Origin of the sequence: Streptomyces sp. NPDC008150, from assembly GCF_042956945.1 — a bacterium.
Classification (GTDB): domain Bacteria; phylum Actinomycetota; class Actinomycetes; order Streptomycetales; family Streptomycetaceae; genus Streptomyces.
The window spans coordinates 1-57671 of record NZ_JBIBHJ010000016.1 but is presented as its reverse complement, the minus strand read 5'-3'; the positions used below and the strand labels follow the sequence as shown (position 1 = coordinate 57671).

Here is a 57671-nt window from a genome sequence, read left to right as displayed (position 1 = left end):
CTCGGCAAGACCATCCAGGCGATCGCCGTGCTGGCCCATCTGGCCGCCGAGGGGCAGACCCACTTCATGGTCGTCTGCCCGGCGAGCGTTCTCGTGAACTGGACCCGGGAGATCGAGGCCCGCAGCGCTCTCGTCGTCAGGGTGCTCCACGGCCCCGACCGGCACCACGCGTTCGCCGACTGGAAGGGGCGGGGCGGGGTGGCGGTCACCACGTTCGAGGCACTGCGCGGATTCCCGGAACCGGGCGGCGGCGAGGTCGGGCTGCTCGTCGTCGACGAGGCGCACTCCGTGAAGAACCCGAAGGCCCAGCGGTCCCGGGCGGTCGCGCTGTGGACCGGGCGCTGCGAACGCGCCCTCTTCATGACCGGAACCCCCATGGAGAACCGGGTCGTCGAGTTCCGCAGCCTGGTCCGGATGCTCGACGCGGAGGTCGCCGACTCCCTGGGCGAACGGAACGCGCTGCTGGGCTCGGTCGCCTTCCGCAAGGCTGTCGCGCCGGTCTACCTCAGACGCAATCAGGACGACGTCCTCACCGAACTCCCCAGTCTTCAACAGACCGACGAGTGGGAGGAGTTGAGCGCCTCGGACGAGGAGGCGTACCGGGAGGCCGTGCGTGCCGGGAACTTCATGGCGATGCGCCGGGCCGCGTACATGCGGCCCGAGGGGTCGGCCAAGCTGGACCGGCTCGGCGAGATCGTGCGGGAGGCCGGCGAGAACGGGCTGAAGACGGTCGTCTTCTCCAACTTCAAGGACGTGCTGGGCGTGGTGCGGGAAGCGCTCGCCGCGGGCCCCGCCGCCGGTACCCCGCTGTTCGGTCCGCTCACCGGGAGCGTCGCGCCGGCGCGGAGGCAGCGGATCGTCGACGACTTCGCCGCCGTCCCGGGACCGGCGGTGCTCCTGGGCCAGATCCAGGCGGCCGGCGTCGGCCTCAACATGCAGGCCGCCTCGGTCGTCGTCCTCTGCGAACCGCAGATCAAGCCGACCGTCGAGCACCAGGCGGTCGCGCGGGCGCACCGCATGGGCCAGGTCAGGCCGGTCCGGGTGCATCGCCTGCTCGCCACCGGGGGTGTCGACGAACGCATGGTGCGGATCCTGGCGGAGAAGACCCGCCTGTTCGACGCGTACGCCCGCCGCAGCGCCGTGGCCGAGGCCACCCCGGACGCGGTCGACGTGTCGGACGCCGACCTGGCCCGCCGGATCGTCGAGGAGGAACAGGCACGCCTGGGCATGACGGGCGGGGAGTCCGCCGCGTCGGGGTGAGCGGGGCCCGGGGGTGCGCGTCCGGATCCCCCGGCCCGTCACGGGCCCGTGGGCGCACCGTCACCTGAACCGGTGAAAAGGGTCCCGGCCGGGGTGCGGAGTGCCGTTGTGGAGGGTGGGGCGGGCCCGTGCCGGGTCCGCCCCTTCGAGAAGCCCGAGAGGAACCGTCCCGTGCACCGCCACCTTCTTGCCCTGGTCACCGTCTGTGCGCTCGCCTTGCCGTGGGGGGCCGGGCCGGCGTCCGCCTCCGGCGCCGGGGCGGGGGAGTACTGCCGGATCACCGCCTCCTCCGCCTCCGTGCGCGCCGAACCGCGGCGGCACGCGCGGGTGCTGGGTACCGCGTATCGCGGGGACACCTGCGTCTCGCGCGGCTGGGCCGAGGGGGACGGGGTCTGGGTGAAGATCACCGTCCGGCGGACCGGGGTCAAGGGGTACGTGCACTCCTCGCTCGTCGCGTGGGGCAAGGAGTCGCTGACCGCCACCGGGTGACCCGGCTACCCCGCCGGGGGCGGTGCCGCCGTCCGGCACGCCTCCACGTACGCCCGTACCAGCGGCCGGTGTTCGTCCTCGCGGCGCCAGGCCAGGACGTACTGGCTCGGACCGAGGCCCCCGACCGGGCGGGTGACCACGCCGCCCAGGGTCACGAGCCGGGCGTTGCCCGCCGCCACCAGGCAGATGCCGAGGCCCGCCACCAGGGCCTCGTACGTCTCCTCGGTGCCGGCGATCTCCGCGCCCACGCGCGGCGGTCGGCCCGAGCGGGCGTCCAGGGCGAGCCAGTGATCCCGCAACGGGCCCGCCGCGGCGGGGAGGGCGAGGAACGGCTCGTCCGCCAGGTCCGCGAAGTCGATCTCCTCGCGCGCCGCGAGGGGGTGCGTCTCCGGGAGGGCGATCAGCCGGGGTTCCTCGGCGACCACCGTCCAGTCGTAGCGGTCCTGGTCCGGCAGGGGCAGCCAGACGTACGCGACGTCGGTGTCGCCGGACGCGAGTCCGGCCGTCGGGTCGTCCCAACCCACCTGTCGCACGCGGACGTTGGCCGTGGGGTGGGCCGCCGTGAAGCGGGAGCGGACCGCCGGCAGCAGGCCGCCCCGGCCGGGGCTGGTGCTCATGCCCACGACGAGCGTGGTGCGTTGGGCCGTGCGGGCCGCCTCCACCGCGGCCGACGCGCGGGACCAGGAGGCCAACACCTCGCGTGCGTACGGGAGAAGCGCCGCACCCGCGTCCGTGAGCGCGACCCCCTGCCGGTCCCGGCGGAACAGTTCGGCGCCCAACTGCCCCTCCAGCGCCCGGATCTGTTTGCTGAGCGCGGGCTGCGACACGTAAAGGCGTGCCGCGGCGCGGGTGAAGTGCAGCTCCTCGGCCACCGCGACGAAGTACCGCAGTTCCCGCAGATGAACGTCGGTCGTCATGCCCATCGGTTATCACGGCAGGTCTTGGACCCGCAACGGGCCCTGCGCGCACGCTGGTTCACAGGCGCCCGGTCGGGGCGCCGCCATCGACCCAACGGGGAGACGTCATGAACAAGGTCTGGTTCGTCACCGGCGCGAGCAGTGGCTTCGGGCGGGCCGTCGTGGAGGCGGCCCTGGCGGCAGGGGACGTGGTCGTCGGCGCCGCGCGGCACCCCGAGGCCCTGGACGCCCTGGTGGCCGCGCACCCCGACCAGTTGGAGGCCCTGCGGCTGGACGTCACCGACACGGCCGCCGTCCCGGCGGCGGTGGACGACGTGGTGGCGCGGCACGGACGGATCGACGTCCTGGTCAACAACGCCGGGCGGGCGCACGTCGGCGCCTTCGAGGAGACCACGGACGTGGAACTGCGGGCCCTGTTCGACCTGCACGTCTTCGGCCCGGCGGCGCTGGTGCGGGCCGTGCTGCCGCACATGCGGGCGCGGCGCTCCGGCGCGGTCGTCCAGATGAGCAGCATGGGCGGGCAGGTCGCCTTTCCCGGCGTCTCCGCGTACAGCGGTTCCAAGCACGCGCTGGAGGGCATGTCGGTCGCCCTGGCGGACGAGGTGGGAGAGTTCGGGATCAAGGTGCTGATCGTCGAACCGGGCGCGTTCCGGACGGAGTTCTTCGACGACGGCAGGGCCGTGTACAGCGCCGACCTCGGCCCGTACGCGGCCACCGTCGGCGCCACCCGGCGGATGGGCGCCGAGAGCGCCGGGCGGCAGCCGGGGGACCCGGCCAGGGCCGCGGCCGTCATCCTGGCCGCCCTGGACGCCGAGAACACACCGCTGCGGCTGCCGCTCGGGGAGGACGCGGTCACGGCCGTCCTCGACCACCTCGACGAGGTGCGCGGCGACGTCGCCGCGTGGGAGAAGCTGAGCCGCGCCACCGCGTTCGACGGGTGACCGGGCGGCCGCGCGGGGCGGAGCGGCGGGGCGGACGGGCTCGGCCGGGACGGGCGGGGCGCGGTCCGAGGGGTCCGTCAGGTGTGGCGGCACGCCCGGCGGGGAGAAAGTGCCTGCGTAAAGGGTTCACCGCCAACAAGTCATCACATCGAGTGATTCTCTGGCCTTCACTTGCGCCGCACAACCCACGGTTGCCAGGCTGTCGCTGTCTGTACAACCTGATGGGAGCGGCCAGTGACATTCGGTGAGCAGCCGGCGTACCTGCGTGTCGCGGGTGATCTGCGCAAGAAGATCGCTGACGGCCTGCTGCCCCCGCACACCCGCCTCCCCTCGCAGGCCCGGATCCGCGAGGAGTACGGCGTCTCGGACACGGTCGCACTGGAGGCCCGCAAGGTGCTGATGGCGGAGGGGCTGGTCGAGGGCCGCTCCGGGTCCGGGACGTACGTACGGGAGCGGCCGGTGCCGCGTCGCGTCGTCCGCTCCGGGAACCGTCCCTCCGGCGGCGCCACCCCCTTCCGGCAGGAGCAGGCCGACGGGGAGGCGCGCGGCACCTGGGAGTCCCGCAGCGAGCAGATCGAGGCCAGCGGCCCGGTCGCCGAGCGGCTCGCGGTCGAGCCGGGCGACCGCGTGATGTGCACGCGGTACGTGTTCCGCGAGGCCGGCGAGGTGATCATGCTCTCCACCTCCTGGGAACCCCTCGCGGTCACCGGACGCACGCCCGTCATGCTGCCCGAGGAGGGCCCGCTCGGCGGGATGGGCGTGGTCGAACGGATGGCCGCGATCGACGTCGTCGTGGACAACATGACCGAGGAGGTCGGCGCCCGCCCCGGCCTCGCCGAGGAACTGCACACCCTCGGTGGCGTCCCCGGCCATGTCGTCCTGGTCGTCGAGCGCACCTACTACGCGTCCGGCCGCCCGGTCGAGACCGCCGACGTGGTGATCCCGGCGGACCGCTACCGGGTCTCCTACCACCTGCCGGTGCGCTGAAGGCAGCCCGCCCCCGGCAACTGGCCCGCATCCGGGCGGTGTTGACCGGCGGCGCCCCTTGTTAGGGTGCGCGGATGTCATCGGTCAGGCAGGTCCAGATCACCTTCGACTGCGCGGAACCCGAGCGCGTCGCCCGCTTCTGGTGCGAAGTGCTCGGGTACGTCGTGTCGCCGCCGCCGCGGGGCTTCGCCACGTGGGCCGCGTTCGACGACTCGCGCCCGCCCGAGGACCGCGGGGCCTGGTTCGCCTGCGGCGACCCCACCGGTGTCGGGCCGCGGCTGTTCTTCCAGCGGGTTCCCGAGGGCAAGACCGTCAAGAACCGCGTCCACCTCGACGTCCGGGTCGGCACCGGGCTCGTGGGCGAGGAACGGCTGGCCGCCCTTGAGGCCGAGTGTGCGCGGCTGCTCCCGCTCGGCGCGGTCCGCGTCGAGCTCCTGCTCGACGACTTCGACTCGTGCATCGTGATGCAGGACGTCGAGGGCAACGAGTTCTGCCTCGACTGACCGTGCCCGGCCCGGCGCGCCCGGCGGGGCGCACCGGATCCGGCGCGCCCCGCCGGGCGGACGCCGCGCGGGCCGTCCGGCCCGCGGTCCCGGCCGTCGGCCGCCCCCGGCGCCTTCGCCTGCGGTCCGCGCTCCCTCGGCGGGGCGGCGGGATTCGGCCCACTTTCCGCCGGTCCTCGTCGGGTGTCCGTTGCGGACGGGACGGAGGGTGGCTCGTGGGGCGTCGTGCGCACCGCGTCCGCACCCTGCCGCGCCCTTGGCGCAGCGCCCGGAGGGCGCGTTCTGGGTCGTGCGCCCCGGCATCGTGGCTGGTTGCGTACCTCTTTGTGAAAAGGCGTATTCGCTGCGTGAAGGTTAGGCGTAGGCTCCGGCATATGCGGATCGCTGTTTCAGCGGGGGGCGCGGTGCGCGGAAGCGCCGGCAGGGGAGGAGCGCGATGAACGACGGCACGGTCACTTTGCCGTGGCTCGTCATCCGGCAGGACGACAACGGGAACCGGTACCGCGTCGGCATGTACGCCACCCGCGCGGAGGCCGAGCGGATCGCCGACAGCCTCGACGAGAGCGGCCACAAGCAGCTCTACTGGGTCGAGCGCATCGGACAGGGGCAGGGCGACCCCAGCGCCCATCTGCGGAACTGAGCGCGGGGCTGTCCTGGACAGGGGCGGGCGTCCCGGTCCACCGGGTCGCGCGCCGTCTCCCGTAGGCTCCGCCGCATGACGGACGCGAGGGACGCCACGGGCGCGAGAGGCACCACCGGCGCGGAGGACGTCGCGCCGCGGACCGTGGTCGTGGGCGCCGCCCTCTTCGACGGTGACCGGCTGCTCTCCGCGCGCCGCAGCGGACCGCCCGAGCTCGCCGGCCGGTGGGAACTGCCCGGCGGCAAGGTGGAGCCGGGCGAGAGCCCCGCCGCCGCGATCGTCCGCGAACTGCGCGAGGAACTGGGCGTCGACACCGAGGCCGTCGAACGCGTCCCCGGCGAGTGGCCGCTCCGGCCGCCCTACGTGCTCCAGGTGTGGACCGTGCGGCTGCGCCCCGGTTCCGCCGGCCCCGAACCCCTTCAGGACCACGACGCGCTGCGCTGGCTCGGACCCGCGGAGGTCTGGGACGTCGACTGGCTCGACCAGGACGTGCCCGCGGTCCGCGCGGTGCTCGCCCGCCGCCCGGCCGCCGGTGGCCCCGGGCCCGCCTGAGCCCTCCGGGCGACGGGGCGGCCCGGCGGGAGGCACCCGGCACGCGCGCCCTCGCGGCGTTGCCGGAAGGCCCGAGCGGCTGCGCCACCCGGGCACGTGGGGCGCGCGTGGGCTCGCGGTCGCGTCCGGACCGTGCGCCCGTGCGCCCCTCCCTCCGCTTCCGTGTGGTCCCGGGGCTCTCCGGGCGTGATGTGGCCCGAAGCGCGGCGAGGTGCGGCGGACCGGAGGCGGGTCGACGGCGGGTCGAGGGCGGCCCGGTGGCGGAAGTGCCGGGAGGGCGAGCGGTACGGATCGCGGATTGCCGGGTATGTGCCCTTTAATCCCATGAATGCGGAGTGGGCGGACCGCCGGCCGGGAGTGATCGGCGTGATCGGTACCGAAGGCGACCGTGTCGAGTGGACCTTCCCGGCTGACCCGGGTGCGGTTCGCAGTGCCCGTGCCGTGGTGCGCGAGCAGTTGCGCACGTGGGGTCTCGAGATGCTCGACGACTCCGCGACGCTCCTGGTGAGCGAGCTGGTGACCAACTCGCTGCGGCATGCCTCCGGCCCCATCGAGGTCCGCCTCGTGCACCCGTCCCACCTGCCCGGCGTCCTGCTGGTCGAGGTGTCCGACCCGCTGCCGGACCCCCCGCGCGAGCGCACCGCCCACGCCGACGACGAGCACGGGCGGGGTCTGACACTGGTGGCCTGCACGTCGCGCCGCTGGGGTACCCGCTGCCGTGACACCGGCAAGACGGTGTGGTTCGAACTGGCGGTGCCGGCCGCCTGAGTCCGGGCCCGCGGAGCCTTCGGACAACGGGCGTACGGAACCCGGAGCGGCTCCCGCGACGGCACCCACCGTGTCCGCGCGTGACCGCCGCGCTACCACCCGCGCCCGGCCGTGCGCCGGTTGGCCGGAGTGCGCCGGTGGCGCCCGTGGACGGACGTGGTTCGACCGGGTGTCACCTGGTTAGAAGAGTGATTGTGTTGCACAGGCCGGTCCGATAAGCATCGGATTTGTCCTGTGATCGTGAACACCGTGTTGTGCGGCGCCGTAGTGCTGGATACTGCGGGCAGCCGCCCCCGGTGACCGGTGCCGGACGCGGTGAGCTGGAGGGGACGGTTCGCGTGAGCGAGATACCAGCGAGGGCCACGGGGTCCGAGGACCCGTCGGACGGCGCGACGAGCGGTACCGCGGACGACACCGCGGCGCGCGCGAAGAGCGACGCGGCCGACGGTGCCGAGGACAGGGAGCCGCTCGCCTTCCGGGGACGCTCCGGCGCGGCGGGGCGGTTCCCCGGCGACGCCACGGCCTCGGACGCCACGTGGCAGAGCAGCCTGCCCGGCTCGATCTACGAGTACATCAAGGTCGCGTCCTTCTCGATCGGCCCCGACGGGCTGGTCGACCAGTGGAGCCTGCGGGCCGAGCAGCTCTTCGGCATCCCGGCGGAACGCGCGCTGGGCATGGACCCCATCGCCGCGTTCGTCGCCCCCGACCTCCGCGAGCGCAGTCACCGCAAGATGGCGGAGATCCTCGACGGCCGCGAGTGGACCGGCGTCGTCTCCTTCCGCAAGCCGCCCGCGCCGGACGACTTCGGCGACGGCCCCGACTTCGGCGAGGCCCCCGACACCGCTGACGGCACGTCGGGCGAGCACGCCGACGGCACCGACGGCACCGGTATCGACGGCACCGGTGCCTCCGCGGACACCGGTGACCCGGCCGGCCCGTCGGAGGCACCGGAGGCAGGGGCGTCGAACGAGACAGCCGCCGAGAACGCCGCCGTCGCCCCGCACGCCCCCGGGAAGGGCCGCGGGGCCGCGCGGCGGCGACGCGACCGGCGCGCCGAGGAGGGGCTCGCCGAGATCTACGTGATGCCCACCAGCACCGAGGACGGACGGCGGGGTGCCGTCTGCATCGTCGTGGACGTCCTGACGCTGCGCGGGATCGAGACGGACCTCGCCGCCTCGCAGGCGATTTTCGGTCAATCTCCGTTCGGATTCCTGCTGATCGACACCGAGTTGCGGGTGCGCCGAGCCAACCAGCGGTTCGCGTCCATCTTCGGCGGCACCCCCGACGACCACTACGGGGGCAACGTCCACGACTACCTGCCGCGCGCCGAGGCCGACCGGATGGCCGCGACGCTGCGCCGGGTGCTGGAGACCGGCGACAGCATCACGGACATGCACGTCACCGGCTTCGTGCCGGGCTCCGAGGAGCGCCGGCACTGGTCGGTCAACCTGTACCGCGTGCACAGCGGCACCGGCCGCCCCATCGGGGTCGCCTGGCTCGGCACCGACGTCACCTCCCGCCGCGCCGCCGCCCGCGAGGCCGCCGCCGCCCGCCGCAACCTGGCCCTGCTGAACGACGCGGGCGCCCGCATCGGCAACTCCCTGGACCTGGAGACCACCGCCCGCGAGCTGCTCGACGTCGTCGTCCCCGGCTTCTGCGACCTCGCCACCGTCGACCTGTACCAGGGGCTCCTGGCCGGCGACGAGACGCCCGTCGGGCTCGCGGACGGGAGCGCGGAACTGCGCCGCGTCGCCTTCGCCAGCGCCGTCTCCGAGGCGCCGTTCGCCGGGTCCGGGACCGCCGTGACGGTCGGCGCCGTGCACCACTACCCGTTCAACTCGCCCTGCGCGGACGCCCTTCGCACCGCGCGCCCGCACGCCGTGCCGCCCGTGGAGGGCGGTCTCGTGCAGTCGACGCTGGCCGTGCCGATGGTCGCCCACGACACCGTGGTCGGGCTCGCGCAGTTCGCCCGCACCAAGGGCAGCGAGCCCTTCGGCGACCGCGACCGCGCGCTCGCGGTGGAACTCGCGTCCCGCGCCGCCGTCTGTATCGACAACGCCCGCCTGTACCGGCGCGAGCACGAACGCGCCCTGATCCTCCAGCGGTCGCTGCTGCCCCCGGACGACCCGGAGGCGTCGGGCCTCGACATCGCGTGCCGCTACCTGCCCGGCAGCGCGGCCACCGGGCGGCCCAGCGAGGTCGGCGGCGACTGGTTCGACGTCATCGAACTGCCCGGCCACCGCACCGCGTTGGTGGTGGGCGACGTGATGGGGCGCGGGCTGCGTGCCGCCGTCGCCATGGGTGAACTCCGCACCGCCGTACGGACGCTGGCGCTGCTCGACCTCGAACCGGCGGAGGTACTGACCCAGTTGGACGAGATCGCGCGCGGTCTCGGTGCCCCCGGCGGGGTCCAGCAGGCCACCCGGTCCGCCCGCCGGCCCCGCGAGGCGGACCTCTCCGAGGTGTACCTGGCGACCTGCGTGTACGCCGTCTACGACTCCGTGACCCGGCGGTGCACCTTCGCCAACGCGGGCCACCTGCCCCCCGTCCTGGTCGAACCGGGCGAGGACGCGCTGATGCTCGACGTGCCGCCGGGCCTGCCGCTCGGCGTCGGCGGGGAACCCTTCGAGGAGGTCGAGGTCGAACTGCCCGAGGGCGCCCTCCTCGCCCTCTACACCGACGGCCTGGTCGAGTCCCGCGACCACCCGCTGGACGAGGGCCTCCAGGCGTTCGTCGGCGCGCTGACCGATCCGGCCCAGCCGCTGGAGGACGTCTGCGACCACGTCCTCAACACCCTCGGCAACCACCACGGCGAGGACGACATCGCGCTGCTGATGGCACGTGTGCAGGGGCTGCCGACCGAGTCCGTCGGCGACTGGACGCTGCCGCGCGAACCGCGCAGCGTGGGCCGCGCGCGGGAGTACGCGCGCAGCCAGTTGCTCGCCTGGGACCTCGAACCCCTCGTCGACACCAGCGAGTTGCTCGTCAGCGAACTCGTCACCAACGCGCTGCGGTACGGCGAGGGCGAGATCCGGCTGCGGCTGCTGCTCGACCGCACCCTGGTCTGCGAGGTCTGGGACGCCGGTCTGGTCCAGCCGCGCCGCCGCCGGGCCCGCGACACCGACGAGGGCGGCCGGGGGCTGCAACTCGTCGGACTGCTCTCGGCGGCCTGGGGATCGCGGCGCACACCGCGCGGCAAGACCGTGTGGTTCGAACTCCCGCTCCCGGAGGCGGGCCACGTCTTGGCGGACCCGGCGGAGGCGCTGCTCAGCCTGTTCTGACGCGCGTCGCGCGGCGGCCGGCGCGGACCGGGCACCGCACACCGGCCCGCCCGTCCTCGCCCTCTCCGCGCGTCCTCAGCCGCCGCGTCCGCCGAGGGGTGCCGGGGCCGGCCGGGTCCGCGCCGCCTGGGTGGCCGGGCCGCCGTACCCCGCCGGCGGGCCGTCGTCCGGGCCGGTGCCGAGCAGGACGCCGCCCAGCAGGGCGCCACCCACGCCCGCTGCCCGCCCCGCCGTGTCCGCGGTGGGGTTGCCGTACGTCCTGACGTCCCGTTCCGCCAGCTCACGGGCCCGGCGGGCCAGGGTGTCCGCCGCCAGGTGGTCCGGCGGCACCGCCGCGAGGCGCTCCCGGGCCGCCGCCAGGCGGGTGCGGGCCTCCGCGCCCACGGCACCGCGGTGCGTCGCCACGAAACCGGCCGCCGACGCGACGGCCACCCGCGCGACCAGCGCCGCGGCGGCCCCGAGGACGCCGGGGTCCCCGCCACCGCCGTCCCCGGTGAGGAACGCGGTCGCCCGGACGATCCGGCGCAGCGCGTCCACCGGGTCGTGGGGGCCGGCCGCGGCGCCGGTCCGCACGGCGGCGAGCACGCCGTCCGCGTGCGCGACGTACGACCGGGTCCCGTCCGCGCGGGACGCCGCGTCCGGCCGTACCTCCGCGAGCCGGGTCTCCGCTCCCGACAGCGCGGACGGTACGGTCGCCGCCGCCTCGTCGAGGTCCGCGCGGTGGGTGTCGACGGCGGTCAGGAACACGTCCGCCTGCGCGATCGCGCCCTCGGCGGCGCGCAGATGGTCCGCGGCCCGGCCCGGGTCGCCCAGATCGGCCGACTGGTGGGCCCGGTTGAGCCGGGACGTGGCGAACACCAGCCTGTCCTTGACCTGTTCGACGTACCCGGTGACGGGTTCGACCGCCGCCGGACCGTAGTGGGCGGTGAGCGCGGCGAGCAGGGCCTCCGTGTCCGGGGTGCGGCCGGCCAGGGCCCGGAAGCGTGCCTCGGCGGTGCGCAGCGCGGCGGTCCGTCCCGCGTCCTCGTCCAGTGCGCGCAGCCGCGCGAAGTCCGCTGCCGTGGCGTCGAGTTCACGCCCCGACGCGGTGCATCGCCCCACGACGCCGTCGAGCAGGCGACGCCGCGCGCGATCGTCGCCGGGGCCCCGGTCGTCGTACTCCTGCCGGGCCAGGAAGGCGTCCGTCAGCGTTGTCGCGGCGTCGCGCACCGCACGGTCGAACGGCTCCACCGCGGCGTCGCCCAACTGGGCCCGTGCGAAAACGACTTCCTCACGGCTGGCCCGTACGTGATCGTCCTGCTCCACCAGCGATCCGGCGGCCAGGCCGTCCAGTTCGGCCAGGGACGGCCGCGTGCCGGGCCCGCGGGGCCGGGGGCGGGGACGCCTGCCGGTCCGCCGCAGGTATCCGTACCCGGCGATTGCGCCCGCGCCCGCGACCGCGGCGACCGGGAGCACCAGGTCCGCCGCCGGACCGTCGCCGTCCGCCGAGACGGTCCGGGCGGTGGGCCGGTTCGGCCGGGCCGCAACCGGAACATCCGTACTGATCGTCATCCCCGGCAGCACCAGCCACATCAGCCCGGCGGCGGCGCCCAGCACGGTGTGCGCCACCCGCACCGATATGTGCGCGGGTCGGCCGTCCCGTTCACGTGGGGCACGGCGCGCGGGGGAGGCGCGCCGCGAACGGCCCCGGGGCGAGGTCGACGTCACATTCGCGAGCGTATGGCCGCATCTGTGACCGCGCGACCGGGGCGTGACGGGGTGCGGCGGAGGTCGGACGACGGAAGCGGGGACACGGATGACGACGGACGGCGGCACGCACGCGGAGACGGCAACGGGCGCCGAGGACGGGGCGGACACCGGTGACGGCGCCGCCCCGCCCCCGCCCACGCGACGCCGTTTCGGCCGCCGGCGTCCCGCGCGGCCGCCGCGCCGCCCCTGGGTGCGGTGGACCGCGCGGATCGCCCTCGGGCTCGTCCTCACCCTCGTGCTGGCCACCGCCGTCGCCGAGGCCGCACTCCGGCTGAACTACACGGGTGACCCCGCCGACGGCACGGCCACCCGCGAGCAGGACGCGCTCTGGCTCGGGCACGCCTGGGTGGACGGGCGCAAGGACGACGCGGACGTCGCCGCGCTCGCGCGGCGGCTGCGCACCACCGGCATCCGCGACCTGTACGTGCACTCCGGGCCGCTGGAGCACGACGGCACCCTGCCCGCGTCGGACTACCCGCGGGCCGCGTGGCTGATCGCCGCGGTGCACCGGGAACTGCCGGGCGTCCGCGTGCAGGCGTGGCTCGGCGACGAACTCGCGACCGAGAAGCCGGAGGGCATGCGACTGGACCGTGCGGCCACCCGGACCGCCGTCGTCGGCGCCACGCGGGAGATCCTCGACGCCGGGTTCGACGGCGTCCACTTCGACCTGGAGCCCCTGCACTCGGGCGACCGGGACTACCTCGCGCTCCTCGACGACCTGCACCGCGTCACCGCCGCCCGCGGTGTCCCGCTGTCGGTCGCCGCCGCGCAGATCGACCCGCTGCCCGCGTTCCACTCCGTGTGGGGCACGCTCACCGGCCACCCGAAGTGGTGGTCGCAGGCGTACTTCGCCCAGGTCGCGCGCCGCGTCGACCAGATCGCCGTCATGTCGTACGACACGCTCCAGCCGCTGCAGAGCCTCTACGGCGGTTACGTCGCCGAGCAGACCTCGCTGGCCCTGGAGGTCACGCCGGGGTCGACCGACCTGCTGATGGGCCTGCCCTTCTACCACGAGAACCGCTGGGGCCACATCGGCTCCGCGGAGACCGCGTCGGCGGCGGTGCGCGGCGTCCGCCTGGGCCTGTCCCGCACGGACGCGGACCGGGCCAACTTCGGGGTCGCCCTGTACGTGGACTTCGCGGCGACGGACGCCGACTGGGCCGCGTACCGGGAGGGCTGGGTGGACCCGGCGTGAGGGCGCTGTCATGATCGGCGGACACGGACGTGCGGGGCCGGAGGCGGGGGCAACGGGCCATGAGAGCAGCGCTGTTGGCGGTGGGAGCGGTCCTGGCCCTGCTGATGCTGGCGGGCGGTGTCGCCGGGGTCGTCGCCGAGTGGGTCCCGCCGTGGGCCAGGAGCAGGGTGCTGCGGCCGCGGCTCGCGGGCGCAGGGTGGCTGGTGGGGGCGGTCGGCTGGACCATGTGGACGTTCGGGAGCCTGCTGAGCGGGCCCGGCACGTCCTTCAGTACGGTGCAGGCGGTCGGCTGGGTGATCCTCATGGCCGGACTGGTGGTGCAGTTCCTGGGCACCCGGCCCGGCCGGGTGCCGGCCCCCGAGTGAGCGGCCCCGGGGCCGCCGGACTGTCATGATCAACGCGCGGACACGAAGCGATGGGTGGCGAACAACCGGTGCGTACGGCGATGTTGGTGGTGAGCGCGGTCGTCGTCGTGCTCTTCCTGGCGGCGGGCGTCGCCGGGGTCGCCACGAGGTGGACCCTGCCGAGGAACCGCGGCAGGGTGCTCAGGCCCCGACTGGCGGGCTGCGGTGCGCTGCTGAGCGCGGCCGGGTACGGCCTGTTCATGTTCCTCGGCCCACTGCACGGGCCGGGCACCCGGTTCGCCTGGGTGGCGTGGGTGGGCTGGCTGATGTTCATGGCCGGGTGCGGGGTGCAGTGGCTCAGCACCCGCCCCGGCCGCTCGCGTCCTACCCCTGCCTCCTCCTGATCTTCGACCCCAGCCACACCAGCGGGTCGTACTTGCGGTCGGCGGCCCGTTCCTTCAGCGGGATCAGCGCGTTGTCGGTGATCTTTATGCCTTCCGGGCACACCTCGGTGCAGCACTTGGTGATGTTGCAGTAGCCCAGGCCGTGTTCGTCCTGCGCGGTGCGCTTGCGGTCGAGGCCGGTGTCGGCCGCCGCGTCCAGCGGGTGCATGTCCAGCTCGGCGACCCGCATCAGGAACCGCGGCCCGGCGAACGCGGGCTTGTTCTCCTCGTGGTCGCGCACCACGTGGCAGGTGTCCTGGCAGAGGAAGCACTCGATGCACTTGCGGAACTCCTGCGAGCGGTCCACGTCCTCCTGCATCATGCGGTACTCGCCCGGTGCCACCCCCGCGGGCGGCACGAATGCCGGAACCTCCCTGGCCTTCGCGTAGTTGAAGCCCACGTCGGTCACCAGGTCGCGCACCACCGGGAAGGCGCGCAGCGGCGTCACCGTGACCGTCTCGTCGCGGCCGAACACCGACATGCGGGTCATGCACAGCAGCCGGGGGCGGCCGTTGACCTCCGCCGAGCACGAACCGCACTTGCCCGCCTTGCAGTTCCAGCGCACGGCGAGGTCGGGTGCCTGCGTCGCCTGGATGCGGTGCACGATGTCGAGCACCACCTCGCCCTCGTTGACCTCGACGGTGAAGTCGGCGAGGCCGCCGCCCTCCGCGTCGCCGCGCCACACCCGGAACCGGGCCTCGTAGCCGCTCATTCGTACAGCTCCTCCTCGGCCAGGTACTTGACCAGCTCCTCCTTCTCGAAGAGGGCGAGCAGGTCCGGACGGATGGGCTCGGTGGCCTCACGGGTCAGGGCGATCCGCCCGGCCGCGCCGGGCCCGTCGTCGGGACTCCCGTCGCGGTCCGCGAGCCTGCACAGCAGGTTCACGGCGCGCCAGGCGCTGTCCATCGCCGGGTGGTCCTCGCGGGTGTGGCCGCCGCGCGACTCCGTGCGCTCCAGCGCGGCGCGCGCCACGCACTCGCTGACCAGCAGCATGTTGCGCAGGTCCAGCGCGAGGTGCCAGCCCGGGTTGAACTGGCGGTGCCCCTCGACACCGGCCCGCCGTGCCCGCGCCCTCAACTCCCCGAGTCTGCGCAGCGCCTGCTCCATCTCGCCCTCGCGGCGGATGATGCCGACCAGGTCGTTCATCGTCTGCTGGAGCTCCTGGTGCAGGGTGTACGGGTTCTCCGGCGGGGGGCCGTCGGCCTCGGCCGGGGCCGGGGCCGGGGCCTCGGCGGAGAACGGGCGCAGCGCCTCGGCCGCCGCCGCGTCGATCTGGGCGTCGTCCACGACGGGCCGCGCGGCGGCGGTGTCCGCGGCGTTCTCGGCCGCGTACCGTCCCGCGCGCCGCCCGAACACCAGCAGGTCGGACAGGGAGTTGCCGCCGAGCCGGTTCGAGCCGTGCATGCCGCCCGCCACCTCGCCCGCCGCGAACAGGCCGGGCACGCCGCGCGCGGCGGCGGTGTCCGAGTCGACCGCGACGCCGCCCATCACGTAGTGGCAGGTCGGGCCGACCTCCATCGCCTCCGCCGTGATGTCGACGTCGGCGAGTTCCTTGAACTGGTGGTACATGGACGGCAGTCGGCGCCTGATGACCTCGGCCGGCATGCGCGTCGACACGTCGAGGTAGACGCCGCCGTGCGGGGTGCCGCGGCCCGCCTTCACCTCGGAGTTGATGGCGCGGGCCACCTCGTCGCGGGGGAGCAGTTCGGGCGGGCGCCGGTTGTGGTCCGGATCCTCGTACCAGCGGTCGCCCTCCTCCTCCGACTCGGCGTACTTCTCCTTGAAGACGTCGGGCACGTAGTCGAACATGAAGCGCTCGCCCTCGGAGTTGCGCAGCACCCCGCCGTCGCCGCGCACCGACTCGGTGACCAGGATGCCCTTCACGGACGGCGGCCAGACCATGCCGGTCGGGTGGAACTGCACGAACTCCATGTTCAGCAGCGGCGCACCCGCGAGCAGGGCCAGCGCGTGCCCGTCGCCGGTGTACTCCCAGGAGTTGGAGGTCACCTTGAACGACTTGCCGATGCCGCCGGTCGCCAGGACCACCGACGGCGCCTCCAGGACGAAGAAGCGCCCCGACTCGCGCTCGTAGCCGAACACGCCTCCGACACGGCTGTGTTCGCCGCCGCCCTCCTTCAACACCCGCGTGACGGTGCACTCCTGGAAGACCTTCAGGCGCGACTCGTAGTCCCCGGTCTCGCGTTCGTCCTCCTGCTGGAGTGCGACGATCCGCTGCTGGAGGGTGCGGATCAGCTCCAGGCCGGTACGGTCGCCGACGTGCGCGAGGCGCGGGTACTCGTGTCCGCCGAAGTTGCGCTGCGAGATCCGTCCGTCGGCGGTCCGGTCGAACAGAGCGCCCCAGGTCTCCAGTTCCCACACCCGGTCCGGTGCCTCGCGCGCGTGCAGCTCGGCCATCCGCCACTGGTTGAGGAACTTGCCGCCGCGCAGGGTGTCGCGGAAGTGCACCTGCCAGTTGTCGCCGGAGTTGACGTTGCCCATCGAGGCGGCGATGCCGCCCTCCGCCATCACCGTGTGCGCCTTGCCGAACAGCGACTTGCAGATCACGGCGGTCCTGGCGCCGCGCTCACGCGCCTCGATCGCGGCCCGCAGCCCGGCGCCGCCGGCGCCCACCACGACGACGTCCCACTGCTGCCGGTCGGCCACGGACATCACAGAGCCCCACTCGTCGTAAGTTCCAAGGTGTTGACAAGTCCCTTGCCTGTAAAGGGAGTTGACGGATCGGCGGCCTCGCTCGACGTCCTCATCAGAAGAAGCGCGGATCGTCGAAGGCGCCCGAGGCGACCAGGTACACGTAGAAGTCGGCGAGCGCCACGCTCACCAGCGACGCCCAGGCGAGCAGCATGTGGCGGGCGTTGAGCCGGCCGATCGCCTGCCACATCCGGTAGCGCACCGGGTGCCTGGAGAAGTGCCGCAGCCGTCCGCCGACGATGTGCCGGCAGGAGTGGCAGGACAGCGTGTACGCCCAGATCAGCGTGATGTTGACCAGGAAGACCAGCGACCCGAGCCCCATGTGCCCCCACGCGTAGTGCTCGTCGCGGAACGAGAGCACCGTGTCGTACGTCAGCACGCAGGCGACGAGGATCGCCGCGTAGAAGAAGTACCGGTGGAGGTTCTGGAGGATCAGCGGGAAGCGGGTCTCCCCGCTGTAGCCGCGGTGCGGCTCCGCGACCGCGCAGGCCGGCGGGGACGCCCAGAAACCCCGGTAGTAGGCCTTGCGGTAGTAGTAGCAGGTCAGCCGGAAGCCGAGCGGGAAGATCAGGATGATGATCGCGGGCGAGATGCCCCACCAGCCGCCGAACAGATCGGAGTTGGGGCCGGCGTGCATCGTGCGGCACCGCTCCGCCAGGCACGGTGAGTAGAACGGCGACACGTAGGGGGCCGCGTAGTAGTCGGTGTCCGCGAAGGCCCGCCACGTCGAGTAGACGACGAAGGCCAGCAGGCCGGCGGCGGTCGCCGCGGGCGCCAGCCACCAGCGGTCGGTGCGCAGGTGCGCGGCGGGTATCGCGGCGCGCGACGCCGAGCGCACACCGCTGCCGCCGGTTCCGCCTCGCGGGCGGGGGTCCGTTGCCGGGGGTTCCGTACCAGTGGCCAAGTCGTGACTCCGGTCGGTGTCGGGGAGCGGCGAGCCGGGGGCGGCGGGGGCGCCCGGCTGCCGGGGTCCCCGCGGTCCGGGGCTCCTAGGGTCGGTCGCCGTGCCGCGCGCCGAGTCCCTCGTCGTCGACGTCCGTCCACAGCGAGGTGTCGTAGGGGGTGTCGGGGACGGGCACGAGGTCGGGTCCGCGGGGCACGGCCCGCGGCCGGGTCGGGCCCGCGGCGCCGGACGCGGCGGCCTGCAGCAGCGCCACGCTCTCGCACAGGTGGGCGGTGTCGAGACGGACCCGGCGCATCTCCAGGCCGCCCTCGCCGACGTGCTGTTCGAGGCGGGCGACGGAGCGGCTCAGATCGGCGAGGCAGCGCTGGAGGGACGTCATTTCCGACGTCAGTTCGTCGTGCACGGACATGACCAGTCCTCACTTCCACGGGCGCGGGCCCACGGCGGCGACGTTCATGCGCCTGCGAGTGTCGCGCGTCACACCGGCCGGTGTGAAGGGACGTGCACGGATTCGCGGACGCGCGGGGGAGCGCGCGGGCCCGCCGGGCGCCCCCGCGGCGCGGGGCCGGGTTGCGCCGCTCGGGTGGGGTTGGGCGACGGGCCGTCGTGTCTGCGGCCGTCGGTCCGTGCCGTCGCCTTCAGTGGCGGCATAGATCTGATCAGCTCCAAATAAGCCAGATGTGATCAGAAGCCCGCGGATCTACGGAGGTAGCAGTGATGTCCCACGACGGCGTCGGACTGCGCGCGGTCATGCGCTCGGTCGCCTTCCTCACCGCGGGCGCGCTCGCGGTTCCCGTCCTCACGGCCTGCGGCTCGGACGACCGGGCCGGCCGCCCCACCGCCGCACAGGACATCGACCCGGCCGCCCGCGGTCTCGTCGCCGACGGCGGCACACTGCGCTGGGCCGTGGACGCGATGCCCGAGACGCTCAACACCTTCCAGGCGGACGCCGACAACGGCAGCGCCCGGATCGCCCAGGCCGTGCTGCCGTCCCTGTACCGGGTGGACGAGAACGGCCGGCCCCAGGTCAACCCCGACTACCTGGAGAAGGCGAAGGTCACCGAGACCCAGCCCAAGCAGGTCGTCGTCTACAAGCTCAACCAGCAGGCCGTGTGGAGCGACGGCCGGGAGATCGGCGCCGCCGACTTCGCCGCCCAGTGGCGCGCCCTGTCCGGCAAGGACACCTCGTACTGGACCGCGCGCAACGCCGGCTACGACCGCATCGAGAAGGTCGAGCAGGGCGCGAACGCGCTGGAGGTCAAGGTCACCTTCAGCCGCCCCTACGCCGACTGGAAGTCGCTGTTCACGCCGCTCTACCCGAAGAGCGTCATGGGCACCCCGGACTCCTTCAACGACGGCGCCCGGCGCAAGCTCAAGATCACCGCCGGGCCGTTCGCGGTCGGCGAGTTCGACAGCAAGGGCAAGGACGTCACCCTCACCCGCAACCCGCGCTGGTGGGGCAGCCCCGCGAAGCTCTCCAAGATCGAGCTGCACGCCGTGCCGCGCGACGAGCGTGCCGAGGCGCTGGCCGACGGCACCGTGGACATCGCGGACGTCGACCCCTCCGAGGCGAAGCGCGTCACCGGCGCCGCGCAGGGCTCCGGCGCCCCGCTCTCCGGCCCCGCCGCCGGCCGCACCGCCGCCAAGGACCTGCGGTCCTGGGCCCGCGCGCACGGCTCCGACGAGGACGAGGCGGACGACGAGGTGCACGCGCGCAAGAAGCTGCGCAGGGCGATCGCGGCGTACGAGGGGCAGCAGAAGGCGCTGCGGGGCTTCGAGATCCGCAAGTCGCTCGAGCCCGCCTACACGCAGCTCGCCCTCAACGGCTCCGACGGGCCGCTCGCCGACGAGCGGGTGCGCCGCGCGGTCGCCCGCGCCATCGACCGCAAGCAGATCGCCGCGGCCGTGCTGAAGCCGCTCGGCCTGCCGGCCGTGCCGGTCGGCAGCCACCTGGCGCTGTCCGGCCAGGCCGCCTACGCGGACAGCAGCGGCGCGATCGGCGCCCAGGACACCGCGGAGGCGCAGGCGCTGCTCGCCGACGCCGGCTGGGTGCCCGGCGGTCCCCTGAAGTCGGAGAAGAAGAAGGGCGACAAGGCGGCCGGCGCCAAGGGCGAGAAGACCGGCAAGGACGAGAAGGGCGCCAAGTCCGACAAGGACTCCGACGAGTCCGAGGGCGGCGACGAGGGCACGTACATCGTCGGCGAGGACAACAAGGGCCACGACGGCAGGGCCGACGACGGCGACGGCCGCGACGGCAAGGGCGCCGAGTCCCGCAAGGACTCGCAGGACCACCAGAGCAGGCACCAGGACCACCAGAGCAGGCACCAGGACCAGCAGGGCGGCAGGACCGGCGAGAGCGGTGCGCGCCAGCTCGCCCAGGAGGGCGGCCACAGCTACGCCAACGGGAACCTGAAGCAGGGCGGGGCCCCCGGCGCGTACGCCCCGCAGGGCACCGCCGCCCCGGCCGCCGTGCCCGCCGGCCCCCTCGCCAAGGACGGCAAGCCGCTCACGCTGCGCTTCGTGCTCCCGTCCGGGCCGGGCTCGGACACGCTGCGCACGGTCGCCGACCGGATCACGGCGATGCTGGAGAAGGTCGGCATCCACACCGACATCACCAAGGTGTCCGACGAGAGCTACTTCACGGACCACATCGCCTCGGGCCAGTACGACCTGGCGCTCTACTCGTGGCCCGGCTCCGCCTTCCCGGCCACCGACGCCCGGCCCGTCTACGCCAAGCCCGTCCCGGCCGCCGACGGCTCCCTGAACGTCGAGCAGAACTACACCCGGGTCGGCACGGACCAGGTCGACCAGCTGTTCGACCAGGCGCTCGGCACCCTCGACGAGGACCGGGCCAGGTCGCTGCTGCGCAAGGCCGACTCCCGGATCTGGGCGGCGGCCGCGTCGATCCCGCTGTACCAGCGGCCGCAGCTCACCGCGGTCCGCAAGAACCTCGTGAACGCGGGTGCCTTCGGCTTCCAGACCCCCGTCTTCGAGAACATGGGCTTCCTGAAGAAGGGCGCCCGGCCCGCCGGGGGCCCCTCGCCCTCCTGATCCACCGCGGGCGTCCGTCACGGGCGTCCGCCGGGGGCCTCCGGCACCGTCCGTGACGGAGCCGGCCGGACACCACTTCCCGGACCGGAGATCCCGGCGACGGAACAAGAACGGCAGGCCACGGGCCCGTCGGCGCACCCCGCCGGCGGGCCCGCGGCCGTGCCCCGCGAGACCCGGCAGGTCCCGCCCCCGCCAGCCCCGTACCATGGGGTAAGGCCGAGGCGTGTCCAGCCCGGCAGGCCCCGCGACGCGGAGGCCGTCACCTCACTCCGGGAGAAGCGCCTCAATATGGCCACGCGCCACGACATCCGCAACGTCGCCATCGTCGCCCACGTCGACCACGGCAAGACCACCCTGGTCGACGCCATGCTCAAGCAGGCCGGTGCCTTCGCCGCGCACGCCGCCGAGTCGCTCGACGACCGCATGATGGACTCGAACGACCTGGAACGTGAGAAGGGCATCACGATCCTGGCCAAGAACACGGCCGTGAAGTACCACCCGAAGGATGGCGGCGAGGCCATCACGATCAACATCATCGACACCCCCGGCCACGCCGACTTCGGTGGTGAGGTCGAGCGCGGCCTGTCGATGGTGGACGCGGTCGTGCTGCTCGTCGACGCCTCCGAGGGCCCGCTGCCGCAGACCCGCTTCGTGCTGCGCAAGGCGCTGTCCGCCAAGCTGCCGGTCATCCTGTGCATCAACAAGACGGACCGCCCGGACTCGCGCATCGACGAGGTCGTGAACGAGGCGTACGACCTCTTCCTCGACCTGGACGCCGACGAGGACCAGATCGAGTTCCCGATCGTCTACGCGTGCGCGCGTGACGGCGTCGCCTCGCTCACCAAGCCGGAGGACGGCACCGTCCCGGCCGACAGCGACAACCTGGAGCCGTTCTTCACGACGATCCTGGAGTCCGTCCCGGCCCCGTCCTACGACGAGGACGCGCCGCTCCAGGCCCACGTCACCAACCTGGACGCCGACAACTTCCTCGGCCGCATCGCGCTGCTCCGTGTCGAGCAGGGCGAGCTGCGCAAGGGCCAGACGGTCACGTGGATCAAGCGCGACGGCTCGATGTCCAACGTCCGCATCACCGAGCTGCTGATGACCGAGGCGCTCACCCGCAAGCCCGCCGAGGTGGCCGGCCCCGGTGACATCTGCGCCGTCGCCGGTATCCCGGACATCATGATCGGCGAGACCCTCGCCGACCCCGAGAACCCGGTCGCGCTGCCGCTGATCACGGTCGACGAGCCGGCCATCTCCATGACCATCGGTACCAACACCTCGCCGCTGGTCGGCCGGGGCGGCACCGGCAAGGGCGCGGACAACAAGGCGGCCGTCAAGGACCGCAAGGTCACCGCCCGCCAGGTCAAGGACCGCCTCGACCGCGAGCTGATCGGCAACGTCTCCCTGCGCGTGCTCGACACCGAGCGTCCGGACGCCTGGGAGGTGCAGGGCCGCGGTGAGCTGGCGCTCGCCATCCTGGTCGAGCAGATGCGCCGCGAGGGCTTCGAGCTGACCATCGGCAAGCCGCAGGTCGTCACCCAGATCATCGACGGCAAGGTCCACGAGCCGGTCGAGCGCATGACGATCGACGTCCCCGAGGAGCACATGGGCGCGGTCACGCAGCTCATGGGCGTCCGCAAGGGCCGGATGGACAACATGTCGAACCACGGTTCGGGCTGGGTCCGTCTGGAGTTCGTCGTCCCGTCCCGCGGCCTCATCGGCTTCCGTACCGAGTTCCTGACCGGTACGCGCGGCACGGGCATCGCCCACTCCATCCACGAGGGCCACGAGCCGTGGTTCGGCACCCTGACGACCCGTAACAACGGTTCGCTCGTCGCCGACCGCTCCGGCGCCGTCACCGCCTTCGCGATGACGAACCTCCAGGAGCGCGGCGTCCTGTTCACCGAGCCCGGCACCGAGGTGTACGAGGGCATGATCGTCGGCGAGAACTCGCGCGCCGACGACATGGACGTGAACATCACCAAGGAGAAGAAGCTCACGAACATGCGGTCCTCCTCGGCCGACACGTTCGAGGCGATCGTCCCGCCGCGCAAGCTCTCGCTGGAGCAGTCGCTGGAGTTCTGCCGCGACGACGAGTGCGTCGAGGTGACCCCGGAGGCCGTTCGCATCCGCAAGGTCGTCCTCGACCAGAAGGAGCGCGGACGCTCCGCGAGCCGCGCCAAGCACGGCTGATCCACCCCGGGCCCGCCGGCCCGGACCGCGAACGACGAGCCCGGTCTTCCCCGTTGGGGAGGCCGGGCTTTTCGCAACCCTGTTTTCGATGATCACCGTCCGTTATGCGGCGAGGGGCGCCCGATAGCCATGTAACACGTCCGTTTCGTGGCCATCTCGCGGCGAACAGTTTGTCCAAGTTTTGGAAGATGTACGCGTCAGCTGTGACTGAATTGAGATTAAAGAACGGTGGTCGGTCCTTGGCTCATGGCAGATAGTTAGCCGCGTAACGCTCGGGTCAATGGGTCTCGCGCTGTGGGGACAGCGCCGACTCACGAGCACCAGGGGGTTCCTGATTCTCCGTCAGGGGTGACGGAGAACGAGGCGCCCCCTCCCGTTGGTGAATACGTGGAGTCATGAGGAGGAGCCCCATGCGCGTTGTCACACACGCCAGGTGGGTCATGTCGTCCGTCAACTGTTCCCGGACGTACGGCGATCGGCTCTGAGGTCGCCGACGGCGGTCCGGGGCGTCCCGTCGGTGTCGCCGCGGTGTCGCCGTTCAACTACGCGCGTCCGGCTGCGGGTTTCCCATCACCTCGGGTGTCCTGACGCTTCCTTGTGACCCGGTCCGTGGCTCCGCACACCCTGCGGCGGCCACCGGTTCGGCACACCCCCACCTGTGAAATGGACGAACAGTGACAAGTCCCATCGACATCGAGGGCGACGGCGGCCCGGTGCTCGTCGACGGCGCACCCGAGCCGGCGGCGAAGCCGGAGACCGCCCAGCACGTCGGCCGTTCGCCCGGCAGGCTGATGTGGATCCGGTTCAAACGGGACCGCACCGGCGTGATATCCGCCTTCGTGGTGCTCTTCTTCTTCGCGGTCGCGCTGCTCGCCCCGGTGATATCCAAGCTGTACGGCAAGGACCCGTACACCGTGTACGCGGACGAGCGGCCCGAGCTGTTCGACAGCGCGGGTGTGCCGATCCAGCCCAACGGCGGTATCAGCAGCGAGTTCTGGTTCGGTCTGGAGCCGGGCAACGGCTACGACGTCTTCACCAAGCTGCTCTACGGCATCCGTACCTCGCTGACCATCTCCGTGGCGGTCACGCTGGCGACCGTCCTCACCGGTGTCCTCCTCGGTGTGACGGCCGGCTACGCCGGCGGCAAGGTCGACTACTTCATCGGCCGCCTCATCGACTTCCTGGCCGCCTTCCCCGCGCAGCTCTTCTTCATCGCCAGCATGCCCGTGGTGGTGTCGCTGTTCGTCAGCCCCACCGACGAGACCCCGACCTTCGTCCGGGTCGTGGCGCTGATCGCGGTGCAGTGGTTCCTGGGCTGGATGAGTCTCGGGCGCATCCTGCGCGGTACCGCACTCGCCCTGCGAGAACGGGAGTTCATCGAGGCGGCGAAGGTCACCGGCGCCTCGCCGTGGCGGATCATCCGCAAGGAGATCGTCCCCAACATCGTCACCCCGCTGCTGGTGCAGGGCACGTACATGCTGCCCAACTTCGTGACCGCCGAGGCGGGTCTGTCCTTCCTGGGGGTCGGCATCGTCGAACCCACCCCGGACTGGGGCCAGATGTTCTCCAAGGCGTCCACGGAGCTGGTGATGCAGAACGACATCACCTACATGTTCTTCCCCGGCATCTCGATGGTCATCTTCATCGTGGCCTTCAACCTCCTCGGGGATTCGGTCCGCGACGCGTTCGACCCGAAGACCAAGCGCTAGCAGACCTTCAGGTCCCCGGCACCGTCCAACGACGTCCGGCTGCTGCTCAGTTCGTGCCCATCCATACAACAGGCAGGCTCACTGTGTCTCTTTCCCGTAGAAACTTCCTGATCGCGGCCGGCGTCGTCGCGGCCTCCTCGTCGGCCCTGACCGCGTGCAGCTCCGGCGGCAGCGACTCCGGCGGCGGCGACGACAAGAAGGCGCAGGACAAGGCGAAGTCGCAGCAGGCGTCCATCAAGTTCGGTGACGCGAAGGACTCCACGGGCCCGGCCCGCGCCGTCCCCGGCGCCAAGCCCGGCGGCACCATGGAGGTCCTCCAGCGCGACAGCTTCGCCCACCTGGACCCGGGCCAGATCTACGTCTCGGACGAGATGCAGCTCGCCCAGCTCATCCACCGCGGCCTCACCGGCTACAAGGCGACCGACGACAAGGGCGAGGGCCACCTCATCGTCGGCGACCTCGCCACCGACTCGGGCACCACCACCGACGGCGGCAAGACCTGGAAGTACACGCTGAAGGACGGCGTGAAGTTCGAGGACGGCTCGGCGATCACCTCCGACGACGTCCGCCACACCTTCGAGCGCCTCTTCGCGTCGTTCATCAACCAGGGCCCGTCGTACATCCAGCAGTGGCTGGCCGACTCGACCGACTACCGCGGCCTGCTCAAGGGCGGCGGCTACGACAACAAGCACCTCGCGGACACCATCCTGGAGACCCCGGACGCGAAGACCATCGTCTTCAAGTTCAAGAAGGCCCGCCCCGACTTCCCCTACGCGCTGGCGATGGCGGGCTACTCCATCGTCTCCAAGAAGGGCGACACGAAGACGAAGTACGACCGCGCCCCCGTGGTGACCGGCCCGTACAAGATCAAGTCCTTCGCGTCCGGCAAGTCGATGGTGCTGGTCAAGAACGAGAACTGGGACCCGGCCACGGACCCGATCCGCAACCAGTACGTGGACCAGTTCAACTTCACGTTCAACCAGCAGTTCGAGGACTCCACCAAGGCCCTCCTCGCGGACAGCGGCAAGGACCAGGCCGGCGTCAGCTTCAGCAACAGCGTCGACGCGGGCAACCTCTCCAAGGTGCTCGCCGACGCCACGCTCAAGAGCCGCACGGTCTCCGGCTACCAGCCCTACGTCGGCCAGATGAACATCAACATGAGCCACCCGGCCATGAAGGACAAGAAGGTCCGCCAGGCCATCGCGTACGCCCTGCCGGTCACGCCGTTCCTGCGTGCCTTCGGCGGTACCGAGGCCATGGAGACGGCCGGCGGCATCATCTCCCCGACCGTCAGCGGCTACGACGCCGCCTTCGACCCGTGGGGCAAGAAGAAGAACCCGGCCGGTGACCCGGCCAAGGCCAAGAAGCTGCTCCAGGAGGCCGGCAAGGTCGGCCTGAAGCTGACCTTCGGCTACATCAACTCCCCCGAGGGCCAGCAGTACTCCACCGCCATGGCGGCCGGTCTGAAGAAGGCCGGCTTCAACGTCCAGCGCCAGGAGATCCCGGCCGAGACCTACTACGACCAGGTCTCCAAGCTGGACAACAACTACGACATCTTCCACACCGCGTGGGGCGCCGACTGGCCGTCCGCCTCGACCGTCATCCCGCCGCTGTACGACGGCCGCAACATCGCCGAGGGCGCGCAGAACTACCCCCAGGTCAACGACCCGAAGATCAACAGCGAGATCGACCGGATCGGTGCGATCAGCGACCCGGTCAAGGCCGCGGCCGCCTGGGAGAAGCTCGACCAGTACATCGTCCAGGAGGTCATCCCCCTCGTCCCGACCGCGTACTACAAGCAGACGCAGATCGCCGGTTCCAAGGTCGGCGGCCTGGTCTACGACAACGTGATCGGTGGCGTCGACCCGCGTCGCCTGTTCATCAAGTAAGCCCGAACCGCCCGGTACCCGGTGCGCGGCCCCCGCGGGCGGCGCACCGGGTACCGTCCGGCCCACTGACGCCTGAGAGCTGCCCCTGCCATGCTGCGCTTCCTGCTGCGCCGGTTCCTCGGCGCCGTCGTCATCCTCTTCCTGCTGAGCGTGGTGACGTTCCTGATCTTCTTCGGGATGCCCCGCGACCCGGGGCTCCTGCTGTGCGGCAAGACCTGCACGCCGGAGAACCTGGCCAACATCCACCATGTCCTCGGCCTCGACAAGTCGATACCCGAGCAGTACTGGACCTTCCTGCACAACCTGGTCCTGGGCAGCAGTAACTTCATTCAGGGGCCGTGCCCCGCGCCCTGCTTCGGGTACTCGTACCACACCAACGAGGCGGTCTGGGGCACGATGCTCGACCGTCTGCCGGTCACGATCTCGCTCACCCTGGGCGGCGCGTTCTTCTTCCTGCTCACCGGTCTGGGCACCGGCATGATCGCCGCCTGGCGGCGCGGCACGCTGATCGACAAGACGGCCACCGCGGGCGCCATGGTGCTCAGTTCGATGCAGATCTACTTCCTGGGACCGCTGGCCATGGCCATCCTGGTCTTCCAGACGCACTGGTTCGAGCGGCCCGCCTACAACAACTTCACCGGGAACCCGATCTCCTGGTTCGGCGGCCTGATCATCCCCTGGGTGGTCCTCTCCACCATCTTCGCCGCGCAGTACACACGTATGGCGCGCTCGGCGATGATCGAGCAGCTCCAGGAGGACCACGTCCGCACGGCCAAGGCCAAGGGGATGTCCCAGAGATACGTCTTCTTCCGCTACGCCTGGCGCGGTTCGCTGATCCCGATCATCACCATCTTCGGCATCGACCTCGGTTCGCTGCTCGGTGGTGCCATCATCACGGAGACGACGTTCGGCCTGCCCGGCATCGGCCAACTCGCCGTGCAGTCGGTGTTCTTCAACGACCTGCCGCTGCTGATGGGCGTGATGCTCTTCTCCGCGGCCATGATCCTGCTGTTCAACATCATCGTCGACGCCTGCTACGCCTACATCGACCCGCGCGTGCGGCTGTCCTAGGAGCACTGTCGTGACCACACTGACCAAGGAAGCCGGCGCCCCCACCCCGGCCGACGCGGGCGCCTTCCTCTCCGTGCGCGACCTGCACGTCACCTTCGACACCGAGGACGGCCCCGTCCGGGCGGTCGACGGACTCTCCTTCGACGTGGAGCGCGGGCGCACCCTGGGCATCGTCGGCGAGTCGGGCTCCGGCAAGTCGGTCACGAACCTGACCATCCTGGGCCTGCACAACCCCCTGTTCACCAAGATCGAGGGCGAGATCCTGCTCGACGGACGGGAGTTGACGACCGCCCGGGAGTCCGAGATGGAGAAGGTCCGCGGCAACAAGGCCGCCATGATCTTCCAGGACCCGCTGACCGCGCTGTCCCCCTACTACACGGTGGGCCGGCAGATCGCCGAGCCCTACCGCAAGCACCGGGGCTCCTCGAAGAAGGAGGCGTGGGACCGTGCGGTGGAGATGCTCGGCAAGGTCGGCATCCCCAACCCGGCCCAGCGGGCGAAGGACTTCCCGCACCAGTTCTCCGGCGGCATGCGCCAGCGCGCGATGATCGCCATGGCCCTGGTCTGCGACCCCGACCTGCTGATCGCCGACGAGCCGACGACCGCGCTGGACGTCACGGTCCAGGCGCAGATCCTCGACCTGCTCAAGGACCTCCAGCAGGAGTTCGGTTCGGCGATCGTCTTCATCACCCACGACCTCGGTGTCATCGCCGACATGGCCGACGACATCATGGTGATGTACGCGGGCGGCGCGGTGGAGCGCGGCTCCACGGCCGAGGTGCTGCGGTCGCCCCAACACCCCTACACCTGGGGCCTGTTGAACTCGATGCCGCGTATCACCTCCGACCTCGACGCCCCGCTCGCGCCGATCCCCGGCGCGCCGCCGTCGCTGCTGACCCCGCCGTCCGGCTGCCGCTTCCACCCCCGCTGCACGTTCCAGACCCGGGTGGACGGCGACCGCTGCGTCACCGAGCGCCCCCTGCTGGCCCCGGACCGCGCGTCCGCGTGCCACCTCACGGCGGAGCAGAAGCGCACCATCTTCATTGAGGAAATCAAGCCCAGCCTGGGCTAGGAAGGCCACCCCCATGACTGAAGACCTCGTCCTTCCAGCCCCTCGCGAGGACTCCGCCGGCACGGCGCCCGAGCCGCTGCTGGAGGTGAAGGGCCTCACCAAGCATTTCCCCGTCAAGGGCGGCTTCCCGATCCGGCGCACCGTCGGCGCGGTGCAGGCCGTCGACGGGATCGACCTGACCGTGGGCGTCGGGGAGAGCTTCGGCCTGGTGGGGGAGTCGGGCTGCGGCAAGTCGACGACCGGGCGCCTGATCACCCGGCTGATGGAGCCGAGCAGCGGCTCGATCTCCTATCGCGGCCAGGAGATCGGCCACGCCTCGCGCAAGAAGCTCGCGCCGATCAGGTCCGAGATCCAGATGATCTTCCAGGACCCGTACTCCTCGCTGAACCCGCGCCAGACCGTCGGCAAGATCATCTCGGGCCCGATGGAGATCAACGACATCAACCCGGCGGGCGGCCGTGAGGCGCGCGTCCGGGAATTGCTGGAGATCGTGGGTCTCAACCCCGAGCACTACAACCGCTTCCCGCACGAGTTCTCCGGCGGTCAGCGCCAGCGCATCGGTGTGGCACGGGCGTTGGCCCTGGAGCCGAAGCTGATCGTGGCCGACGAGCCGGTCTCCGCGCTCGACGTCTCGATCCAGGCCCAGGTCGTCAACCTGCTCCAGAAGGTGCAGCGCGAACTCGGCATCGCGTTCCTGTTCATCGCCCACGACCTCGCCGTCGTGCGGCACTTCTCGCAGCGCGTGGCGGTCATGTACCTCGGCAAGATCATCGAGGTAGGCGACCGGGACTCCATCTACACCCGCCCCCGCCACCCGTACACCCACGCGCTGCTCTCCGCGGTGCCCGAGGTCAACCTCACGGACGACGGCACGGCACAGCGCGAACGCATCCGCCTGGCCGGCGACGTCCCCTCGCCGATCTCACCGCCCTCGGGCTGCCGCTTCCGCACCCGGTGCTGGAAGGCGCAGGACAGGTGCGCGACGGAGGAACCGCCGCTGGTCCGCATCTCCGGCAACCGCGAGAACCACCTCACGGCGTGCCACTTCCCGGAGGAGCCGACGATCGAGGCCCGCGACGAGGACATCGTCCTGGACCCGGCACTGGCGGCCCTGGAGGAGGGGCTGGCGGAGGGGGACCACTGAGCGACGGAACGGAGAAGGGGCGCCCGGGTCGGGCGCCCCTTCTCCGTTCGGGGAACGGAACCCGGCGGCTCAGGGACGGTCCGGGCCGGCGGCGTTCGCCCCGGGCATGCTGCTGCTCAGCCGCTCGGTGGACGACAGGCCGCCCGGCATCCTCATCAGGTCCTCCGCACGCGGCTGCTCACGCTCCCGCTCCGCGGGGGCCGGGGCCGGAGGGAGGCCGCGGGCGAAGTCGCGCCGGTGCGCGGCGGTCGTGCTGGTCTGCTTCAGCAGCACGTCGGGGCCCGGCGGGCCCGGCCAGAACTGGAGGAGACAGCGGTCGACGACCGACTCGTCGTCCGGGCTCGTGTCCAGGTCGTGGCCTGCCTGCATGCCGGTGGCGCAGTACCGCACCCGGTAGTCGGTCTCGGCGAGGTCGAGCGGGTACGCGGCCGTCCCGGCCCACTCCGTCAGATCGGTCCGGGACGACGCGGGACGGAACGACACCTCCACCGCCTCCTCCCACGAGTCGTCCAACGCCGGTTCGGTGTCGTGCAGTTCGACGGTGAAGCCGACCCGGCCCGTGTGCAGCCCCGTGGCGAGGTACAGGAAGCCCGGCTCGGCGGCGCCGCACAGCCCGGTGTTCTGCCCGGCGAAGGCCGCGTGCAGGCCGCAACCAAAGCCGGAGGAACTTTCCACGTAGATCTGACGATAGGCGACGAACACGTCACCGCTGAACCGCGGTTCCACCGGAATCCCCTTTCGGCACGCGCCAGTTCGCGACCGTGCCGGAGTCCAGGAGCCACCGGTGACAGACACCGGAGGAGCGCGACCCCGCGAAATCACTCGACATCGCGGGCGGACGCGACGAGGCTCGCGCGGTGACGAGAAACCACAGGGCGCGGGCCGACGACGACACCGACCGGGGGACGACCCCGGCGCGGAACGTCCCGGCCGGCCTGCTGACCGACGAGTACGAGCAACAGGGCCTGTCTTGCCAAGAGTTGGTGGCAGGGGCCGAGCTGGGCGACCCTCCAGACGGCCGTTGTGACGGAGCATCTCCGCGTGCGGCAGGATCCGCCGCAGGTCGACCACTGGCCGACGGGCGGACCGGAACGTGAACGCGAGGCCCGTTCTCCGGGGTGTCCGTACGGTCATGGTGTTCGCGCTCGACCCCGCCGCCTCCGCCCGCTGGTGGGCCGAAGTGCTGGGCGTCCGGGCGCACTTCGAGGGGGAGGGCACCGGCGGCTACGCGTGGCTGGAGGCCGGCGGTGTCGAGCTCGGCTTCCATCCGGCCGACGACGCACGAAATCCGCCCGGCGCGAGCCCCGTTGTGTACTGGGCCGTCGACGCGGTGGACGCGACCCGTCGGGCGCTGGTCGACCGGGGGTGCCGCCATCACCGCGGCCCGCTCGACATCGCCGAGGACCGGCGCATCTGCCAGCTCGTCGACCCGTTCGGCACCGTCTTCGGCCTGGACGGTCCCGCGTAGCCGCACGTCGCCCTCAACTTCCCTGCCCGGCGCGGAAAAGCGGAAGGCCCGCACCAACAGCTGGTGCGGGCCTTCGTCCCCGGATCGGACGCTCTGGGCTCGGGTCAATGGGCCGGTGAATGTCCGTTCCTGCGGGTGGCGGCTGACCAAAGGGGGTTTGTCAGGCCGCGGCCCGGGGGTCCGTGGAGAGACGGGGGGCCGGGATGGTCTCCGCCGTCTCCGGGTGGTGGCACGCGGTCAGGTGACCGGCCTTGTCGCCCTTGACCTCGACGAGCGGCGGGGCCTCCGTCGCGCACACGTCCGTCGCCTTCCAGCAGCGGGTGCGGAAGCGGCAGCCGGACGGCGGGTTGATCGGCGAGGGCACGTCACCGATCAGACGGATGCGCTCGCGGGCCGGCGTCTCCTCCACCGTGGCCTCCGGCACCGCGGAGAGCAGCGCGCGGGTGTACGGGTGGCGGGGGTTGTTGTAGAGGTCTTCGCGGTCGGCGATCTCCACGATCTTGCCGAGGTACATGACCGCGACGCGCTGCGAGAAGTGCCGCACGATGGCCAGGTCGTGGGCGATGAAGACGAAGGCGATGCCGAGTTCGCGCTGCACCTTCTGGAGCAGGTTGACGACCTGGGCCTGGATCGAGACGTCGAGCGCGGAGACCGGCTCGTCGGCCACGATCAGCTTCGGCTCCAGGGCCAACGCCCGTGCCACACCGATGCGCTGGCGCTGACCGCCGGAGAACTCGTGCGGGAAGCGGTTGTAGTGCTCGGGGTTGAGACCCACGATCTCCAGCAGCTCCCGCACGCGCGCCTCACGGCCGCCCGCCGGGTTGATGTTGTTGATCTCCATCGGACCGACGATGATCTTGCCGACCGTCTGGCGCGGGTTCAGGGACGCGTAGGGGTCCTGGAAGATCATCTGGATCTCGGAGCGGACCGGCGCCAGCTTGGAGCGGTTGGCGTGCGCGATGTCCTGGCCCTGGTACTTGATCGAACCCGCGGTCGGTTCGAGGAGCCGGGTGATCAGGCGCCCGGTCGTCGACTTGCCGCAGCCGGACTCGCCGACCAGACCCAGGCTCTCGCCCTCGGCGACCTGGAAGTCCAGGCCGTCGACGGCCTGCACCGCGCCGACGGTGCGCCGGATCGGGAAGCCGCCCTTGATGGGGAAGTGCTTGGTCAGCCCGGAGACGTCCAGGAGGGGAGTGGTGGTGCTCATGGTCTGAATTCCCGTCTTGTGTACGTCAGATGGCCCGGCTGGCCACGAGTTCGTCGAAGAACTCGCGCTTCTGGTCCTCGGTCAGGTGGCAGGCCGCCCCGCGCCCGTCCGTCAGTTCCAGCAGCGGGCGTTCCGTGGAGCAGCGGTTGCCGTCGACCTTCTCGGCGAAGGTGCACCGGGGGTGGAAGCGGCAGCCGGTCGGCGGGTTCAGCAGCGACGGCGGGGAACCCGGGATCGGGTTGAGCGGCACGTCGACCGGGCCGTCCAGGCTCGGCATCGAACCCAGCAGGCCCCAGGTGTAGGGGTGCTTCGGCGCCGAGAGCACCTCCTTCTTGGTGCCCCGCTCCACGCACCGGCCGCCGTACATCACCAGGACGTCGTCCGCGATGTCGGCGATGACGCCGAGGTCGTGGGTGATGAAGATGATGGCCGTGCCGAACTCCTGCTGGAGGTCCTTCAGCAGGTCCATGATCTGCGCCTGCACGGTCACGTCGAGGGCCGTGGTCGGCTCGTCCGCGACCAGCAGCTCCGGGTCGCAGACCAGGGCCATGGCGATCATCGCGCGCTGGCGCATACCGCCGGAGAACTGGTGCGGGTAGTCGTCCACCCGCACGTCCGGCTGCGGGATCCCCACCCGGCGCAGCATCTCGATCGCCCGGGTCCGGGCCTCCTTCTTGGAGGCGCCGGTGTGCTTGCGGTACGACTCGCTGATCTGCTTGCCGACGGTGTGGTACGGCGACAGCGACGCCAGGGCGTCCTGGAAGATCATCGACATCTTGTTGCCGCGCAGCCGCTCCATCTCCCGCTCGGAGGCGGTCAGCAGCTCCTTGCCGTCGAGGAGGATCTCGCCCTCGATGGCGGTGTGGTCGGGGTCGTGCAGACCCAGGATCGTCAGGTTCGTGACCGACTTGCCGGAACCGGACTCACCGACGATGCCGAGGGTCTTCCCCTTGAGCAGGTCGAACGAGAGCCCGTCGACGGCCTTGACGGTGCCGTCCTCGGTCGAGAAGTGAACCTTGAGATCCCTGACGGACAGGAAGGGCTGCTGATCGGTGCTCGTCACGGGGGACGCTCCTGGGGGTGATGCGGGGGGTGGGGGCTTGCGGAGGTCAGGCGAGCCGGATCCGCGGGTCGATGAGGGCGTAGACCGCGTCGACGATGATGTTGAAGAAGACGATCGCGCCGGCGGACAGCAGCGTCACACCGAGCAGCATGGGCAGGTCGCTCTTGTCGACCGAGTCCACTGCCAGGCGGCCGATGCCCTGCATGCTGAAGGTGGTCTCGGTGATGATGGCGCCACCGATCAGGGTACCGAGGTCGATACCGAACACCGTCACGATGGGTCCCATGGCACCGCGCCACGCGAACCGGAAGAACACGTTGGCGCGGGACAGGCCCTTGGCGCGGGCCGTGCGCACGTAGTCCTCGCTGAGCTGCTCGACGAGCTGGGAGCGGGTCATACGCGTGTAGTTCGCGGTGAAGATGATCGCGAGCGTCAGCCACGGCAGGAGCAGGCCGGACATCCAGGCCAAGGGGTCCTGCGTGATCGGTGTGTACGACGGCTGGTCGAGGATGCCGAGCTTGGACACGAAGAAGAACATCGCGATGTAGCCGACGAAGTAGATCTGGAGCGAGGAGCCCAGCAGCGAGAGGGAGCTGGCGACCTTGTCGAGCCACTTGCCCTGCTTGACGGCGGCGAGCATGCCGGCGCCGATGCCCAGGATCAGGAAGACCACGGCCGCGCCGAACGCCAGCGAGAGGGTCAGCGGCAGGCGGTCCAGGATCGTGCCGAGGACGGGCTCGCTGTTGGCGAACGAGTAACCGAGGCACGGGGCGTTGCAGAAGCCGTAGCCGCCGTAGTCGCGCCCGACGAACATGCCCTTGAGCCACATCCAGTACTGAACCGGGATGGGGTGGTCGATCCCCATGTTGTGCCGGATCACTTTCAGGGCGGCCGGGGTGCAGTTCTTGCCGCACGACATCATCGCGGGGTCACGCGGGACGGCGTAGAACAGCCAGAAGGTGATGGCACTGATGATCAGCAGGATCACCAGCGCGCCGAGGACTCGGCGGACGAGGAAGCGGGGCATGGGGGCGTGACTTTCCGGACGGGGCGCCGTCGCCGGGGGTGAGGGGGGTTGGAGCCGGGGACGCCCCCGGGGACCTGTGGGTCCCCGGGGGTGCCTAGCGCTGCTTAGCCCTTGACGTAGAGCTTGCAGAGGGCGATGCCGGTGTTGCCGGCGTCGTACACGACGTTTCCGACCTTGGATCCGTACATCCAGTTGCGGATGGCGTGGTAGTCCGGGACGCACGCGCCGAGCTTCATGATCTGCTCGTCGATGTTGCCCCAGGCGGCGTTCGCCTTGTCGACGTCCGTCTCGGCGGTGGCGGCCGCGATCGCCTTGTCGACGCTCGCGTCCTTCAGCTGGGCGTAGTTGCTGCGCCCGTCGCCGATGTTGTCGCCGTCCCAGCAGGGGTAGAACACGGAGTAGCCGGACGGCCAGTCGGGGCTCCAGCCCGCGGCCATCAGGTCGAAGCCGTTGTCGACCTTGCCGATCTGCGTGTAGAAGGTCGACTTGTCGATCTGCTTGTTGACGACGGTGAAGCCACCGGCCTCAAGCGCGTTCTTGATCGCGACGGCCTGCTTCACGGCGTTGTCCGACTGCTGGTACGCGATGACCAGCTTCTGGCCGGTCTTGCCGGCCTCCTTCAGGAGCGCCTTGGACTTCTCCGGGTTGCCGCCGGGCTTGGCCTTCACACCGTAGAGGTCGAAGTCCTTGTAGCCGGGGGTGACCGGGGAGAAGATCGTGGTCGCCAGCTCGCTGGTGGAGGCACCACCGCGAATGGTCTGGAGCTGCTGGTGCGGCCAGGCCCAGTTGATGGCCTGACGGACCTTGACGTCCGTGATGCGCTTGGTGTTGATCGGCCAGTAGTACGTGACCGGGTCGACCTGGGTCAGCACGCGCTTCTTGTACGTGGCGTTGGTGAGGACCTGGGCGATGCGCTCGGCCGCGACCTCGTTGAAGATCGCCATCGCGTACTGGTCGTTGCCCTTGTCCGCGATGAAGCGGTCGGTCGACGCCAGCGGCTGGAAGCCGAACTGGAAGAGGAACTTGTCCGGGTAGGCGTTGCGGATCGGGTCCGTCTTCGCGTCCCAGTGCTCGTTGCGCACGTAGGTCATCGACTTGCCGACCGAACGGCTCTGGATCTTGTACGGGCCGCACGACTTCGGCGACTTGTCGTACTTCTCCTTGGTGTCGAACTTCTTGCCGACCAGGGAGTAACCGCGCATGGCGAGCGTGAAGTTGAAGTCGGCGTGCGCCTCCTTCAGACGGAAGGTGACGGTCTTGCCGTCGATCTCGATCGAGTCGAGGTTCTTGCCGTCGTAGGGGCCCTTGTACTTGTCGCCGCCCTCGAGCCAGTCCTGGACGTAGCGGGGACCCTCGGTCACGAACGAGGCGAAGAGGCGCTCGAAGGTGTGACGGACGTCGTCCATGGAGAGGTCGGAGCCGTCCTCCCACTTGATGCCGTCCTTCAGCGTGAAGACCCAGGTCTTGCCGCCGTCCTTGACGGTGCCGGCGTCCGTGGCCGCGTCGCCGACGAGGGTCGCGTTGCCCTTGTCGTCGATCTTGTAGCCGGTGAGGCCACGCATGATCGGGACGGTGATGAGGCCCTCGGTGGAGACGTAGATCTGCGCCGGGTCCAGGTGGTCCATGTCGAACTGGTCGAGCGAGTAGACCGTGCCGCCCTTGACCGCGCCGGCGACCTCGGGCGCCGGGCCCGTGGAGTCGGACTTGGTGCCGACCGGGATGTTCTGGGTCTTGGCCTTGCTGACGTCCGGGACGCTGCTCTTCGACGAGTTGCTGTCGCCGCTGCCACAGGCGGTCAGCACGGACGACGACGCCGCGACGACACCGGTCGCGATCATGAAGTTTCTACGGGAGAAGGACACAGTGAGCCTACCTGTAGGGGTGAACGGGCACGTACTGACCAGCCGGACGTCGTTGAACCGGGCCGGAAGGGGCAGGAGCTATCGCTTGGACTTCGGGTCGAGCGCGTCGCGCACCGAGTCGCCGAGCAGGTTGAAGGCGAGGACGAAGATCACCATCGAGATGCCCGGGAAGAGCATGAAGGTGATGTCCTGCGTGTAGAACTGGGCTCCGCGCTGGATCATGACGCCCCAGTCGGGGGTCGGGTCGATGATGCCGACGCCGAGGAAGGCGAGGCCCGCCTCCGCGGTCACGAAGGCCGGAAGCATGAGCGTGGACTGGATGATGATCGGGGTCCACAGGTTCGGCAGCAGTTCCTTGAACACGATGCGCCGTGGGGACGCACCCGTGACCTTGGCCGCCTCCACGAACTCCCGCTCGCGCAGACCGAGTACCTGGCCGCGCAGCAGGCGGGCGATGGACGCCCAGCCGAACGCGGACAGCACGAGGATCAGCGAGATCGCGCGCAGCGAGGTCGGGATGTTCTCGTCGGGGGCGACGAAGAGCCCGTAGATCACCGGCATGAAGGCGATGAAGAACAGGGTGGACGGGAACGACAGCAGGATGTCGATGATCCGGCCCACGAGGTAGTCCGTCTTGCCGCCCAGGTAACCGGCGGTGATGCCGACGACGACACCCGCGACCGTGGTCAGCAGGGTGGCGGCCACGGCGATGCCGAGCGACGTGCGGATGCCGTAGATCAGGAACGTGAAGACGTCACGGCCGAGCTGCGGCTCGATGCCGAACCAGAACTGCGAGCTCATGCCGCCGTTCGCACCCGCCGGGTAGGCGAAGGGGTCGAGCAGGCTCGGGTCCTGGCTGGCGTACGTCGTGTACGGGTTCTTGCCGTAGAGCTTCGCGATCAACGGGGCGCATATCGCGACGACGAAGAAGAAGATCACGATGCAGGCCGATATGACGCCCGTCCGGTCCCGCTTGAAGCGGGTCCAGGCGAGGCGCCCGGGGGAGCGGCTTTCGTTGCCCTTGAGGGTGGAGGGCGACGGCGACGGTTCGACGTTGTCGTCGGTCACCTCAAGCGGGGCAGCCGCTGATGGAGTTGGGGGGGTCATGGTGCTCCTGGCCCAAGGGAGGGTCTGATGACTCCGCAGGGCACGCTCCCCTACGGGCTACGCCGGACTTTTTCAACGCAATTCATTCAAGGTCAATAAATTCTCGGTCACCTTGGGTTTGTCTTTACCTTTTTTGCTTCTGCTTGACCGATCCGTAGTGACACGCGTAGCGCCCTGTGATGCGTCCGTGTCCAAATTCGGGCCAACGGAACTAAACGGGCAAGAAGTTCGATATGCGGACGTCGGTGTATCGAAATCTGTACGTCCGGGGGTCGGTGTGGGGCGGTCTCGTGTCGGATCGCATCGATCTGTTGCGCGACACAACGAAGTCCTCCCAGGGGCGCCCCGATCGTCCTTGTTTGCCTGCATTCGGATGGCTCAACCCCCCGAAAGGCGGGATGCCGTGTGCGGTAGGTGGCTTACGGGCCGATATTGGCCGTTAAGGACCGGTGCCATGGCGCCGGTGGCACGGCGCAGTCACGAGGAGGCACTCCATGCGTGGAGCCACACACGCCAAATGGGTCGCGTGCGCGGCGGCGACCGCACTGGCGGCCACCGCCTGCGGGGGCGGGGGAAGCAGCAGCGGCGGCGGCGGTGACGGCAGCGGGGTGCTCAGCTCGTCCTGGGGCGACCCGCAGAACCCGCTGGAGCCGTCGAACACCAACGAGGTGCAGGGCGGCAAGGTCCTCGACATGATCTTCCGCGGGCTCAAGCGGTACGACCCGAAGAGCGGCAAGGCCGAGGACATGCTGGCCGAGAAGATCGACACCTCGGACTCGCAGAACTTCACGATCACGATCAAGGACGGCTGGAAGTTCAGCAACGGGCAGGCCGTCACCGCCCAGTCCTTCGTCGACGCCTGGAACTACGGCGCGAGTCTGAAGAACAACCAGAAGAACGCCTACTTCTTCCAGTACATCGACGGCTACGACAAGGTCCACCCCGAGGACGGCTCGAAGCAGACCGCCCAGACGCTGTCCGGGCTCAAGGTCACCGATGCCAAGACCTTCACGGTCAAGCTCAGCCAGAAGTTCTCGACGTTCCCCGACACCCTCGGCTACGTCGCCTACGCGCCGCTGCCCAAGTCGTTCTTCACCGACCACGCCGCCTGGCTGAAGACGCCGGTCGGCAACGGGCCGTACAAGATCGAGTCGTACACCAAGGGCTCGCAGATGTCCCTGCGCAAGTGGGACGGGTACGACGGCGACGACAAGGCGCAGAACGGCGGTGTGGACCTCAAGGTCTACACGGACAACAACACCGCCTACACCGACCTCATGGCCGGAAACCTCGACCTGGTCGACGACGTCCCCGCCTCGCAGCTCAAGAACGTCAAGAGCGACCTCGGCGACCGGTACATCAACACCCCGGCCGGCATCATCCAGACCCTCGCCTTCCCGTTCTACGACAAGAACTGGAACAAGAGCGGCTCGGAGAAGGTCCGCAAGGGCCTGTCGATGGCGATCAACCGCGACCAGATCACTGACACGATCTTCCAGAAGACCCGCACCCCCGCCACCGACTGGACCTCGCCCGTCCTCGGCAAGGAGGGCGGCTTCAAGGACGGGCTGTGCGGCGAGGCCTGCGACTACAAGCCCAGCGAGGCCAAGAAGCTGGTCGAGGAGGGCGGCGGGCTGCCCGGCGGCCAGGTCAAGATCACGTACAACGCGGACACCGGCTCGCACAAGGAGTGGGTCGACGCGGTCTGCAACTCCATCAACAACGCCCTCGACAACGACAAGGCGTGCGTGGGCAGCCCCGTCGGCACCTTCGCGGACTTCCGCAACCAGATCACCGAGAAGAAGATGTCGGGGCCGTTCCGGGCGGGCTGGCAGATGGACTACCCGCTGATCCAGAACTTCCTCCAGCCGCTCTACTACACCAACGCCTCCTCCAACGACGGGCATTGGTCCAACAAGCAGTTCGACTCCCTGGTCAACAAGGCCAACGCCGAGTCCGACACCGCCAAGGCCGTCGACCTGTTCCAGCAGGCCGAGGGTGTGCTCCGGGACAACATGGGCGCCATCCCGCTCTGGTACCAGAACGGCAGCGCCGGCTACTCGGACCGGCTGTCCAACGTCGCGCTCAACCCGTTCAGCGTGCCGGTCTACAACGAGATCAAGGTCGGCTGACCCGCGCCGGGGCGGCCGCCGCGACGGGGCCGCCCCCCGAACCCCGGAGGCACCGTGGGACGGTATGTGATCCGGCGTCTGCTGCAGATGATCCCGGTCTTCATCGGCGCCACCCTGCTGATCTTCCTGATGGTCAACGTGATGGGCGACCCCATCGCCGGACTGTGCGGCGACAAGACGTGCGACCCGGCGACGACCGCGCAGCTGCAGAAGGAGTTCGGCCTCGACAAGCCCGTGTGGCAGCAATACCTCACCTACATGGGCAACGTGTTCACCGGCGACTTCGGCACCGCGTTCAACGGACAGAAGGTCACCGAGCTGATGGCGACCGCGTTCCCGGTCACCATCCGGCTGACGATCGTCGCCATCGTCATCGAGATCGTCGTCGGCATCACGCTCGGCGTGATCACCGGACTGCGCCGCGGCAGCGCCGTCGACACCTCGGTGCTGCTGCTCACCCTCGTCGTCATCTCGGTGCCGACCTTCGTCACCGGTCTGCTGCTCCAGCTCCTGCTGGGCGTCGAGTGGGGCTGGATCAAGCCGTCGGTCTCCACCGAGGCGACCTTCGGCGAACTGATCGTGCCCGGACTCGTCCTCGCGTCGGTCTCCCTCGCCTACGTCACCCGCCTCACGCGTACGTCCATCGCCGAGAACCGGCGCTCCGACTACGTGCGCACGGCCGTCGCCAAGGGGCTGCCCCGGCGCCGGGTGATCGTGCGTCACCTGCTGCGCAACTCCCTCATCCCGGTCGTCACGTTCATCGGCACCGACATCGGGGCGCTGATGGGCGGCGCCATCGTCACCGAGCGGATCTTCAACATCCACGGCGTCGGCTTCCAGCTCTACCAGGGCATCCTGCGGCAGAACACGCAGACCGTCGTCGGCTTCGTGACGATCCTCGTCCTCGTCTTCCTGGTGGCCAACCTGATCGTCGACCTCCTGTACGCCGTACTCGACCCGAGGATCCGCTATGCCTGACCAGCCCTACGAACCCGATGGCGCCATCGCCGGGACCGGCATGGGCGGCGCCATGGACCTCGCCACGAGCGAGGCGACCAGTGTGGGCGGCGAGCCCGGCGGCCCCCAGGGGACCGGCGCGCAGGAGAAGGCGCGCAGCCTGTGGTCCGACGCCTGGCACGACCTGCGCCGCAACCCCGTCTTCATCATCTCGGCGCTCGTCATCCTCTTTCTTGTCGTCATCTCCATCTGGCCCTCGCTGATCGCGTCCGGCAACCCCCTCAAGTGCGACCTCTCCAAGGCGCAGGAGGGCTCCCAGTCCGGGCACCCGTTCGGCTTCGACAACCAGGGCTGCGACGTCTACACCCGTACCGTCTACGGCGCCCGCACCTCCGTGACCGTCGGCGTGCTGGCCACCCTCGGGGTCGCGATCCTCGGGTCGGTGCTCGGCGGCCTCGCCGGGTTCTTCGGCGGCACGGGCGACTCGGTGCTCTCCCGGATCACCGACATCTTCTTCGCCATCCCCGTGGTCCTCGGCGGCCTGGTGCTGCTGTCCGTGGTCACCAGCAACACGGTGTGGCCCGTCATCGGGTTCATGGTGCTGCTGGGCTGGCCGCAGATCTCCCGCATCGCGCGCGGCTCGGTCATCACCGCCAAGCAGAACGACTACGTGCAGGCCGCCCGCGCGCTCGGCGCCTCCAACTCCCGGCTGCTGCTGCGGCACATCACCCCGAACGCGGTCGCGCCGGTCATCGTCGTGGCGACCATCGCGCTCGGCACCTACATCTCGCTGGAGGCGACCCTGTCGTACCTCGGCGTGGGCCTCAAGCCGCCCACCGTGAGCTGGGGCATCGACATCTCCGCCGCCTCCGGCTCCATCCGGCAGGCCCCGCACATGCTGCTGTGGCCGGCCGGCGCGCTGGCGATCACCGTGCTCGCGTTCATCATGCTCGGCGACGCGGTGCGCGACGCCCTCGACCCGAAGCTGAGGTGAGCCGCCGTCATGCTGCTCGAAGTACGCGACCTACAGGTCGAGTTCCACACCCGGGAGGGTGTCGCCAAGGCCGTCAACGGCGTCAACTACGCGGTGGACGCCGGTGAGACGCTCGCCGTGCTCGGCGAGTCGGGCTCCGGGAAGTCCGTCACCGCGCAGGCCGTGATGGGCATCCTCGACATCCCGCCGGGCCGGATCGCCGGCGGCGAGATCCTCTTCAACGGCCGCGACCTGCTCAAGCTGAAGGAGGAGGAACGCCGGAAGATCCGCGGCGCCGAGATGGCGATGATCTTCCAGGACGCGCTGTCCTCCCTCAACCCCGTGCTGTCCGTGGGCGACCAGCTCGGCGAGATGTTCACCGTGCACCGCGGGATGTCCCGCAAGGAGGGCCGCGCCAAGGCCGTCGAACTGATGGACCGTGTCCGCATCCCGGCGGCCCAGGAACGGGTGCGGCAGTACCCGCACCAGTTCTCCGGCGGCATGCGCCAGCGCATCATGATCGCCATGGCGATGGCGCTGGAGCCCGCCCTGATCATCGCGGACGAGCCGACCACCGCCCTCGACGTCACCGTCCAGGCCCAGGTCATGGACCTGCTCGCCGAGTTGCAGCGCGAGTACAACATGGGGCTCATCCTCATCACCCACGACCTCGGCGTCGTCGCGGACGTCGCCGACCGCATCGCGGTGATGTACGCCGGCCGCATCGTGGAGTCCGCGCCCGTCCACGACATCTACAAGGCGCCCGCGCACCCCTATACGAAGGGGCTGCTCGACTCGATCCCGCGCCTCGACCAGAAGGGCCAGGACCTCTACGCGATCAAGGGCCTGCCGCCCAACCTGCTGCACATCCCGAAGGGCTGCTCCTTCCACCCGCGCTGCCCGATGGCGCAGGACATCTGCCGCTCGGTCGACCCGCCCCTGGCGGAGGTCGCCGAGGGACGCCGCAGCGCCTGCCACTTCTGGAAGGAGACGCTCGATGCGTCACGATGAGCACGGCTCCCGCCGTGCGGCCCGCTCGGAGGGCGACGAGGCGCGGCGGCTGCTCGACAAGGCGCGCGCCGAGTCCGAGTTCGCCGCCCACGGGGCCCGCGGCGGACAGCCGCCGATCCTCGAGGTGCGCGGCCTGGTCAAGCACTACCCGCTGACCCGGGGCATCGTCTTCCGCAAGCAGGTCGGCGCCGTCAAGGCCGTCGACGGCGTCGACTTCGCCCTCGGCGCGGGCGAGACCCTCGGCATCGTGGGGGAGTCGGGCTGCGGCAAGTCGACCGTCGCCAAGATGCTCGTCAACCTGGAACGTCCCACGTCCGGCGAGATCCGGTACAAGGGCGAGGACATCACCAAGCTGTCCGGCCGGGCCCTCAAGGCGGTGCGCCGCAACATCCAGATGGTCTTCCAGGACCCGTACACCTCGCTCAACCCCCGGATGACGGTGGGCGACATCATCGGGGAGCCGTACGAGATCCATCCCGAGGCGGCGCCCAAGGGCGACCGGCGCAAGCGGGTGCAGGAACTGCTCGACGTGGTCGGCCTCAACCCCGAGTACATCAACCGCTACCCGCACCAGTTCTCCGGCGGCCAGCGCCAGCGGATCGGCATCGCCCGCGGACTGGCCCTGCGCCCCGAGATCATCGTCGCGGACGAACCGGTCTCCGCGCTCGACGTGTCGGTGCAGGCGCAGGTGATCAACCTGATGGAGCGGCTGCAGAACGAGTTCGAGCTGTCGTACATCTTCATCGCGCACGACCTGTCGATCGTGCGGCACATCTCCGACCGGGTCGGCGTCATGTACCTCGGGCGGATCGTGGAGACCGGGCGCGACGAGGAGATCTACGAACACCCCACGCACCCCTATACACAGGCGCTGCTGTCGGCCGTGCCGGTGCCCGACCCCGAGGCGCGCGAGCACCGGGAGCGGATCATCCTCACCGGTGACGTCCCCTCGCCCACCAACGTGCCCTCCGGGTGCCGCTTCCGCACCCGCTGCTGGAAGGCGCAGGAGCGGTGCGCGCGGGAGGAGCCGGTGCTCGCCGTGCCGGCCGCGTTCCGCGACACGACGGGGCCCGCGGCGCACGACTCGGCCTGCCACTTCGCGGAGGAGAAGCAGGTCGTACCGCCGGAGGACGCGACGGCATAACGGGACGGAAGGGCATCAATCGCGTTAACACGCAGGCAACTTCACGGAAGCGGTTCCGATATACGGACGCGTCAGTCTGAACAACGTACGGCCGTGCGGGTGCCGTAAAACAGGCCGGGACGCGCCATGTCGTCCCGGCCTGTTTTCTGCCCGCGCGCGCCCCGACCGGCGGCGCCGCCCGCGCGGCCCCGGCCGCCGGCCGTGGTGCGGGACGTCAGTCCGTGCCCAACGCCCGCTTCAGGAAGTCCACTTGGAGCAGCAGCAGGTTCTCCGCCACCTGTTCCTGCGGGGTCATGTGCGTGACGCCCGACAGGGGGAGGACCTCGTGGGGGCGGCCCGCCGCGAGGAGGGCCGACGACAGGCGCAGGGAGTGGGCCACGACCACGTTGTCGTCCGCGAGGCCGTGGATCACCATCAGGGGGCGGTGCGGGGCCTCCGGGGACACCAGGCCGTCGTCCGTCACCAGTGAACTGCGCTCGTACGCGGCCGGGTTCGTCGCCGGGTCGCCCAAGTAGCGCTCCGTGTAGTGGGTGTCGTAGAGCCGCCAGTCCGTGACCGGGGCGCCCGCGATGCCGGCGTGGAAGACGTCCGGGCGGCGCAGTACCGCGAGGGCGGCGAGGTAACCGCCGTACGACCAGCCGCGGACGGCCACCCGGGAGAGGTCGAGGGGGTGCTCGGCGGCGAGGGCGTGCAGGGCGTCCACCTGATCGTCGAGGGTGCGGGTGAAGTCCTCGTGGACCGCCTTCTCCCAGGCGGGCGAGCGGCCGGGGGTGCCCCTGCCGTCCGCGACCACCACCGCGAAGCCCTGGTCCGCGAACCACTGTGACGTCAGGTGCGCGTTGTGCGCCGCGACCACCCGGCGGCCGTGCGGACCGCCGTACGGATCCATCAGAACGGGCAGGGGATTGTCACCGTGGTAGTCCTTCGGCATAAGCAGGGCGCACGGGACGCGCCGTGCGCCCCCCTGGGTGAGCGTCACGCGCGGGGTCAGGCCGGGATCCGCCGCGTGGGACACCACCGGGACGGGGCGCCCGCCCTCCCGGAGCACCAGCGCCCGGGTGCCGGGGCGGTCCGGCGTCGCCGACACCAGGACCGTGACGCCGCCCGAGCGGACCGCCGTGTGGACGCCGGGCTCCTGCGAGATCCGTTCCACACCCAGCTCGCTGACCCGGTAGACGTGCGTCTCCCCGATCTCCGGGTCCTTCGCCTCCTCGCCCGCCGACGCCGTGACGAGGACGTCGTCCGCCGTCACGGACAACACCGCGTGGAGGTGCAACTGGGGCCCGGTCAGCGGGCGTTCGCCCACCACGAGGACCCGTGCGCCGGCCTCGTCGGTGATCCGCACGAGCTGTCCCGACGGGCTCCAGCAGGGCACCCCAGGGAAAAGATCAAGCCATTGTGGATCTTCGTCGGCGTGCACCGTGCGGGTCGTCCCGGACGCGGTGTCCACCGCGAGGCAGAGCTGGCCGCGCTGGTCACGGGCCTGCACCAGGAGAAGCGGGGCCCCCGCCCCTGACCAGTGCACATGCGCCAGATACGGATACCGCTCCCGGTCCCACAGGACCTCCGTGCGGGTCCCGTCGAGGTCCGTCAGGAACAGCCGCACCTCCGCGTTGGGGGTGCCCGCCGCCGGGTACGCCACCTGCTGCGGAGCCTGCTCCGGGCGGGCCGGGTCGGCGATCCACCAGCGCCGTACCGGGGTGTCGTCGGCCCTGGCCACCAGCAGCCGGTCCGAGTCCGGCGACCACCACAGCCCGCGTGTGCGCCCCATCTCCTCTGCGGCGACGAACTCCGCCAGTCCGTAGGTGACTTGTTCCGACTCCGGCTCCGCGAGCGCCCGGTCGCCCGCGCCGTCCGCGCCGACCACCCGCAGCGCGCCCCGCGCGACGTACGCGACGAGACGGCCGTCGGGGGAGGGGCGCGGGTCGATCACCGGCCCGGGGACGGTGAGTTCACGGGTCGTGCCCGCCCGCAGCTCACTCACGAAAAGCCGCCCTGACAAGGCGAAAGACGCCAACTCCACCGTCGCGTCGGTCGCGTAGCCGATCACGCCCGCGCCGCCCTCCCGGGTGCGCTCCCGCCGCGCCCGCTCCTCGGGCGACAGCCGCTCCAGCGTGCCGCCCAGCAGGCCGCCCGGGTCCGCCGCGAGGCGTTCGCGGCCGTCCGCCGGGTCCAGGGTCCACAGGGCGCCCGCCCGGTCCGTACCGGAAGCGGAGCGCAGGAACACGACACGGGAGCCGTCCGGTGCCACGGTGAACGCACGGGGCGCGCCCAGGGTGAACCGCTGTGTACGGGCCTGCCGTCGGGGAAATGAGTCAGCCTCGGTCATGCCCCGACCATATTGGCCATGCGCCCCCTTGTGCGGCTGTGCGCCGATCGATGCGCGCGTACGGATAGTTATGATCACTAGCGCACAGTGGGTATGAACCGGGTGCCCGGCTGTGTGGACCTGTATGCCCCCGTAGTCCGAACTCCCCTTGTCCCTGGGATCTTTGGAGGTGAGCCGCCGTGGCACTCTCGATTTCGGCGGTAGTGCTGCTGGCGATCATCGTCTTCATTCTGGTCAAGAAGTCAGGCCTGAAGGCGGTGCACGCCATCATCTGCGTGCTCCTCGGGTTCTATCTGGCGTCGTCGACCATCGCGCCCACGATCAACGACCTGACGACGAACATCGCCAGCATGATCGGCAGCATCAAGTTCTGACCCGTCACGGACGCGGGGTGCCCGCCTCGTAGGCTTGGACCATGACGGAACTGCCCGCCCGGCGTCTGCTCCTGGTGCACGCGCACCCGGACGACGAGTCGATCAACAACGGCGCCACCATGGCCGCGTACGCGGCCACCGGCGCCGGGGTGACCCTGGTCACCTGCACGCTCGGTGAGCGCGGCGAGGTCGTCCCCGCCGCGCTTCGCCATCTCACCGGCGCGGCGCTCGGCGCCCACCGCCGCGGGGAGCTGGCCGACGCCATGGCGGAGCTGGGCGTCCTCGACGTCCGCCTGCTCGGCGGCGCCGGCCGTTACCGGGACTCCGGGATGATGGGCCTGCCCGACAACGACGAGCCCGACACCTTCTGGGGCGCCGACCTCGACGAGGCGGCCGGTCATCTCGTCGAGGTGGTCCGCGAGGTACGCCCCCACGTCCTGGTCACCTACGACCCCGACGGCGGCTACGGCCACCCCGACCACATCCAGGCCCACCGCGTCGCCATGCGCGCCGCCGACCTGGCCGCCGACGAGCGGTTCCGCCCCGAACTGGGCGTGCCCTGGCGCATCCCCAAGGTCTACTGGAACCGCGTCCCGCGCACCGTCGCCGAGGCGGCCTTCGCGCGGCTGGACCGGGACCTGCCCGGCCTGCCCTTCGAACGGGCCGCCACCGTCGGAGACGTCCCCGGCGTCGTCGACGACGAGCGGATCACCGCGGCGGTCGACGGCACCGCCCACGCCGCCGCGAAGGCCGCCGCGATGCGCGCGCACGCCACCCAGATCACCGTCGCCGAGCCGTACTTCGCGCTCTCCAACGACCTTGCCCAGCCCCTGTTCACCACCGAGTACTACGAGCTGGTGCGCGGCGCGGCCGGGGCGGCGCCGGGGGAGCGGGAGGGCGACCTGTTCGCGGGCGTCCACGACGACCCGGACGCCGACACCGGGTTCCGGGACGACGACCCGGACGCCGGCCCGGACGGCCCCGGTCCGTCCGCCGGCACCGACGCCGAGGAAGGCACCGCACGATGACCACGAACCGACCCGACCGCGGTGCCGCGCTCGCGCAGCCGATCCGCCCGCCGTCGGCGGGACGGGCCGCCGCCTGCCTCGGCCTCCTCGTGCTGGGCGCGGTGGCCGGCGTCGCCGGGGCGCTGCTCCAGGACGCCTGGTTCCCCGGCGGGCTGCTGCTCGCCCTCGGCGGCGAGGCCGGGCTGCTGCTCGCGGGCGCCGCCCTGCTGCGCGGCCGGGCCGGGGCGGTCGCGCCCGCCGCCGGCTGGATGATCACCGTCATCCTGCTGACCGCCAGCCGTCCCGAGGGGGACTTCATGTTCGCCGCGGGCGGGGGCTCCTACCTCTTCCTGCTCGGCGGCATCGCCGTCGCTGTGATGTGCGCCACCCTCGCGCCGGTATGGCGGTCGGGCGCAGCCCCCGTCCGCCCCGGCACGTGACAGAACTTTCCGCCATGTCGCGTCTGTGCGGGTCCGGCGAGGGTTTCCTGGGCGGTCGTGGGATAGGCGTTGGCGATGGCCAGTATGGTGGTGCCGCCGCCGAGCCTCCCCCGGCCCTCGGCTTCGCCCGAGCAGGGGGGACCCCCAGCGTGAGGTCGATACGGGCGGCGGAGCCAATCCGGGAGAACCTGCCTTGAGTCGTGAAACTGACACTCCGTCCCCCGGGCCCCACGGGTCCGGCGGAGCCTCGTACCCCTCGGGGACCCCGCCGTACGGCACCCCGACGACTTCCGGCGACGGTGCGGACGCGGGCCGTTCGGCCACGCAGCCGGAGGAACGCAAGACCGAGACCACGCTGACGACCCGCATCCGGATCAACATCCCCGGATCACGGCCCATCCCGCCGGTCGTCATGCGCACCCCCGTCGCCGACGCCGAGGGCACCGACGAGCCGGGCGCCGGCACTCCCGCGCCGGGCCCCGAGGCCTCCGCCCCGGCCGAGGCACCCGCCGCCGAGACACCGGCACCGGGCGCCGAGGACAAGACGAGCGACTGGTTCGCGCCCCGCAAGGGCGGCGCGCCCGGCAAGGGCGGCCAGGGCTCCGGGTCCACCAACGGGGCCGGACTGCCCGGCGGTTCGCCCGCGCCCGGCACCTCCGCGCCCGCCCCCGGCACGCCCGCCCCCGGCACGGGCGGCGGCGCGCGCGCCGGTGTCGTCGGCGCCATGGGCGTCACCGGCGGCCCCCGCCCCGGCGGCACCAACGGCGCGGGCCTGCCCGGCGCGACCGGCGGCCCGGTGGCACCCGGCCACGGAGGCGGCACCGGTTCCTTCGACGTCACCGAGGCGCTCGCCTCCGGACCGCTCGGCAACGGCGCGGCCCCCACCCCGCCCGGCCCGGCCGCACCCGGTGAGCCCCGCCGCGACGACCTGCCGTACTTCGCCGAGAACTACCCGGACGACGGCACCGGCACCCCGAACGGCTTCGCCGGTCCGGCCGAGGGACAGGGCGGCCCCGGCGCCCCCCAGGGTCCCGGCGGTCCGCAGGGTTCCGGCGGCCCGTTCGGCGGCGGCCAGGGCCCCGCCGGCCCCACCGGCGGCCCGGTCACCGGTGACGGCCCGCTCGCACCGAACCTCGGCGGCGCCCCCGCGCGCGGTCCACGCCCGGTGCCCGGCGGCGGCCTCAGCGACGACACCGCGATCCTGACCCCGCAGGTCCAGGCCCCCGAACCGCCGGACGGCCACGGCTACCTGGCACCCCAGGACAACGTCTCCGGACAGACCCTCACCAGCGGCATCCCCGTGGTGCCCCCGGCCGGGAACACGCCCTTCGCGCCCGGCGCCCACCCCGACGGCCCGCTGCCGCACACCCCGCCCCGGCAGCCCGAGCCGCCGGCCCAGGCCGCCGCGCCCGCCGCCGCACCCCGCAAGAAGAAGGGGCGCAGCAAGCTCGCCCTGCTCGTCGGCGGTCTCGTCGTGATCGGCGGAGTGGCGTACGGCGCGGGCCTGTTGATGAACCACTCCGACGTGCCCAAGGGCACCACCGTGCTCGGCGTGGACATCTCCGGCACCCGCGACGACGCCGTGAAGAAGCTCGACGACGCCTTCGGCGGCCGGGTCGACCAGAGCCTCAAGCTGTCGGTCGACGGGAAGACGGTCGAGATCAAGCCCGACCAGGCCGGGCTCCAGCTCGACGACCAGGCCACCGTCCGCAACGCCGCCACCAGCGACTACAACCCCGTCTCGGTCATCGGCTCGCTGTTCGGCAACCACCGTGTCGTCGCCCCCGTCATGCCCGTCGACGAGGAGAAGCTGCGCTCCGCGCTGCAGAGCGCCAGCGGCGGCGCCGGGTCGGTGACCGAGGGCGGCATCAAGTTCGAGTCCGGCAAGGCCGTCGCCGTGTACGGCAAGGCGGGCAAGGGCATCGACGTCGACCAGTCGGTCACGAAGGTCGAGGACGCCTACCGGGCGCAGGTGGAGACCGGCACCGCCCCGGCCGTGCAACTGGCCACCACCAGCCGCAAGCCCACGGTGTCCGACGCCGAGGTCGACCGGATGATGAAGAAGTTCGCCGAGCCGGCGATGTCCGCCACCGTCACCGTCCAGACCGACGCGGCGCACTCGGTGTCGTTCAGCCCCCAGAACTCGCTGTGGCAGTTCCTCGGCGTGAAGGCGCAGGACGGCAAGCTCGTCGAGTACTACGACAAGACGGCGCTGGAGAAGCTGTACGGCGGCACCTTCGACGGGGTGACCGTCAGCCGGGGCACCGGGCAGAAGACGGCCGTCACCGTCGAGGACGTCATCAGCGCCCTGCGCCCGGCCCTGCTCAGCACCACCGACCGCGTGGGCGTCATCGACACCGACCCCAACTAGGTTCTCCCGCAGGTCGACCGAAGGGGCACCCGGCCGTCGCCGGGTGCCCCTTCCGCGTACCCGGCGCCCGTGTCACCCCGCGCGCATGACATCTGTCATCCGGCACTCGGGATGTCCGGCACTGCCGGGCACCCGGCCCCCGCGGACACCATGGACACATGACGACGACAGGGGTGGCCACCACCGAGGTGGTCCGGTTCGACCGGGTGAGCAAGATCTACGGGGACGTACGGGCGGTGGACGGGCTGACGCTCGCGCTGCACCCGGGGGAGACGGTGGCCCTGCTCGGGCCCAACGGCGCGGGCAAGTCGACCACCCTCGACCTGCTGCTCGGCCTCAAGCAGCCCGACGAGGGCACGCTGCGCGTGTTCGGCGAGAGCCCGCGTCAGGCGATCGTCGGCGGACGGGTGGGCGCCATGCTGCAGAGCGGCGGCCTGATGGACGAGGTCACCGTCGCCGAGATGGTGCGCCTGGCGTGCAGCCTGCACCCGCGGCCGTACCCGGTGCAGGACGTGATGGCGCGGGCCGGGGTCGACCGGATCGCCGACCGCAAGGTCAACAAGCTCTCCGGCGGCCAGGCCCAGCGGGTGCGCTTCGCGCTCGCCACCGCCGGCGACAGCGACCTGGTCGTCCTCGACGAGCCGACCACCGGCATGGACGTCTCCGCCCGGCAGGCCTTCTGGGCCACCATGCGCGAACAGGCCGACCAGGGCCGCACCGTGCTCTTCGCGACGCACTACCTCGAAGAGGCCGACGCCATCGCCGACCGCGTGCTCGTGCTGCACCGGGGCCGGCTCCTCGCCGACGGCACCGCCGCCGAGATCAAGGCCAAGGCCGGCGCCCGCCGCGTCGCCTTCGACCTGGAGGGCGAGATCGACGAGACGCCGCTGCGCGCCCTGCCGTTCCTCACCTCCGTCGACATATCGGGCCAGACGGTCCGCATCCAGTCCACCGACGCCGATGCGACCGTGCACGCGCTGTACGGGCTCGGCGTCTACCCCCGCAACCTCGAAGTCGCCGGGCTCGGTCTCGAGCAGGCGTTCGTGGCCATCACCGAGGCCGAGGAGGCCAGGCAGTCGTGAATGCTCTCGTGAAGCTCGAACTCGTCCGCGCGCTGCGCAACCGCAAGTTCCTCTTCTTCTCTGTGGTCTACCCCTCCGCGCTGTTCCTGCTGATCGCGGGCAGCTCCGACAGCTCGACCACCGTCGACGGCACCGGGGGCCTGAGCCTGCCGACCTACTTCATGGTGTCCATGGCGTCCTTCGGCGCCCTGACCGCCGTCCTCATGGGCAACAGCGAACGCATCGCGAAGGAGCGGGAGGGCGGCTGGGTACGGCAGTTGAGGCTCACCACGCTGCCGGGCCGCGGCTACGTCCTCGCGAAGACCGCGAGCGCGGCGGTCGTGAGCCTGCCGTCGATCGTGATCGTCTTCGTGGTGGCCGCGGTGGTCAAGGACGTCCGGCTCGACGCCTGGCAGTGGTTCGCGCTCACCGGCGCGATCTGGGCCGGCAGCCTCGTCTTCGCGGCGCTCGGCGTCGCCATCGGCTACCTCGCGAGCGGGGACGCGGTCCGCCCGATCACGATGATCGTCTACTTCGGGCTGTCCATGCTCGGCGGTCTGTGGATGCCCGCGACCAGCTTCCCCGACTGGCTCCAGAACATCGCCAAGTGGCTGCCCACCCACGCGTACGCTGCCCTGGGGCAGGCGATCGAGCGCAGCCAGGCCCCGCAGGCCAAGGACCTCGCCATCCTGGTCGTCTCGTTCGTCGTGTTCGCGGGCGGTGCGGCCTGGCTGTACCGGAAGGACACGCTGAAGGCGTGAGCATCGGCATCGGGCAGCGTCCCGTCAACCGCAGGCAGACGATGGTCAAGTCGCTGTGGACCGCCATCTGGCTGGTCTACCTCAGCGCCCCCGTCACGGACCTGCTGTGGGGCGACCACGGCACCGTGGGGACGGTACTGGGGTGGTGCGGTCTCACCGCCTTCGTCTGCGGGTACATGCTCCTGGTCTTCCGTACCGGGCGGGGCGAGCGCAACGAGTGGGTGATCGGCTCGCTCGTCGGACTGGCCGCCGGTTCCACGGCGCTGGTCCTCACCCTGGGCGAGAGCTGGCTGGTGCTGTTCGTGTACGTCTCCATCGCCTCCGGGGCGGCCCTGCCGCTCCGGCTGGCGCGGTGGGCGCTTCCCGTGACGGCCGCGCTGATGGCCGCCCTCGCGTTCGTCGTCCCCGACGGCGGCGACGACCTCCTCGCGCTGCTGATCCCCGCCCTGCTGGGCGGTGCCGCGATGACCGGCGTCCGCCAACTGCTGCGCACCACCATCGCGTTGCGGGAGGCGCGGGCCACCGTCGCGCAGCTCGCCGCCAACGAGGAGCGGCTGCGGCTCGCCCGCGACCTGCACGACCTGCTCGGCCACTCCCTGTCCCTGATCACGCTGAAGAGCGAGCTGGCCGGCCGGATGCTGCCGGCCCGGCCCGAGGACGCGGCCCAGCAGGTCGCGGACATCGAACGCGTCTCGCGCCAGGCCCTGGTGGACGTCCGCGAGGCCGTCACCGGCTACCGCAGGCCCCGCCTGGCCAGTGAACTCGCGGGCGCACAGGTTGCGTTGACGGCTGCCGGGGTCGTCGCCGAGCTGCCCGCGGAGCCGGACACGCTGCTCGACGGCGTGGACGAGGACGCCGAGTCCGCGCTGGCGTGGTCGCTGCGCGAGGCGGTCACCAACGTCGTCCGGCACAGCGGCGCCAGGCGCTGCACGGTGGAACTGCTGCGCCGCCAGACCCTCGACGGGCCGGTGCTCGAACTGTCCGTGGAGGACGACGGCTCCGGCACGGGTCCCGGGGCGGGCGCGGGCGGCGGTCCCGGCAACGGGCTCACGGGACTGCGCGAGCGCTTGGAGAAGGCCGGCGGGACGCTCGACGCGGGCCGCGTCCGGCGAGGTTTCCGGCTGGTCGCCCGGGTCCCCGCGCCGGCTCCGGCGGACGTAGTATCCGGGGCATGAGCGCACCGATCAAGGTCCTCCTCGCCGAGGATCAGTCGATGGTCCGCGAGGCCCTGGCCGCCCTGCTCGGCCTGGAGGAGGACATCGAGGTCGTCGCCCAGGTGGCCCGCGGCGACGAGGTCCTCGACGCGGCCCGAGCCCACGACGTGGACGTGGCGCTGCTGGACATCGAGATGCCCGGCGCCACCGGCATCGAGGCCGCGGCCCAGGTGCACCGCGCGCTGCCCGGGGTCAAGCTCGTCGTCCTGACCACGTTCGGCCGGCCCGGCTATCTGCGCAGCGCCATGGAGGCGGGCGCCGACGCGTTCCTCGTCAAGGACGCCCCGGCGGCCCAACTCGCCGCCGCCGTACGGAAGGTGCTGGCCGGGGAGCGGGTCATCGACCCGACGCTGGCAGCCGCCGCGCTCGCCGGGGGAGCCAACCCGCTGACCGACCGCGAGCGCGAGGTGCTGCGCGCGGCGTCCGACGGCTCCACCAACGCCGAACTGGCCGCCGCGCTGCACCTGTCGCAGGGCACCGTGCGCAACTACCTGTCGGTCGCCATCCAGAAGCTCGCCGTCCGCAACCGTGCGGAGGCGGTTCGCGCGGCGCGCGAGAAGGGGTGGCTGTAGGGGGCGTCGCCCCTCACCGGGCGGTGCCGCGCCGGCCGTCGGCGCGTGCGCGCGGCGTCAGTTGAGCAGCGCCCTGGCGGCTCGGGCCTGTGCGCGGATCCGGTCCGCGGCCGGTTCGTCCACCGCGGCCAGCACATCGGCGTAGGCGTCGAGTTCGGCCGCGCCCGACACGAACGCGCCGCTCGCCACCAGGATCTGGGCGCGCTCGTAGCGCAGGCGTGCCGGGTGCGACGGCAGCAGCAGGGACAACTCCACGGCCCACAGCGCCACTTCGGCGCACTCGGGGCGGGCCGCCGCCCACGCGCGGATGTTGTTCAGGATGCGCAGCACCACGTCCAGCGGGTCGGCCGGGGTGAACACCGTGGGGTCGGGAGCCGTCCCTGTCAGGCCCGCCACCAGTGACCGGGCGTCCGCGCCCGACAGCAGTCGTCCGCCGTCGAACGGATCGGCCAGGACCCGCCCCGCGAGGGGGTCGCCGGCGTCGCCCGTGGCCGGTCCGAAGCCCACGACGAAGTGGCCGGGCAGCGCCACCCCGAACACCGGGGCGCCGGCCCGCCGGGCCACCTCGGTCCACACGACGGACAGCAGGATCGGCAGCCCGCGTCCGCGGCGCAGCACCTCGTGCAGCAACGACGACTCCAGGTACCGGTAGTCGGCCGGCCTGCCGCCGAACCCCCGCCGTGTGCCCAGCAGTTCGCGCACCGCCGTCGCCCACTGGCGGGGGCCGCCCGGCCGGAACGGCAACTGCCCGGCCAGCTCGTCCAGTTCGAGCTGCGCCGCGTCCATGGCCGTGTCGTCGAGGGACCCGTCGGCCACCGCGCCGATCAGCAGGCACAGTTCGGACAGGTCGGGCCGTTCGGAGCGCGCCTCCTCGGCGAACCGGCGCCGCAGCCGCGCGGACCGTTCCGGCGAGGGGGGTCGGGGCGTACGCATGTCGGATCGGTGGCCTCTCGCCGGGGACCGCTACCGGCCGCTGCCGGACGGGTCCGGTTCACGGTAGTGGTGGTAGGAGTGGTGCGCGGCGAAGCCGAGGCCCGCGTACAGGGCCAGCGCACCGGTGTTCTCCGACTCGACCTGGAGCCATCCCGCCGAGGCGCCCTCCTCCAGTGCCCGCGCGGCGAGCGCCGCGAGCACGTCGGTGGCGAGCCCGCGCCGCCGCAGCGCCGGGTCCACCTCGACCGCCGAGAAACCCGCCCAGCGCCCGTCCACCACGCACCGCCCGATCGCCGCCGGGAGCGCCCCGGGCCCGTCGCCCGGCACCGTCGCGAACCACACCGAGGGACCGCTGCCCAGCACCTTGAGCGCCACCTCGCCGAGCCCCTTGCGCTGGTAGCGCGCGAGCCACGCCTCGTCCGGCCGCCGGGCGAGTGCCACGGGGGTGCGCTCCTCGCGGTCGGCCAGGGGCGCCAGGGCACCGGTCCACACCTCGGCGCTCACCTCGCGCCACCACCCGCGCCGCTCCAGCTCCGCGCAGAGCACCTCCTCGGTGCCCTCGCCCCCGGTGGCCGTCTGCACGTACGCGGGCTGCCCGCGCCCGGCGTACCAGGCGCGCACGGCGGCCAGCGCGTCGTCGAGCGGCAGTCCGGGATCGCCCAGCGGCAGCACGGAGTTGGCGCGCCGCGTGTAGCCGGACGCGGCGCGCAGTTCCCACTCGCCGAGCCGCTCGCTCTCCACCGGCCGCCAGGACCGTGCCGCGACACGCGCGATCTCCTCGTACGAGGCGGCGGGGCCCCGGCGCCGGGCCGGCGCGGGGGGCACCACCTTGCCCGCCACCAGCGCCGTTTCCGGAATGCGGACGGTCCGCCCGTCCTTGCGTGTGATCAACAGCACACCGTCGTCCCACGATGCGAGAACACCGACCGTGTCAGTGAATTTCGAGCCCGGCGTGCCAGGCTCTGCACTGCGTCGTACGGATACTCGTTTCCCCACGTCACCAGCGGTGACGCGGACCACGAGACGACCTGCCGCGGAGAATTCCACAGGTCTGCTCACCCCTCCTGTTCGGATCGTGCCCAGGAACGGAGATACTAGGGAACGGGCATCGACGACGCCGCGCTCCCGCGCGCCAGGCGGCGGAGCCTGAGGAGGCCCGCCGGCGCCCTATCGAGGAGGAACGACAGCGTGACCTACGTCATCGCGCAGCCTTGTGTCGACGTCAAGGACAAGGCGTGCATCGAAGAGTGCCCGGTCGACTGCATCTACGAGGGCAAGCGGTCCTTGTACATCCACCCGGACGAATGTGTCGACTGTGGAGCCTGTGAGCCGGTCTGCCCGGTGGAGGCGATCTTCTACGAGGACGACACTCCGGAGGAGTGGAAGGAGTACTACAAGGCGAACGTCGAGTTCTTCGACGAGCTCGGCTCGCCCGGTGGTGCCAGCAAGCTCGGACTGATCGAGCGCGACCACCCCTTCGTCGCGGCCCTGCCCCCGCAGGCCTGACGAACGCGGGTCCGCGTCCGTGCCGCCTCGGTCCCGTACGGCCTGTCCGCCGTACGGGACCGAGGCGTTTGCCGTCCTAGAAAGTGAGCCAGAAACCGTGTCCGCAGTATCCGACCGCCTGCCCGCCTTCCCGTGGGACAGGCTCGCGCCCTACAAGACCACGGCCGCCGCGCATCCCGGCGGCATCGTCGACCTGTCGGTCGGCACGCCCGTCGACCCCGTGCCCGAGCTGGTGCAGAAGGCGCTGGTGGGCGCCGCGGACTCGCCGGGCTATCCGACCGTGTGGGGCACGCCCGAACTGCGTGACGCGATCAGCGGCTGGGTCGAACGCAGGCTCGGCGCCCGGGGTATCACGCACCGTCACGTGCTGCCCGTCGTCGGTTCCAAGGAACTCGTCGCCTGGCTCCCGGTGCAGCTCGGTCTCGGCCCCGACGACGTGGTGGCCTACCCCCGGCTGGCCTACCCGACGTACGAGGTCGGCGCCCGGCTGGCCGGCGCGCGGTACGTGGCGTACGACGACCCGACCGAGCTCGACCCGGCGAACCTGCGGCTGCTGTGGCTCAACTCCCCGTCGAACCCGACCGGGCGGGTGCTCGCCAAGGACGAACTGACCCGGATCGTGGCCTGGGCGCGCGAGCACGGCGTCCTCGTCCTGTCCGACGAGTGCTACCTCGAACTGGGCTGGGAGGCCGAGCCGGTCTCGGTGCTGCACCCGGACGTCAACGGCGGCTCGCTGGACGGTCTGGTGGCCGTGCACTCGCTGTCGAAGCGGTCCAACCTGGCCGGTTACCGGGCCGCGTTCGTGGCCGGCGACCCCGCCGTGCTCGCGCCGCTCCTGGAGATCCGCAAGCACGGCGGCATGATGGCGCCCGCGCCCACGCAGGCCGCGATGGCGGCGGCGCTCGGCGACGACGCGCACGTGGCCGAGCAGCGCGAGCGCTACGCGGCCCGCCGTGCGGTGCTGCGCGACGCGCTGCTGGCGCACGGCTTCCGCATCGAGCACAGCGAGGCCAGCCTCTACCTGTGGGCGACCCGCGACGAGTCCTGCTGGGACACCGTGGCGCACCTCGCGGAGCGCGGCATCCTGGTCGCGCCGGGCGACTTCTACGGGCCCGCTGGCGACCGCTTCGTCCGCGTGGCCCTCACGGCCACCGACGAGCGCGTACGGGCCGCGGTGGCACGCCTGGGGGCGTAGCGGCACACGGCGGTGGGGGGGGCGGCGGGGACCCCGGGCCCCCCCCCCCCCGCGCGGGGGGGGGGGGGGGGGGCCCCGGGCGCCCCCCCCCCCCGGGGGGGCCGCGGGGGGGGGGGGGCGCGGGGGCCCCCCCCGCGGGGGGC

Annotated in this window: 50 protein-coding genes (1 of these 50 running past the window's edge); 35 read left to right on the top strand and 15 right to left on the bottom strand. The window is 71.5% G+C overall.

Annotation, left to right across the window (positions count from 1 at the left end):
* Both ACFZA0_RS31590 and ACFZA0_RS31585 read left to right on the top strand, forming a co-directional pair.
* On the top strand, nucleotides 1-1260 hold the 3' portion of the coding sequence (locus ACFZA0_RS31590; protein WP_391023309.1) for an SNF2-related protein. Its footprint begins 921 nt before the window's first position; 1260 of the gene's 2181 nt are visible here — the last part of the coding sequence; its start codon lies beyond the left edge, outside the window; its stop codon occupies nucleotides 1258-1260.
* A gap of 171 nt (nucleotides 1261-1431) precedes the next feature.
* The gene (locus tag ACFZA0_RS31585) at nucleotides 1432-1749 is read left to right on the top strand and encodes an SH3 domain-containing protein (RefSeq protein WP_391023307.1); all 318 of its coding nucleotides are present in this window, start codon (nucleotides 1432-1434) and stop codon (nucleotides 1747-1749) included.
* Nucleotides 1750-1754: 5 nt separating this feature from the next.
* Here ACFZA0_RS31585 and ACFZA0_RS31580 read toward each other — a convergent pair whose 3' ends face one another.
* Nucleotides 1755-2672, bottom strand: coding sequence for a LysR substrate-binding domain-containing protein (locus ACFZA0_RS31580; RefSeq protein WP_391023305.1), 918 nt, complete (start codon nucleotides 2670-2672; stop codon nucleotides 1755-1757).
* 101 nt (nucleotides 2673-2773) lie between these two features.
* Between ACFZA0_RS31580 and ACFZA0_RS31575 the strand changes: the two genes are divergently transcribed.
* From ACFZA0_RS31575 to ACFZA0_RS31545, 7 genes are all read left to right on the top strand, one after another.
* Nucleotides 2774-3607: an oxidoreductase gene (locus tag ACFZA0_RS31575; protein WP_391023304.1), complete on the top strand. Its 834-nt coding sequence runs from the start codon at nucleotides 2774-2776 to the stop codon at nucleotides 3605-3607.
* 234 nt (nucleotides 3608-3841) lie between these two features.
* Nucleotides 3842-4594, top strand: a complete 753-nt coding sequence (locus ACFZA0_RS31570) for a GntR family transcriptional regulator (RefSeq protein ID WP_391023302.1) — start codon at nucleotides 3842-3844, stop codon at nucleotides 4592-4594.
* A gap of 74 nt (nucleotides 4595-4668) precedes the next feature.
* Nucleotides 4669-5097, top strand: a complete 429-nt coding sequence (locus ACFZA0_RS31565) for a VOC family protein (protein ID WP_391023300.1) — start codon at nucleotides 4669-4671, stop codon at nucleotides 5095-5097.
* Between the two features lie 436 nt (nucleotides 5098-5533).
* Entirely contained in the window at nucleotides 5534-5737 is a 204-nt protein-coding gene (locus ACFZA0_RS31560) for an SPOR domain-containing protein (RefSeq protein ID WP_391023298.1), read from the top strand.
* A gap of 75 nt (nucleotides 5738-5812) precedes the next feature.
* Nucleotides 5813-6289 carry an NUDIX domain-containing protein gene (locus tag ACFZA0_RS31555; protein WP_391023296.1) on the top strand — a complete coding sequence of 159 codons (477 nt, stop codon included), beginning with the start codon at nucleotides 5813-5815 and terminating at the stop codon, nucleotides 6287-6289.
* A 357-nt stretch (nucleotides 6290-6646) separates the two neighbouring features.
* Nucleotides 6647-7057, top strand: a complete 411-nt coding sequence (locus ACFZA0_RS31550) for an ATP-binding protein (RefSeq protein WP_391023500.1) — start codon at nucleotides 6647-6649, stop codon at nucleotides 7055-7057.
* A 548-nt stretch (nucleotides 7058-7605) separates the two neighbouring features.
* Nucleotides 7606-10338 (top strand): SpoIIE family protein phosphatase, encoded by a 2733-nt coding sequence (locus ACFZA0_RS31545; RefSeq protein ID WP_391023498.1) that lies wholly within the window; start codon nucleotides 7606-7608, stop codon nucleotides 10336-10338.
* 75 nt (nucleotides 10339-10413) lie between these two features.
* Here the strand turns inward: ACFZA0_RS31545 and ACFZA0_RS31540 are convergent, their stop codons facing one another.
* Complete coding sequence (locus ACFZA0_RS31540) at nucleotides 10414-11946, bottom strand: hypothetical protein (protein ID WP_391023294.1); 1533 nt, start codon at nucleotides 11944-11946, stop codon at nucleotides 10414-10416.
* Nucleotides 11947-12133: 187 nt separating this feature from the next.
* Here ACFZA0_RS31540 and ACFZA0_RS31535 point away from each other — a divergent pair, with 187 nt between their 5' ends.
* The 3 genes from ACFZA0_RS31535 to ACFZA0_RS31525 are packed head-to-tail and all read left to right on the top strand — an operon-like array spanning nucleotide 12134 to nucleotide 14030.
* Nucleotides 12134-13282, top strand: a complete 1149-nt coding sequence (locus tag ACFZA0_RS31535; protein WP_391023292.1) for a hypothetical protein — start codon at nucleotides 12134-12136, stop codon at nucleotides 13280-13282.
* A 59-nt stretch (nucleotides 13283-13341) separates the two neighbouring features.
* Nucleotides 13342-13647: a hypothetical protein gene (locus ACFZA0_RS31530; protein WP_391023291.1), complete on the top strand. Its 306-nt coding sequence runs from the start codon at nucleotides 13342-13344 to the stop codon at nucleotides 13645-13647.
* 50 nt (nucleotides 13648-13697) lie between these two features.
* On the top strand, nucleotides 13698-14030 hold the full coding sequence (locus ACFZA0_RS31525; RefSeq protein ID WP_391023289.1) for a hypothetical protein: 333 nt from the start codon (nucleotides 13698-13700) through the stop codon (nucleotides 14028-14030).
* Here ACFZA0_RS31525 and ACFZA0_RS31520 read toward each other — a convergent pair.
* From ACFZA0_RS31520 to ACFZA0_RS31505, 4 genes are all read right to left on the bottom strand, one after another.
* Complete coding sequence (locus ACFZA0_RS31520; RefSeq protein ID WP_391023287.1) at nucleotides 14011-14781, bottom strand: succinate dehydrogenase/fumarate reductase iron-sulfur subunit; 771 nt, start codon at nucleotides 14779-14781, stop codon at nucleotides 14011-14013. The genes ACFZA0_RS31525 and ACFZA0_RS31520 overlap by 20 nt on opposite strands.
* Nucleotides 14778-16739, bottom strand: coding sequence for a fumarate reductase/succinate dehydrogenase flavoprotein subunit (locus ACFZA0_RS31515; RefSeq protein WP_391023286.1), 1962 nt, complete (start codon nucleotides 16737-16739; stop codon nucleotides 14778-14780). Before ACFZA0_RS31515 ends, ACFZA0_RS31520 begins: the two co-directional genes overlap by 4 nt.
* Before the next feature lie 94 nt (nucleotides 16740-16833).
* Nucleotides 16834-17682, bottom strand: coding sequence for a hypothetical protein (locus tag ACFZA0_RS31510; protein WP_391023284.1), 849 nt, complete (start codon nucleotides 17680-17682; stop codon nucleotides 16834-16836).
* A gap of 85 nt (nucleotides 17683-17767) precedes the next feature.
* Complete coding sequence (locus tag ACFZA0_RS31505) at nucleotides 17768-18091, bottom strand: hypothetical protein (RefSeq protein WP_391023282.1); 324 nt, start codon at nucleotides 18089-18091, stop codon at nucleotides 17768-17770.
* A gap of 308 nt (nucleotides 18092-18399) precedes the next feature.
* On the opposite strand from ACFZA0_RS31505, the gene ACFZA0_RS31500 reads away from it, so the two are divergent.
* The 7 genes from ACFZA0_RS31500 (at nucleotide 18400) to ACFZA0_RS31470 (ending at nucleotide 29814) form a co-directional block, all read left to right on the top strand.
* A complete protein-coding gene (locus ACFZA0_RS31500; protein WP_391023281.1) occupies nucleotides 18400-20733 on the top strand; it encodes an ABC transporter substrate-binding protein in 2334 nt (777 codons plus the stop codon).
* A 288-nt stretch (nucleotides 20734-21021) separates the two neighbouring features.
* Nucleotides 21022-22929, top strand: a complete 1908-nt coding sequence (gene typA / locus ACFZA0_RS31495; protein ID WP_391023279.1) for a translational GTPase TypA — start codon at nucleotides 21022-21024, stop codon at nucleotides 22927-22929.
* 674 nt (nucleotides 22930-23603) lie between these two features.
* The gene (locus ACFZA0_RS31490; protein WP_391023277.1) at nucleotides 23604-24638 is read left to right on the top strand and encodes an ABC transporter permease subunit; all 1035 of its coding nucleotides are present in this window, start codon (nucleotides 23604-23606) and stop codon (nucleotides 24636-24638) included.
* A gap of 83 nt (nucleotides 24639-24721) precedes the next feature.
* A complete protein-coding gene (locus ACFZA0_RS31485; protein WP_391023275.1) occupies nucleotides 24722-26527 on the top strand; it encodes an ABC transporter substrate-binding protein in 1806 nt (601 codons plus the stop codon).
* A gap of 90 nt (nucleotides 26528-26617) precedes the next feature.
* The gene (locus ACFZA0_RS31480) at nucleotides 26618-27598 is read left to right on the top strand and encodes an ABC transporter permease subunit (RefSeq protein WP_391023273.1); all 981 of its coding nucleotides are present in this window, start codon (nucleotides 26618-26620) and stop codon (nucleotides 27596-27598) included.
* 10 nt (nucleotides 27599-27608) lie between these two features.
* Nucleotides 27609-28670, top strand: coding sequence for an oligopeptide/dipeptide ABC transporter ATP-binding protein (locus ACFZA0_RS31475; protein ID WP_391023271.1), 1062 nt, complete (start codon nucleotides 27609-27611; stop codon nucleotides 28668-28670).
* A gap of 13 nt (nucleotides 28671-28683) precedes the next feature.
* Entirely contained in the window at nucleotides 28684-29814 is a 1131-nt protein-coding gene (locus tag ACFZA0_RS31470) for an oligopeptide/dipeptide ABC transporter ATP-binding protein (RefSeq protein ID WP_391023269.1), read from the top strand.
* A gap of 69 nt (nucleotides 29815-29883) precedes the next feature.
* Here the strand turns inward: ACFZA0_RS31470 and ACFZA0_RS31465 are convergent, their stop codons facing one another.
* Nucleotides 29884-30540 carry a hypothetical protein gene (locus tag ACFZA0_RS31465; protein ID WP_391023267.1) on the bottom strand — a complete coding sequence of 219 codons (657 nt, stop codon included), beginning with the start codon at nucleotides 30538-30540 and terminating at the stop codon, nucleotides 29884-29886.
* Between the two features lie 367 nt (nucleotides 30541-30907).
* Between ACFZA0_RS31465 and ACFZA0_RS31460 the strand changes: the two genes are divergently transcribed.
* The gene (locus ACFZA0_RS31460) at nucleotides 30908-31282 is read left to right on the top strand and encodes a VOC family protein (RefSeq protein WP_391023265.1); all 375 of its coding nucleotides are present in this window, start codon (nucleotides 30908-30910) and stop codon (nucleotides 31280-31282) included.
* A 160-nt stretch (nucleotides 31283-31442) separates the two neighbouring features.
* Here the strand turns inward: ACFZA0_RS31460 and ACFZA0_RS31455 are convergent, their stop codons facing one another.
* The 5 genes from ACFZA0_RS31455 to ACFZA0_RS31435 form a co-directional block, all read right to left on the bottom strand.
* Nucleotides 31443-32489, bottom strand: coding sequence for a dipeptide ABC transporter ATP-binding protein (locus ACFZA0_RS31455; protein ID WP_391023263.1), 1047 nt, complete (start codon nucleotides 32487-32489; stop codon nucleotides 31443-31445).
* A gap of 25 nt (nucleotides 32490-32514) precedes the next feature.
* Nucleotides 32515-33552, bottom strand: a complete 1038-nt coding sequence (locus tag ACFZA0_RS31450) for an oligopeptide/dipeptide ABC transporter ATP-binding protein (protein WP_391023261.1) — start codon at nucleotides 33550-33552, stop codon at nucleotides 32515-32517.
* A 46-nt stretch (nucleotides 33553-33598) separates the two neighbouring features.
* A complete protein-coding gene (locus tag ACFZA0_RS31445; RefSeq protein WP_391023259.1) occupies nucleotides 33599-34579 on the bottom strand; it encodes an ABC transporter permease subunit in 981 nt (326 codons plus the stop codon).
* 104 nt (nucleotides 34580-34683) lie between these two features.
* On the bottom strand, nucleotides 34684-36417 hold the full coding sequence (locus ACFZA0_RS31440; RefSeq protein WP_391023257.1) for an ABC transporter substrate-binding protein: 1734 nt from the start codon (nucleotides 36415-36417) through the stop codon (nucleotides 34684-34686).
* 102 nt (nucleotides 36418-36519) lie between these two features.
* Complete coding sequence (locus ACFZA0_RS31435) at nucleotides 36520-37548, bottom strand: ABC transporter permease subunit (protein ID WP_391023255.1); 1029 nt, start codon at nucleotides 37546-37548, stop codon at nucleotides 36520-36522.
* A gap of 494 nt (nucleotides 37549-38042) precedes the next feature.
* On the opposite strand from ACFZA0_RS31435, the gene ACFZA0_RS31430 reads away from it, so the two are divergent.
* Genes ACFZA0_RS31430 through ACFZA0_RS31410 form a run of 5 tightly spaced genes read left to right on the top strand, consistent with a single transcriptional unit; the run spans nucleotide 38043 to nucleotide 43765 of the window.
* On the top strand, nucleotides 38043-39680 hold the full coding sequence (locus ACFZA0_RS31430) for an ABC transporter substrate-binding protein (protein ID WP_391023253.1): 1638 nt from the start codon (nucleotides 38043-38045) through the stop codon (nucleotides 39678-39680).
* 54 nt (nucleotides 39681-39734) lie between these two features.
* The gene (locus tag ACFZA0_RS31425) at nucleotides 39735-40658 is read left to right on the top strand and encodes an ABC transporter permease subunit (RefSeq protein WP_391023251.1); all 924 of its coding nucleotides are present in this window, start codon (nucleotides 39735-39737) and stop codon (nucleotides 40656-40658) included.
* The gene (locus ACFZA0_RS31420; protein WP_391023250.1) at nucleotides 40651-41631 is read left to right on the top strand and encodes an ABC transporter permease subunit; all 981 of its coding nucleotides are present in this window, start codon (nucleotides 40651-40653) and stop codon (nucleotides 41629-41631) included. The genes ACFZA0_RS31425 and ACFZA0_RS31420 overlap by 8 nt, the downstream gene beginning before the upstream one ends.
* A gap of 9 nt (nucleotides 41632-41640) precedes the next feature.
* A complete protein-coding gene (locus tag ACFZA0_RS31415; protein WP_391023248.1) occupies nucleotides 41641-42621 on the top strand; it encodes an oligopeptide/dipeptide ABC transporter ATP-binding protein in 981 nt (326 codons plus the stop codon).
* The gene (locus tag ACFZA0_RS31410; protein WP_391023246.1) at nucleotides 42608-43765 is read left to right on the top strand and encodes a dipeptide ABC transporter ATP-binding protein; all 1158 of its coding nucleotides are present in this window, start codon (nucleotides 42608-42610) and stop codon (nucleotides 43763-43765) included. The genes ACFZA0_RS31415 and ACFZA0_RS31410 overlap by 14 nt, the downstream gene beginning before the upstream one ends.
* A gap of 214 nt (nucleotides 43766-43979) precedes the next feature.
* On the opposite strand, the gene ACFZA0_RS31405 is transcribed toward ACFZA0_RS31410, so the two are convergent.
* Complete coding sequence (locus ACFZA0_RS31405) at nucleotides 43980-46094, bottom strand: prolyl oligopeptidase family serine peptidase (RefSeq protein ID WP_391023244.1); 2115 nt, start codon at nucleotides 46092-46094, stop codon at nucleotides 43980-43982.
* Nucleotides 46095-46273: 179 nt separating this feature from the next.
* Here ACFZA0_RS31405 and ACFZA0_RS31400 point away from each other — a divergent pair, with 179 nt between their 5' ends.
* From ACFZA0_RS31400 to ACFZA0_RS31365, 8 genes are all read left to right on the top strand, one after another.
* Nucleotides 46274-46468: a hypothetical protein gene (locus tag ACFZA0_RS31400; protein ID WP_391023242.1), complete on the top strand. Its 195-nt coding sequence runs from the start codon at nucleotides 46274-46276 to the stop codon at nucleotides 46466-46468.
* Nucleotides 46469-46509: 41 nt separating this feature from the next.
* Nucleotides 46510-47496: an N-acetyl-1-D-myo-inositol-2-amino-2-deoxy-alpha-D-glucopyranoside deacetylase gene (gene mshB, locus ACFZA0_RS31395; protein WP_391023240.1), complete on the top strand. Its 987-nt coding sequence runs from the start codon at nucleotides 46510-46512 to the stop codon at nucleotides 47494-47496.
* Nucleotides 47493-47915: a DUF6113 family protein gene (locus tag ACFZA0_RS31390; protein ID WP_391023238.1), complete on the top strand. Its 423-nt coding sequence runs from the start codon at nucleotides 47493-47495 to the stop codon at nucleotides 47913-47915. The genes mshB and ACFZA0_RS31390 overlap by 4 nt, the downstream gene beginning before the upstream one ends.
* Nucleotides 47916-48108: 193 nt before the next feature.
* The gene (locus ACFZA0_RS31385; protein ID WP_391023236.1) at nucleotides 48109-50286 is read left to right on the top strand and encodes a hypothetical protein; all 2178 of its coding nucleotides are present in this window, start codon (nucleotides 48109-48111) and stop codon (nucleotides 50284-50286) included.
* Nucleotides 50287-50444: 158 nt separating this feature from the next.
* Nucleotides 50445-51368 (top strand): ATP-binding cassette domain-containing protein, encoded by a 924-nt coding sequence (locus tag ACFZA0_RS31380; protein ID WP_391023235.1) that lies wholly within the window; start codon nucleotides 50445-50447, stop codon nucleotides 51366-51368.
* On the top strand, nucleotides 51365-52108 hold the full coding sequence (locus ACFZA0_RS31375) for an ABC transporter permease (protein ID WP_391023234.1): 744 nt from the start codon (nucleotides 51365-51367) through the stop codon (nucleotides 52106-52108). The genes ACFZA0_RS31380 and ACFZA0_RS31375 overlap by 4 nt, the downstream gene beginning before the upstream one ends.
* A 41-nt stretch (nucleotides 52109-52149) precedes the next feature.
* A complete protein-coding gene (locus ACFZA0_RS31370) occupies nucleotides 52150-53283 on the top strand; it encodes a histidine kinase (protein ID WP_391023497.1) in 1134 nt (377 codons plus the stop codon).
* Nucleotides 53280-53894: a response regulator gene (locus ACFZA0_RS31365; protein ID WP_391023232.1), complete on the top strand. Its 615-nt coding sequence runs from the start codon at nucleotides 53280-53282 to the stop codon at nucleotides 53892-53894. The genes ACFZA0_RS31370 and ACFZA0_RS31365 overlap by 4 nt, the downstream gene beginning before the upstream one ends.
* A gap of 57 nt (nucleotides 53895-53951) precedes the next feature.
* Here ACFZA0_RS31365 and ACFZA0_RS31360 read toward each other — a convergent pair whose 3' ends face one another.
* Together ACFZA0_RS31360 and ACFZA0_RS31355 are read right to left on the bottom strand one after the other, a co-directional pair.
* Nucleotides 53952-54827, bottom strand: a complete 876-nt coding sequence (locus tag ACFZA0_RS31360) for a tetratricopeptide repeat protein (protein ID WP_391023231.1) — start codon at nucleotides 54825-54827, stop codon at nucleotides 53952-53954.
* Nucleotides 54828-54857: 30 nt separating this feature from the next.
* Nucleotides 54858-55874, bottom strand: coding sequence for a GNAT family N-acetyltransferase (locus ACFZA0_RS31355; protein ID WP_391023495.1), 1017 nt, complete (start codon nucleotides 55872-55874; stop codon nucleotides 54858-54860).
* A 141-nt stretch (nucleotides 55875-56015) separates the two neighbouring features.
* On the opposite strand from ACFZA0_RS31355, the gene fdxA reads away from it, so the two are divergent.
* Both fdxA and ACFZA0_RS31345 read left to right on the top strand, forming a co-directional pair.
* The gene (gene fdxA, locus ACFZA0_RS31350; RefSeq protein WP_391023229.1) at nucleotides 56016-56333 is read left to right on the top strand and encodes a ferredoxin; all 318 of its coding nucleotides are present in this window, start codon (nucleotides 56016-56018) and stop codon (nucleotides 56331-56333) included.
* Nucleotides 56334-56430: 97 nt separating this feature from the next.
* Nucleotides 56431-57528, top strand: a complete 1098-nt coding sequence (locus ACFZA0_RS31345) for a bifunctional succinyldiaminopimelate transaminase/glutamate-prephenate aminotransferase (RefSeq protein ID WP_391023227.1) — start codon at nucleotides 56431-56433, stop codon at nucleotides 57526-57528.
* Nucleotides 57529-57671 lie beyond the last annotated feature (143 nt).

Coding starts and splice junctions, on each gene's coding strand:
- ACFZA0_RS31390 (WP_391023238.1), top strand. CDS start 47,493: ATGACCACGAACCGACCCGACCGCGGTGCCGCGCTCGCGCAGCCGATC.
- ACFZA0_RS31535 (WP_391023292.1), top strand. CDS start 12,134: ATGACGACGGACGGCGGCACGCACGCGGAGACGGCAACGGGCGCCGAG.
- ACFZA0_RS31360 (WP_391023231.1), bottom strand. CDS start 54,827: ATGCGTACGCCCCGACCCCCCTCGCCGGAACGGTCCGCGCGGCTGCGG.
- ACFZA0_RS31470 (WP_391023269.1), top strand. CDS start 28,684: ATGACTGAAGACCTCGTCCTTCCAGCCCCTCGCGAGGACTCCGCCGGC.
- ACFZA0_RS31575 (WP_391023304.1), top strand. CDS start 2,774: ATGAACAAGGTCTGGTTCGTCACCGGCGCGAGCAGTGGCTTCGGGCGG.
- ACFZA0_RS31520 (WP_391023287.1), bottom strand. CDS start 14,781: ATGAGCGGCTACGAGGCCCGGTTCCGGGTGTGGCGCGGCGACGCGGAG.
- ACFZA0_RS31555 (WP_391023296.1), top strand. CDS start 5,813: ATGACGGACGCGAGGGACGCCACGGGCGCGAGAGGCACCACCGGCGCG.
- ACFZA0_RS31370 (WP_391023497.1), top strand. CDS start 52,150: ATGGTCAAGTCGCTGTGGACCGCCATCTGGCTGGTCTACCTCAGCGCC.
- ACFZA0_RS31435 (WP_391023255.1), bottom strand. CDS start 37,548: ATGACCCCCCCAACTCCATCAGCGGCTGCCCCGCTTGAGGTGACCGAC.
- ACFZA0_RS31430 (WP_391023253.1), top strand. CDS start 38,043: ATGCGTGGAGCCACACACGCCAAATGGGTCGCGTGCGCGGCGGCGACC.
- ACFZA0_RS31480 (WP_391023273.1), top strand. CDS start 26,618: ATGCTGCGCTTCCTGCTGCGCCGGTTCCTCGGCGCCGTCGTCATCCTC.
- ACFZA0_RS31380 (WP_391023235.1), top strand. CDS start 50,445: ATGACGACGACAGGGGTGGCCACCACCGAGGTGGTCCGGTTCGACCGG.
- ACFZA0_RS31420 (WP_391023250.1), top strand. CDS start 40,651: ATGCCTGACCAGCCCTACGAACCCGATGGCGCCATCGCCGGGACCGGC.
- ACFZA0_RS31440 (WP_391023257.1), bottom strand. CDS start 36,417: ATGATCGCGACCGGTGTCGTCGCGGCGTCGTCGTCCGTGCTGACCGCC.
- ACFZA0_RS31525 (WP_391023289.1), top strand. CDS start 13,698: ATGGGTGGCGAACAACCGGTGCGTACGGCGATGTTGGTGGTGAGCGCG.
- ACFZA0_RS31445 (WP_391023259.1), bottom strand. CDS start 34,579: ATGCCCCGCTTCCTCGTCCGCCGAGTCCTCGGCGCGCTGGTGATCCTG.
- ACFZA0_RS31410 (WP_391023246.1), top strand. CDS start 42,608: ATGCGTCACGATGAGCACGGCTCCCGCCGTGCGGCCCGCTCGGAGGGC.
- ACFZA0_RS31455 (WP_391023263.1), bottom strand. CDS start 32,489: ATGAGCACCACCACTCCCCTCCTGGACGTCTCCGGGCTGACCAAGCAC.
- ACFZA0_RS31580 (WP_391023305.1), bottom strand. CDS start 2,672: ATGGGCATGACGACCGACGTTCATCTGCGGGAACTGCGGTACTTCGTC.
- ACFZA0_RS31515 (WP_391023286.1), bottom strand. CDS start 16,739: ATGTCCGTGGCCGACCGGCAGCAGTGGGACGTCGTCGTGGTGGGCGCC.
- ACFZA0_RS31530 (WP_391023291.1), top strand. CDS start 13,342: ATGAGAGCAGCGCTGTTGGCGGTGGGAGCGGTCCTGGCCCTGCTGATG.
- ACFZA0_RS31365 (WP_391023232.1), top strand. CDS start 53,280: ATGAGCGCACCGATCAAGGTCCTCCTCGCCGAGGATCAGTCGATGGTC.
- ACFZA0_RS31565 (WP_391023300.1), top strand. CDS start 4,669: ATGTCATCGGTCAGGCAGGTCCAGATCACCTTCGACTGCGCGGAACCC.
- ACFZA0_RS31500 (WP_391023281.1), top strand. CDS start 18,400: ATGTCCCACGACGGCGTCGGACTGCGCGCGGTCATGCGCTCGGTCGCC.
- ACFZA0_RS31505 (WP_391023282.1), bottom strand. CDS start 18,091: ATGTCCGTGCACGACGAACTGACGTCGGAAATGACGTCCCTCCAGCGC.
- mshB (WP_391023240.1), top strand. CDS start 46,510: ATGACGGAACTGCCCGCCCGGCGTCTGCTCCTGGTGCACGCGCACCCG.
- ACFZA0_RS31560 (WP_391023298.1), top strand. CDS start 5,534: ATGAACGACGGCACGGTCACTTTGCCGTGGCTCGTCATCCGGCAGGAC.
- ACFZA0_RS31415 (WP_391023248.1), top strand. CDS start 41,641: ATGCTGCTCGAAGTACGCGACCTACAGGTCGAGTTCCACACCCGGGAG.
- ACFZA0_RS31405 (WP_391023244.1), bottom strand. CDS start 46,094: ATGACCGAGGCTGACTCATTTCCCCGACGGCAGGCCCGTACACAGCGG.
- typA (WP_391023279.1), top strand. CDS start 21,022: ATGGCCACGCGCCACGACATCCGCAACGTCGCCATCGTCGCCCACGTC.